Below are 56952 nucleotides of genomic sequence, written 5' to 3'. Positions count from 1 at the left end.
GCGCCGTAGGCGTCGAAATGCACCTTTGCGGTGTTCTGGTAGAGACGGGTGGCAAGCTGATGCTCGGCTTCCTCCACGGTCATGCCGTCGACATGGTCGATGCGTTCGCCGACCGCATAATGGCCCCAGCGAAACGCCGAGCCCGCGAGCGCATCGTCATAGGCGGTGAGATCGAGTGTCGGGCAGCCCTCGCCAAGCTCTTCGGGAGCGACGACCTTCGGAAGTTCGGGCACCTGCTCGGCATGCGCCGGGGCTCCCGGTTCGCGTTTGCGCACCAGCACCCAGCGCGCATAGCTCAGCACGATTTCGCCCAGTTGGTTCCGGCCGATCGAGCGGACATAGACGATGCCGGCATCGCCCGCCGAGGTCTGCTTCAGGCCGATCACCTCCGAGGTGGTCGACAAGGTGTCGCCCGGATAGACCGGCCTGAGGAAGCGCCCATCCGCATAGCCGAGATTGGCGACGGCATTCAGCGAGACGTCCGGCACCGTCTTGCCGAAGACGATGTGGAAGACCAGCAGATCGTCGACCGGCGCCGCGGGATATCCTACCGCGCGTGCAAAACTGTCCGAAGACTGCACGGCGAAGCGCGACCCATAGAGCGCCGTATAGAGCGAGACGTCGCCGCTGGTCACGGTCCGTGGCGTGGCATGGACGATCGTCTCGCCCAGCCGGAAATCCTCGAAAAAGCGGCCAGGGCTGGTTTTGGAAGCGGGCAGCGTCGCAGTCTGGGACATCGGCGTCTCGCGTCTGGTTAGGCAGGCGGATTGTGCGCTGCCGTGAGACTCTGCGTCCAGCCCCGAGCCGCTGCGACGATGGGGTAATGCGCACGCCCGGAATGGTCGGCCGAGCGTCGACCATTCATCGAACGAGCCTCGCGGCCCTCCGCCGCGCCGCGACAGGAAGAGGCACGCAGCCTAGGCTACAATCGCCTGCAGCTTGGCGAGATCGACATTCGCGCCGCAGACCAGAACGCCCAGGCGCTCGCCCGGCGCCGGCTTGTAGGCTCCCGAGACCAGCGCGCCGAAGGCGGCCGCGCCACCGGGCTCGACGGCCAGCCGGAAATCGCGCCAGAGCCGCGCCTGCGCCTCGGTAATGGCGGCATCCGGCACGAGCGCAACGTGATCGACCGTGTCCTTGCAGGCGTCATAGACCAGCTGGCCGACATTGCGGGCGCCGAGCGAATCCGCGGCCACCGAGGCGACATCGACCGCGACCGGTCCCTTGGCTTCGAGCGCCGCCTGCAAGGCACGCGAGCCCGCGGGTTCGACGCCGACCACCTTGACCTTCGATCCTGCGAACCAGGAGGCGATTCCCGAGATCAACCCGCCGCCACCGACTGCGACAAGCACCGTATCGAGATCGGGCTCCTGCAAATCCCACTCGCGCCCGAGCGTGCCCTGACCGGCGATGGTCTCGACCGCGGCGAAGGGATGGATCTTGAGCGCGCCGGTTTCCGCGACGAAGCGATCGCAGGCAGCCTGCGCATCGTCATATTGCGCGCCGCCGACCACGGCCTCCGCGCCGAAGCGCCGGATCGCCTCGATCTTGGCCGCGGGCGAAATCTCCGGCACGAAGATCGTCGCCTTCACGCCGCGTTCGCGCGCCGCATAGGCCACCGCCGCACCGTGGTTGCCCCCGGATGCAGCAGAAACCCCGGCAGCAGGCACCGGCAGAGACAGCAGGTTATTGAAGGCGCCGCGCGTCTTGAAGGACCCCGCATGCTGCAGGCATTCGAGCTTGAGCGAGATGTCCCCCACGGATCCGAGCGCCCCCTTGCCCAAGCGCATGATCGGCGTCACGCGAGCATGGCCAGCGATGCGCGCGGCAGCCGCCTCGATCATGGAATGGGACACCGGACGGTCGGACATGGCGCGATCCTGATAGGCTGGGCGATCCGGCGCGAAGGTCCAGATCGCGATGGGAAGCCCGTGGCTATCGCGTCCCGGCGGATCGGGGAAGGGCTTTCCACGCCCGCCCCGGATGTGCCTGGCGACGATCAGCGCCGCGAACGCATCCAGCATATCGTCTGCAGCAGCTCCCCGCGGCGGCCGTGCGTGAACGCTCTCGACCGGCAAGCCTGCCGCGATCAGAAGTGCCCGTCGTTCGGCCATGCCCTCGGGGTTGATCGCCCCCCGGACCTTCTTCGGGCTCAGAAGAGGAGCGCCGCGCATCGTCCGAAAGGCAAGTTCGGGATGGGTTTCATAGACGTGCTCGCGCCACAGTGGCTCCCGCCTCAACAAGCCGTCGATCTCCCGGATCTTTGGGAACAGAAAGAAGCCCTGCTGGGAGACCTTGCGCGGTGGCTCGGAGGTCGCGACGGCCACGCCGCAAGCCTCCAGATACTCTGCAGCCTGGACTGCCGAGCGCGAGGGAATGGAGAACACCGAGGATTGCCGCTCGCCGAGCAGGCTGCGCACCGCCTGCTCGGGGCCACGTCCGGAGCCGACAATCCGGTCCGGCAGGCCGATCGGCATATCGACCGCCACGAGATCGGGCGGCGCCGATCCCGCAAAGAGCTCGGAGAAATGCGAGATCACGCGCAACTGCGGACGCAGGGGCGTAGCGTCGCCCAGGATCGCAACGATCCAGCCCGCCTTGCAGCCGTCGACGCCGGCGATCCAGCCCATTCGCCCCCCTCTTCACCTTTCGATGAACTGTCGTTGCATTGCAGTCACGTCTAGTGTGCACTGCAGCGAAATTCGATCAGCCGTCGTTAAGGAGTATCCCATGACAGCGATCCGCCCACGCCGCAGCGTCCTGTATATGCCTGGTTCGAATGCCCGTGCGCTTGAAAAGGCTCGCGAGATTGCCGCCGATGCGCTGATCCTCGATCTGGAGGATGCCGTCGCCCCGGATTCCAAGGACATGGCGCGCGAGCAGGTCTGCGCCGCGGTGAAGGCCGGAGGCTATGGTCGGCGCGAACTGGTCATTCGGGTGAACGGCGTCGACACGCCCTGGTTCGAAGCGGACCTCGCCGCAGCGACCGAGGCCAGGCCCGACGCGATCCTGATCCCGAAAGTGTCGGCCCCCGAGACCTTGATCGAGATCGGCCACAAGCTGACCGGCCTTTGGGCCGATCCGGCCATCCGGATCTGGGCGATGATCGAAACGCCGCTCGCCGTCCTGGACGCGGCGCGGATTGCCGCGGCGGCGAAGGATCCCTCGACGCGGCTCGCCTGCTTCGTGATGGGCACGAACGATCTCGCCAAGGAAACCCGCGCTCGCTTCGTGCCCGGCCGTGCGCCGATGCTGCCTTGGCTGGTGACGGCCGTCCTCGCCGCCCGTGCCCATGGCATCGACATCGTCGACGGCGTCTACAACGATCTCAAGAACGAGGATGGCTTTGCGGCCGAATGCGCGCAGGGCCGCGATCTCGGCTTCGATGGCAAGACGCTGATCCATCCCTCACAGGTCGCTGCGGCCAACGCCGCCTTCGCGCCGGATGATCATGAGCTTGCCCGCGCCAAGGCGATCATCACCGCCTTCGAACAGCCGGAGAATGCCGACAAGGGCGCGATCCAGCTCGACGGCCGCATGGTCGAGCGGCTTCATGCCGAGATGGCCAGGCGCGTCGTGGCGCTGAGCGAGGCGATCGCGGCGTAACCTGCGCGATACCCGGCCTTGCGCCGGAGGCCCGTCTCGATCTGGGTGATGGCATGAGATCATGGCCGGGACAGGCCCGGCCATGATGGCGAATACCGGGGTCTGGCCTCAGCCCTTGGCCTTCTTTGCCCGCTCCATCGCCTCGACGATGAGCTGCTTTGCCTTGGTGGCGTCACCCCAGCCGGTGAGCTTCACCCATTTCCCGGGCTCGAGATCCTTGTAGTGCTCGAAAAAATGCTGGATCTGGTCGAGCGTGATCTGCGGCAGGTCGGTGTAGTTGTGCACGTTCTCGTAGCGCTTGGTGAGCTTGGGCACCGGCACGGCGATGATCTTCTCGTCACCGCCGCCCTCGTCCTCCATCATCATCACGCCGATCGGCCGGACCGCGATGTAGGAGCCGGGAATCAGGGGGCGTGTATTGGCGACCAGGACATCGCAGGGGTCGCCATCCTCGGACAGCGTATGCGGGATGAAACCGTAGTTCCCGGGATAACGCATCGGGGTGTAGAGGAAGCGATCGACGAAGAGCGTGCCGGCTTCCTTGTCCATCTCGTACTTGATCGGCTCGCCACCAATGGCCACCTCGATGACCACATTGACTTCGTCGGGCGGATTCTTGCCGATGGAGATGGCATCTAGGCGCATGGGTCATACCTGTTGAGACAAAAAACTGGCGCGCCTTATGCGCGCTGTAGCGCAAAAGTCCAAGCCCGACCTTTAGGCGGACGGGGCATCAGGGTTTGCGCATGGCACTTCCCACTGATATCGGGCTGCAGATGATCAAGGATGGAACTTTGTGGTGTTGAACCTGCTGCGCCGCAACGATCAGCGTTATGCGCGGCGAATGGCCCGCATCGCGCGCTGGGACCGGCCGCTTACCGGCCGGGTCGACCGGCTGCGCGCCTGGGCCAACATGCTGCTGGTCGATCATGGCATCTTCCGCCTGGCCTATCTCAATGCCCACCGGGTCACGCCGCGCCTTTGGCGGGCCGCCCAGCCCGCGCCCACCGACGTCGCCTGGTTCGCCCGCCAGGGCGTCAAGACGATCGTCAACCTGCGCGGCGGTCGCGAGCACGGCGCCTGGCCGCTGCAGCGCGAAGCCTGCGAACGTCACAACATCGCACTGGTCGAATTCGTGCTGCGTTCGCGTGGTGCACCTGACCGCGAGACGATCCTCGGCTCCAAGGCCTTCTTCGAGGGCCTGAAGGAACCTGCGCTGGTGCATTGCAAATCGGGCGCGGACCGGGCTGGCTTTTTCTCGGCGCTCTATCTGCTGGTGCACGAGAACCGCCCGCTCGACGAAGCCATGAAACAGCTCTCGTTGCGCTACGGCCATTTCCGCTTCGCCAAGACCGGGATCCTCGACGCGTTCTTCGAAGCCTATGCCCGCGAGGGCGAGGCCAAGGGCATCGCCTTCCTCGACTGGGTCGAGCGCAGCTACGATCCCGAGGTGCTCGAGAGAGACTTCAAGACGGGCTTTCTGTCTTCGCTGATCGCCGACCGCCTGATCCGGCGCGAGTAGACCTGCTCAACGCGCCGCACGCGGCAGGGCAGGAGCGCCCCCCATCCGCGTCCAGGTAAACTGGATATGCGCCATCATGCGCGCGAACGAAACGCATCCGATCGCGGTGAGCAGCGCCACCGACAAAGTCCCGAACCACCACATAACCAACGCGGCACCGGCCAGCGAAACCGCATTCGTCATCATCTGCCGTCGCGGATACAGCGACAGTGAACCGATCTCGTGCAGCGGTCCGACCAGGGTACTGCAGCCATAGAACAGCGAGAGCAGCGCCATGGTCTCGCCGACCCCTTCCCATTGCGTGCCCTCGAGCACGTAGTCGGCCCCGAGTGCGGCGATGGCGACGCCGGCGAAGAGCACGACGACAATGGCAACCATGCCCATGGTGATCCGACGGGCCCAATGTTGCCGATCCGCTCCCTCGCGCTTGCGCAGATCATTCATCGCCAGCGGCGTGACCGCCGCGTTGAACAATTGCATCGGCATTTCCAGCAGGCGCATGGCAAGGGCGACATGCGCCGCCAGAAGGGCGTTGCCGGCGAAGGGCAGCGCCAGCAGCGGCGCCACCATGAAACCGAAGGACAGCAGCGCCGAGGGCAGCAGATAGGTCGGCGCCGTGCGCCAGCGTATCGCCGACTCCATCAGTTCCCGGTGCGACCAGCAGCGCAGCCTCACGAAGCCGATCAGCGCCTTGTGACGGCGCCAGACCAGGTAGATCGCAGCCATCGCGTGGCCGAAGGCATCGGCGGCGAACAGCGCAAGCGCCGTCGGGCCGAGCGGCCAGATCAGCAGGATCATCATGGCCGGCTGGACGATCGCCTGCACGACATTGCTGTTGCCGATCGTCGTGAAATCACCCTCGGCGGTCGCCTCGGCGGTCATCAGCCTGATGGCCGCACGGCTGGCCAACGAAATCAGGAAGAGCGCACCAAAGCCGCGCAGGACCCAGCCCGCGGACGCCGCGAACAGGATTGCCGCAGTCATCCCGGCAAGGAAAACCAGTCCCGCAGCGAAGGCCAGTCGAAACGCCCTGCCGAGACGCACCCTGTCATTGCTCTGAAAGAACACGGCCTCGAAGCGCAGCAGAACTGCGATCGCGACGAAATTGGCCAGCGCCGAAAAGATCGCGAAATCCGCGAAAACCTTGGGTGGGCACAGGGCCGCTGCGAAGAGCAGGCCCCATACCGAAAGAATCCGCGCCTGGACGAAGCGCAGCGCCAGCATCAAGCCGTTGCGGAGACCGGTGCGCCTGACGGGAGAGCCATCGGCCGCGATCGGCTCGGCCGGAACGGGCGCCGACGCGGCCGCTGCAAAGCCGCCCCTGTCCAGTGCGAGTTGCGCAGCCATATCCACGTCCCCGGTCGGGATGTCGGGCAGGTCGTCTTCGCTCGACCGGGGGCCGTGGCGCTCGCCTGCCGGAGTTCGCTCGCGATCAACCCCTTCGATCACGTCGCTTCACTCCGCAGGCTGCACGCTGCGCCGGTATGGTTAACGCACGGTAAATTTGCAGGCACTTTCGCTGGTCGCGCCGGGGAGGGTTCTCGCTACCATGCGAGCTGTGGCGGAAAAGTGGCAAAACCCGTCATTTATCAGCGTTCTAACTGAGCTCCATTGTCATCTGAGGACGTCCCGGTCAGTGTTTCCCTCACAGCTTGAGAGGCTTGATCCCATGACGCGCGCCCCCATCCACCTCGATTTCCTGAATGCGCTGGACGTCGAGGCACTAGGGTTGACCGACCCGGAGATCATCTCCGCAGTGGAGGCTGGGCTCGCGGCGCAAGGACGCGGGGAAACCGTGATCGAACCGCGCATGCACCTGATTCCAGGCGGCAGCAGTGGTCATTTCAACGTGCTGAGGGGCGCGTTTCGGGCGCCGATCAATCTGGCGGGCGTCAAGGTGATCGGGGACTTCGTCGACAACTACAAGGAGGACCTGCCCTCGGAGCTTGGCCTGCTCCTGTTGATGGACCCGTCCAATGGCGTGCCCAGGGCCATCATCGACGGGAGCCATCTCACCGATATGCGCACCGGCGCAGTCACAGCCATCGGCGCGAAATACCTTGCGCGCAAGGGTGCCAAGGTGCTGGGTCATATCGGGGCACGCGRCACGGCCTACTGGAACGTGCGCCTGCTCGACTCGCTGTTCGACTTCGACGAGATCCGGGTGCATTCCCGCCGACAGGAAAGCCGCGAGGCTTTCGGAGCACGGCTCACAGCTGATCTCGGCAAGCCCGTCACGGTGACAGAGGACTGGCGCTCCTGCGTCGACGGCGCCGATATCGTTGTCGAAGCCTCGCGCCTCGATGCTCCCGAGCCACTGCTGAGGACGGACTGGATCAAGCCAGGCGCTTTCGTCGTGCCCTACGGCACGATGAGTGCCGTCGAGCTTTCGCTGACCGATATCATGAGCAAGCTCGTCGTCGACGACTGGGGCCAGTGCCGATCGGGCCAGTTCGGCTCGCTGCGCGCCCATGTCGAGGCCGGCAAGCTCTCGGAGGCGACCCTTCATGCCGAGATGGGCGAAATCGTCGCCGGGCTGAAGCCCGGCCGCGAGAGTGACGACGAAACCATCCTGTTCTGGCATCGCGGGCTCTCGCTCTCCGACATCGCGCTTGGCCATTTCATGCTGGAGAAGGCCGGGCGCATGGGGATTGGCCAGAGGCTGCGTTACGCCTGATGAACCCTGCCACACCGCACCTTGTCGCCAATGCGCGGATGTATGCCGTCAACCCGGCGGTTCGTGCTGCCTGGACCGATCTCTTCGCCTGGATCTCAAGCCGGTCGGGGGTGCCGCTGACTGTCGTCGACCATGCCGCACCGGCTCCATTGGAGGACCTCTGGCGACGCGGCGATCTCGGCCTCGCCTTCATCTGCGGCTACCCCTTCGCAAGCGGTCGCTTTCCCGTGCAGCCGATCGCGGCTCCGATCCCGGCCGCAGCGCTTGCGGGCGGGCGGCCCTTCTATGCAACTCATCTCGTCACCCGCGCCGAAAGCCCGATCGCCACGCTCGCCGGGAGCTTCGGTCAGCGCCTTGGCTGGACGGTCGAGCACTCCCAGTCCGGGTTCAACGCCTTGCGCAGCCACCTGCTCCCCCATTGGAAGGCCGGGCCGTTGTATCGGCAAAGCATCGGCCCGCTTCTGACGCCGCGCCGGGTGATTGCCGCGTTGCTCAACGACGAAATCGATATTGGTCCGCTCGACTCGTATTTTCACGACCTGTTGCTCGCGCATGAGCCCGAAACCGCTGTACGGCTGCGGATCATCGAGACGACGCTCCCAAGGCCGATGCCGCTCCTGGTCGCCTCGGACACGCTGGACGCGGCCCCACTTGCAAACCTTCGCGATGCGCTGCTCGACGCTGCAGCCCAGCCGCAGCCGCAGGCTTTGCTGCCTCGCCTGAAGCTCTCCGGTTTCGCAGCCATGGAACGCAGCACCTATGACGTGCTGCTCGAGGATGCACGCAGGGCGGAAGCCGCCGGATATGGTCGGCCGGGCTAGGGTTCGGCCGGGCGCCCGGCACTGCGCGCCCGGATCGCCGCAAGCGTGATACGCCCGAGCGGCCGGCTGTCGCCATCGACGATGGTCGCGCCGTCTCGCCCCTCGGTCAGAAGCGCGGAGAGCACGTTGCGCAGATTGGCCGATGCCGGAAGCCGCAGGTCGGAAACCTCTGGCGCTCCCTCTTCGACCGCATCTGCGGCGCTGACCAGAGAGAGGCGCCGTAGCGCGGCGTCAGCACCGACGAAATCGGCGACGAATGCGTCAGCCGGAGCCGCCAGCAGGCGGTCGGGTGTGTCATACTGCACCAGGCCGCCATCCTTCATGATGGCGACGACATCGCCCATGCGGATCGCTTCATCGATGTCATGGGTGACGAAGATCACCGTCTTCTTCAGCCGGCGCAGGATCGCAACGAACTCCTCCTGGAGGCGTCCCCGCACCACGGGATCGACGGCACCGAACGGCTCGTCCATCAGCATGACCGGCGGGTCGGCAGCCAAGGCGCGCGCCACCCCGACACGCTGGCGCTGTCCGCCGGAGAGATGGCGCGGGTAGCGCGCCAGGAACTGCGCGGGCTCCAGCCCGACGAGTGCCAGCATCTCCTCCGAGCGCGACCTGATCTTCTCCGCCGGCCAGCCCAGCAGTTTGGGCACGGTCGCGACATTCTCGGCGATGGTCATGTGCGGGAACAGGCCGACCTGCTGAATGACATAGCCGATGCGGCGGCGAAGCAGCACCGGATCGGCCTGGGTGACATCCTCCCCCCCAACGATGATCCGGCCGGAACTCGGTTCGATCAGCCGGTTCACCATCCGCATTGTCGTGGTCTTGCCGCAGCCGGATGGGCCGATCAGCACGCAGGTCCGGCCTTCGGGCACAGAAAGATCGAGGCTGTCGACCGCGGGACGCGCGATGCCTGGGAAGAGCTTGCTGACATTCTCGAGACGGATCATCAGGCCCCCATTCGCGCGGAACGCGTCATAGCGCGCTCGACGCTCGCAAAACCGATCTCGACCAGCAGCGCGAGCAAGGCGACCGCGACCGCTCCGGCAATCAGCTGCGGAAAATTGAAATTCGCCATGCCGGCAGTGATCAGCTCGCCGAGACCGCCGCCGCCGATGAAGGCCGCGAGCGTCGCCGCCGAGACGACCTGCACGGCGGCCGTGCGGATGCCCGCAAAAATCACCGGCAGCGCCAGCGGGATCTCGATCCGCGTCATCACCTGCGCATCCGAAAGTCCCTGCCCGCGCGCCGCCTCGACGATGTCGCGGTCGACTTCGCTCAGGCCCGTATAGGTGTTGAGCAGCAGGGCCGGCAGGCCGTACAGCGTCAGCGCCACCACAGACGGCAGGAAGCCGGTGCCGAGCAGGGGCAGCATGATGACGAGCAAAGCCAGGCTCGGCACGGTGCGCAGGATGTTGACGATCGCGATCGCCGAATTGGCGAAGCTGCGATGACGCGTCAGCGCAAGCCCGAGCGGCAGTGCGATCAGCACCACGGCGAGAAGCGCCACGCCCGAAAGCCAGAGATGATTCTCGACCGCTGTCCAGAAGATGCGGGGATTGGCGGAGATCCAGCCGAGCATCAGGCGCCCTCCGCCTGGGCCGCCCGCAGGCCGAGCTCGAGCCGACGCAAGATCTCGTCGCAGGCGATGGCAAGCAGCGAGGTCATGATCGCGCCGACGACGACCTTCTCGCCGAAATCCTGGGTGATGCCCTGGAAGATGATGTCGCCAAGGCCGCCGGCATTGATGAAGGCGGCCACGGTCGCGACCGAGACCATGGTGACGACCGTGATGCGGATGCCGGCGATGATCACCGGCAACGCCAGCGGGAGCTCGATGGCGAAAAGCCGACGCCAGCGGCCATAGCCCATGCCGTCGGCGGCATCCAGAATCTCGGGCGCGATCTCGCGCAGGCCGGTTGCCGTGTTCCGGATGATGATCAGCAGGGCATACATCACGAGCGCAACGATCGCCGGGCCAAAGCCCAGCCCGAGGATGGGAATCAACAGCGCAAAGATCGCCAGTGCCGGCACCGTGTAGAGGGCGCCCGAAATCAACAGCACGACGAGGTAGAACGTCGGCCGCCGCGCGGAGATGATCCCGAGCGGCAGGCCGATGACGAGCGAGATCGCGAGCCCGATGCCAACGAGCTGGATATGCTCCCAGAGCGCGATCAGCAGGCGGTCGTAATTCTCAATGATCCAGGTCATGCCGGCAGGTCCGAAAACGCTGCGGCAAGCTCTCCCGCCGCCAGGCGTTCGGCCAGCGCCTCGAACTCGCGCCCCATCGGCCGGTCATCGTCGAGCCGGGCGACATGGGCGCGGACGAAGCCAAGTGCGAGAGTGGTGCCGACGCCGAGCCTGATGCCCTCGCGCTGATCGGCGGCCTCGGCGGCCACGACGAGTTCGATCGCAGCAAGCCGCGCCAGGTGCTCGGCGATCATCGCCGTCTTTGCGACGATGCGCGGCGTCATCGGCGCGTAATCCTCGACACCATCGGCAACCGGCATGGTCATCGGGCCGAGCGGCAGGGCGAGATGGCGGATCTCCGCTTCCAGGGCTGCGGTCGTCTTCTGCGTGGTCGCAAACCCCGCATGCGTGCCGCCATGGCGTGTCAGGAAGCGCGGCAACCCGCTGGACGCAGGCGACATCAGCTTGGTGATACGGAACGCCGAGATCGTCGCTGCGTGGGCGACTGCCAGTCCGAGCCCCTCGAGCGCGAGTGCGAGAGCCGTCGTGTCGAAATTGACGGTCGAACGCAGGACATCCTCGGTGATGAGCACCGCCGGGCTGTCGCCGGCCCCGTTGAGCTCGACTTCGACGAGCGCCCGCGCCGTATCGAGCGCTGCGGATGCGGCTCCGTTCACGGGCGCCAGGCAGCGAAAGGACAGCGGGTCCTGCACGCGTCTGGCAGCGCCTTCATCGAGGAGATCGCTCCCGGCCAGGAGTTCGCGCAACTTCGCCGCGCCAGTGACATGGCTCGGCACCGGCCGAAGGGCGACCAGATTGCTGGCGATGGGCGAGAGATTGGCGCGGTAGGCCTCCAGCGAGAGCGCGCCTGCCACCGTCAGCGCCTGCAGCGCCATGGTCATGGCGCGAAGCGCGAGCGCCGCCAGGCCCGCGCTCTCGGCATTGGCATTGAGCAGCGCGAGCCCGTCCTTCGGCCCCAGGGGCGGAAGCGCTATGCCGGCCAGGCGCATGGCCTCGGGGCCGGGCCGAATCCGCCCGTCGAACTCGGCCTCGCCCTCCCCTGTCAGCGGCAGAAAGAGCTGGGCCAGCGAGCTGAGGTCGGCCTCACCCAGCGAGCCGATGCGTCGGACGACAGGATGAACCCCGGAATTCAGCATCGCAGCGAGCGTCCCGACAAGGCCCGGCGAGATGCCCGACGCGCCCTGCGCAAGACCGGCAAGCCGCGCCAGCAGTACGGCCCGCACCTCGGCCCGTGACAGGCAATGCCCGACCCCGACAGCCCGCGCCCGAACGGCCCGCTGCTGGAAGGCAGCAATCTGATCCGCCGCCAGCCGCGTATCGACCGCAGCCCCGAGGCCGGTCGTCAGGCCGTAGACGGCCTCGCCGCGTTCGAGGCTGCGCTCGACCACCGCGCGAGCCCCGCTCAGCCGCTCATGCAACGCGGGAGCCAGCATGATCTGCGCAGCATCATGCGCGACGGCATGGACCTGTTCGATCGAAAGCGGCCCGGCACCGATGACGACGGCGGGGGCCGCTTGCACCAGCTCCATCCGCAGACCGCCCGCCTTAGCGGACAAGACCCTTGGCTTTCAGGAAGGCGGCGGCGACGACGCGCGGCTCCTTCTTGTCGACCTCGACCTGTCGGTTCAGCTCCTGCATCGTCGCATTGTTGAGCGCCGCCCCGACCTTCTCGAGGATCTCGACGACCTTKGCATTGCCGGCAATCTCCTGACGCACGACCGGGGCGAGGAAATAGGGCGGGAACAGCGACTTGTCGTCGTCCAGCGCTACGAACTTCTCCGCCGCGATCTGCCAGTCGGTGGAGAAGCCGTTGGCGATGTCGACCTGCTTCTGGTTCAGCGCCTCGTAGCGCAGCCGGAGCGCAGCGAACTGCTTGAACTCGGCAAACTCGGCGCCATAAACCTCCTTGAGACCCGCGATGCCATCACGGCGGTCGACGAATTCGGTACCGGCGCCGAGCCGGAGCTTGGACGAGACCTTGCCGAGATCTGTCAGGGTCTTGAGGTTGTATTCCTTCGCCGTCTCCGGCCGCACCACGATGGCATAGCCGTTATTGATGCCGGAAGGCTTCAGCCAGGTCAGGTTGAACTCCTTCTCGTAGAAGGCCTTGACCATGCCGCGCACCTTCTCCGGGTCGGTTTCGGTCACGCCCTGGGCCTTCATCACGGCGTTGAGGCCGGTCCCGGTATATTCCGGATAGAGATCGATCGCGCCGCTCTTCAGGGCCTCATGCGCCACCAGCGTGCCACCGAGATTGATCTTGCGCTCGACCTTGAAACCAGCGCCCTCGAGGGCCGCGGCATAGAGCTCGGCAACGATGAACTGCTCGGTGAAATTTTTGGAACCGATCTTGATCGTCTGGGCCGCTGCCGCCGACAGCCCGACCAGGATCATGGCGGCAACAGTACAGACCGTCTTCGCGAAGCGCATGCTGACAAGTTTCATGGCTGCCTCCTGTGATGGCTCAAGGGGTTAGCTAACGAGGGATCGAACAGCGATGCAAGTTTCGGGCTCGTGAAGGAGAAAAGCGCCTTCGCGATTCCAGTCTCGGAGAACGAACGCCCCGGGCAAGCGCTCAACTGAGGGGATTTCGTTCGCCCGCGCGGATGGCGGCGGGCAGGCGATTCTCGATGGGCGACAAAGGGCAGACCCAGGCCTCGGAATAGGCGCAGGACGGGTAATAGGCGAAATTGAAGTCGAGGATCGTACGCCCCTGCGAAGTCGCGCCGAGATCAGCGCTCTTGATCGTGTCGAGCAGGTAGCGGCCGCCGGCAAAGGTCTCCTCGCCATTGCTCGCATCGCCGAAGGGCAGGAAGGTCCCGCCGCCATAGCCCTCGATCCAGTAAAGCGTCAGCTCCCGACCGAGCGCGCCCTCCAATCCGTCGGTCAGCGCGTAGGGCCGGAGCACCATGGCGCCGTCCTTTCCGGCTTCGACCCGAATGGTTTCACGCCCGATCGCGGGCCGGAGCCCGACCTCGAAGCGCAGCGCCGGATCGTAGGAGAAATAGCGGATGCCCCTGAAGCGCTGCCGCCGAGCGGCCGCAAGCGGCGACTGCCGATGCTCGCGAAACAACCGGTCGCGTACGCTTCGCCACTGCGTCCAGCCCGCTTCCGCCGGCATCGCCCGGACCGCTGCGTAGAGATCGGCCACCTGCCGACGCCAATCCTGGAGCGAGGCCATGTTCTCGAGTACCGCGCTCGCAGACAGGCGAGCCCCTGATCTGGTGGATTCCGCTCCGGCAATGATCTGGTTTTTCATGGAGTGCAGCCTTCGGTTCGACTGAACGGGATCGCTTAGGCACGAGAACCGCCGCCGCCGGTCAACGCGTCGGCGACGCAGGCGTTCCCACATCGCCCATTGTGCCGATCCTGCTGTCAGGCCGTGTCAGCGTTCCCGGCGGTGCCAGCAAAAATCGTCGCGTCGAGGCACAAAGCCAAGGCCAATGAAGAACGCCGCCGTCACGAGATCGCGACGACGGCGTTGAACTGGCGGATCGGAAGCCCGAGCTGTCAGGAAAATTGCGTCTTCAGGCCTTCGAAGAGCGCAACCTGCTCGGCAATCAGCGCACGCTTCTCGTCGCGCCGCACGAAGACCTTGAACATCGCTTCGCCGGCAGCATTGAAGAACTGGACCGAGCAGGAGCGGCGGCCATGGAACTGTCGATCGACCAGATAGATCGCCGTGCAGTTGCCTGCCTTGATATGTCCGCCGATCGGGCTGTCGCCATGAATGTTGTAGTAGCCATGGCCGAAGGAGCCGACGGGCAGCGAGCCTTCACATTCCAGCACGATATCGGCGGTGTGGACGATGAAGAGCACCTCGCCCCAGGTCGAGAGCGCCTGCCACAGAGCCTCGAAGCGCTCGGCAGCGATGAAATGGCGCTGGTCGGCCGGCGCTGCCTCGAGCACCGCGAGCGTCGGCACGCCGACCTCGCGGGCGATGGCCTCGATCACGCCATCCGGCTTGGCTGCCAGCGCCTGCCTGACGCGCTCCATCGGGTCTGTCTGTGACGGGTCCTGGACCGCCGCTGCACTCGCCTGCGAGATCGACATGCCGTCCTCCCTCACTCTGCCGCCTGGCGGGGCAAATGCGGATTGGCCTCGCTGAGCACCGTCTCGAAACCTTCGAATTCGGGATGCCCGAGATACATCGGCGTAGCCCTGGGCTGGCCGGCATTGCGGTGTGATTCACGGAACTGGTCGGACTTCGTCCAGGCCGTGAAATCCTCCTTCGAGGCCCAGGTCGTGTGCGAGGAATAGAGGGTATGGTCTTCCTTCTCCGGCCCCTTGAGCAAATGGAAGGCGATGAAGCCGCTCATCTCGTCGAGGCGGGTCTTGCGCGAGGACCAGACCGTCTCAAAAGCGGCCTCCTCTCCCTTGACGACCTTGAAGCGATTCATGGCGATGAACATGGGTGTTTTCCTCAGTTGGCTGGCTGTTGGCTGGCTTGGTTGAACGGGAAGCGGGCAGTGCCTGGCGGCATTGCAGTCCTCATGTGCCGAAGCGCGTCGAGAAGCCGATCTTGCCGACGAAGCCCGGGCTGTTGTCACCGTCGCGGTAGCGGCGATAGCGAACGTCGCCGACATTCTCGAGCGAGAGATAGGCGCGGGCATCCGGCGTGATCTTGTAGTCGGCGTAGAGATCGACCAGCGCATAGGCCTTGCTCGCGAGCACCTGCGATCCAGGCGGCAGGCGCTTCTGATCGTCGACCAGCGTCAGCCGGGCGCCCACCGTCAGCTTCTCCTCGAAGAAGCGCAAACCGCCGTTGAGGACCAGCTTGTCAGGATAGATCGACTCCAGAGGCTGGTTCAGCGTCCTGTTGTCGCCGCGGATGGTCGAGCCGGCAAGGGTCATGAACCAGCGCTTCGCGTCGTAGCCGAGTTCGGCCTCGAAGCCGGTGATGCGCGCCTTGGCAACGTTCTGGTACGAGAAGAAGGCATCGTTGCAGGCGCCCGGGATCGGCGCGCCGCAGGGAGCACCGGGATCGACGAAGATACCGTCGATATAGTTCTTCACGTCGTTCCTGTAGACGGCGAGCTTGCCGCGGAAGCGGTCGCCCTCGCTCAGGATGTCGTCATATTTCAGATTGACGCCGGCCTCGAGCGTCTTGCCCACTTCCGGCTTCAGGTTCGGGTTCGGCCGGAAGATGAAGCTGGCGGGAGCCGGATGCGGCCCGTCTACCAGCGTCTCGGTCACCGACGGCGCCCGATAGCCCTCGGCATAGGTGCCATAGACCTGCAGCCCCTGCAGCGGGGTGACGCCGAGCGTCAGCTTGGGCGAGATGCGGTTGCCATCCGACGAGGTGCGACCGCCGCTGAGCTCATAGGCGTCGTAGCGCAGCGCGCCGATCAGGTCGAAGATCGAATACTTGACGTGGCTCTGCACGAAGCCGCCATAGACGCTGCGCTTGCCGGACGGCGTTGTCTCGTCGCCATTGCTGACCGGATCGCTGGTCCTGACGCGATCCTCGAACCAGTCCGCGCCGTAAGTCAGATTCAGCGCTGCCGCGCCCAGATCGAATTTCGAGGTGTTGTAGATGTCGAACCCCGTGGTCTGGACCTTGAAATAGCGCTTCGCGCCCAGGGCGGCGCCCGTACCCGAGATCTGGGTCTGGTCTGTGTCCGTCGAGGTCGAATACGCACCGATGTTCAGGTTCAGCCACGGGATATCGGGCCGCGAGAAGCTGTAGCGCGCCGTGTAGTTCTGCGTCGTGACCTCGTTGTCGCGACGCGGGGCCGTGGGGGTGCCGACACCGTTGGAGAAATCGTAACGCTGGTACTGGCCACCGAGCTTGAGCTCCTGGCCTTCGCCGGGCGTGATCACGATCTTGCCGAGACCTGAAACCAGGTCCTGCCCGGTATCGGCGATCTTGGTGCCATTGCCGTCGCGATAGGGATTGAGTGAGCGGAACGAAAGCCCGACCAGGCCCGCGACGACGTCATTTGGCCGGAAGGCGCCGATGGCATTGCCGAAGACGCCGGTCTGGCGAGCGAACACACCGGTACCGCCGATCTCGGCCGCTGCGCGCTCGCCGGGCCTGAGGATATCCTTGGGATCGACCGTCTCGAAGGACACGACGCCACCGATCGCGCCTGAACCGTAGATGTTGGCAACCGGGCCGCGCGTCACGTCGATGACGCGTACGAAAGAGGGATCGAGGAAGAAGGCGCCATTGGCATTATGGCCCGATCGCTGGAAATTCTGGCGCGCGCCGTCGACCGTCACCGCGACGCGGCCGAAATCCTGCAGGCCACGAATATTGATCGCGGTCGCGGGGTCGTTCGGGTTTTCCTGTGTCGAGACGCTGGGCATCTGGTTGAGGAGGGTCCCGAGCCTTTGCGGCTGCTGCGAACGGATCTCGTTGCGCGTCATCACAGAGACCGAGGCCAGCGCGTCAATCGCGCGCTCTTCCTGCTTGCTCGCCGTCACGGTGATCTCGTCCAGCGCAATCGGCGTAGCAGCGGAGGCTGGCGCCGGCTGGGATTGAGCATGAGCGCCGAGCGACCATAGCGCGATGGCAGCCACGGAAACGGAAGCGCGCAACAGCGCGGCGTGAGAATTCATACGTCCAGCCCCGAACCTGACCTGAAGATTTTGCAGCGACTGGCTGGCTGGACGCGGGCTGCGTGTGGCTGGCTGGCGCGGGCGGTCGCACCGTCCCGGCGCGCCGCTCTTGACCCTTTGTAGTAAAGCTGAATATCACCGTCAACAACGCTTAAGATTTACCCTTCCTTAGAATAATTAAAAACTGACAACTGCTTTAGATCACCTTTAGACGACGAGATGTCGCGCACTCTTGGCTAGACGAGATCGATTCCGATCCCATCTTCCATTGACGCGCAACCCGTGAAGCGGAGAGACCATCATGCCAAGCCCCCTGGCGCCTTCAAGGACGCTCGGCGCACGGCCCCATCGACGCGAACTGAGCGCCGCGATCGGACTGACGTTTCTGGCCGCCGCCGGCCTCTTTGCCCCGTCCACGCTCCCCAGCCCGGCCCAGGCACAAACTCCGGATCGCATCGTCGCTGTCGGCGGCGTGATCACCGAGGTGCTCTATGCACTCGGCCTGCAGGACCGGATCATCGGTGTCGACACCACCAGCCAGTTCCCCCCCGAGGCCCTGCGCGACAAGGCCAGCGTCGGCTATGTCCGTGCACTTTCGGCCGAAGGTGTGCTCTCCCTCAAGCCTTCGCTGGTTATTGCACTCGAGGGCGCCGGACCTCCCGGAGCGGTATCGCTGCTTAACGAGGCCGGGCTGCGCCTCGCCAGCATTCCGGAAGACAACTCGCCTGATGGCGTCGTCACCAAGATCCAGGCGATTGGCGCCGTCGCAGGTGCGGCCGAACCCGCGGCGCGCCTCGCGCAGCAGACGAAGCTGCGTTTCGACGAACTTCAGACGCTGCGCTCCAGCCTGCCGGCCAAGAAGCGCGTGCTCTTCGTCCTGTCGCTCCAGAACGGCCGCGTGCTGGTCGGCGGCCGCAACAGTTCGGCCGATGCGATCATCCAGATGGCCGGCGGCGTCAACGCCGCGACTGCGGTCGAGGGCTTCAAACCCCTGAACGACGAGGCCATCATCGCGGCCGCCCCCGACGTGATCCTGATGATGCGCAACAGCAGCAGCCATAATGCATCGCCGGAGGAAGTATTCGCCATGCCGACCTTCTCGCAGACCCCGGCCGCGGCGAAGATGGCGCTGGTCAGGATGGATGGCCTCTACCTGCTCGGCTTCGGGCCGCGCACACCGGCGGCAGCCCGCGACCTGATGGCAGCGCTCTACCCCGAGGCCGCGATCCCGCCGCTCAAGACCGCCGCTGCACCATGACGCTGGCCGTCCGTCCAGCCGACACGATGGCCACGGCCGCGCTCGCCAGCTTCGCAGCCGGACAACGGCGGCAGGCCGTTCTGGTCATCGTCGGCCTTGTTCTGCTCTGCGGCCTGTTGATGATCGTGGCCGTCGGGCAAGGTGCGTTCTCGATTCCGCCTGGCCGGGTCGCCGAGATCCTCTGGGCCAGGCTGACAGGCGAGACCGCCCTGCTGGAAGGGCGCGACGCGCTCGTCGTCCTCAATATCCGCCTCCCGCGCGTGCTGCTCGGCGCCCTCGTTGGCGCCGCACTCGCGATTTCCGGAGCCCTGATGCAAGGGCTCTTCCGCAATCCGCTCGCGGATCCCGGCCTCGTCGGCGTCTCCGCCGGCTCCGGCCTGGCAGCGGCTGCGACCATCGTGCTCGGTGACCGCCTTCTCGCCGGCCTGACGATGAAGCTGCCTTTTGCAGCCCTCCCGTTCGGCGCTTTCTGCGGCGGCCTGATTTCGACCCTGACCCTCTATCTCATTGCGACCCGCCAGGGTCGGACCTCGGTCGCGACCATGCTGCTCGCCGGTGTCGCGCTCGGCGCGCTTGCCGGCGCGCTGACCGGCGTCCTCGCCTTCATTTCCGACGACCGACAGCTGCGCGACCTGACCTTCTGGTCGCTCGGCAGCCTTGGCGGCGCGAGTTGGACCAAGCTCGTGGTCATCGCGCCCATCGTCCTGCCGCTGCTGCTGGCGGTGCCCCTCCTGGCCCGCGGGCTGAACGCTTTGATGCTCGGAGAGGCCGAAGCCTACCATCTCGGCATCCCGATCCAGCGCATCAAGGMGCTGGCGATCCTGCTCGTGGCCCTGGCCGTCGGCGCCAGCGTCGCCTCGGCCGGCGTGATCGGCTTCGTCGGCATCGTCGTGCCGCATCTGATCCGCCTCGCCATCGGCCCCGATCACCGGCTGTTGCTGCCGCTCTCGGCGCTCGGCGGAGCAACGCTTCTCGTCGCCGCAGATATCGTCGCGCGCCTGATCGTCGCCCCGGCCGAATTGCCGATCGGCATCGTCACTGCAGCACTCGGCGCGCCCTTCTTCCTGTGGCTCCTGCTGCGTCGCGCGGATGGTCTCGATGTCTGAGCCGATCAACAACGAGCCGATCCTCTCAGGCCGGTCCCTGAGCTTCATGGCCAGCGGGCGCGCGCTGGTCAGCGAGGCTTCGCTCGATCTCAAACCGGGCAAGACCACGATCCTGATCGGCCCCAACGGCGCCGGCAAATCGACCCTGCTCAAGCTGGTCACCGGCGAACTGAAGCCTGCCAATGGCGAGGTCCTGCTCGACGGCGAGCGCCTCTCCGCGATCCCGTCCTGGCGCCTGGCCTGCCAGCGGGCCGTGATGGCGCAGCACACGCGGCTCGCCTTTCCCTTCAGCGTCTATGAGGTCGCACGCCTCGGCGTGGACGGTGTCGGGCGCGCCTTGTCGCGTCAGCGCCGCGAAGCCCTCGTCGGCGAATGCCTGGCCTCGGCCGGCGTCGCCGAGCTCGCCGCGCGGCGTTATCAGACCTTGTCCGGTGGCGAGCAGCAGCGCGTGCAGTTCGCCCGCGTGCTCTGCCAACTCGAGGCCGGTCGCAGCGTCGCTGCGCGGCAGACCCTCTTCCTCGACGAGCCGATCGCCAGCCTCGACCTCTGCCATCAGCTCGCCCTGCTCGATATGGCACGCGCGATTGCGGCCCGCGGCGTGGCCGTGCTGATCGTGCTCCACGATATCAATCTCGCCGTGACCTATGCCGACCACCTCGTCGTGATGGACCGCGGCCGCATCGTCGCCCAGGGGGCGCCGGCAGCAACGCTGGATGACGCCTTGCTGCGCAATGTCTTCAAGGTCGACCTCAGCTTCAGCCGCGCGCCCGCCGCCGGCCTGCCCTTCCTCCTGCCCCAGCAGCACCGCCCCAACGCAGCCGCTTGATCCCCCGGAGCGGTTATTTTAAGCTTGAAATAATTGCTCCGAACCGGGGTCCGCGATCATGTCCGCTTCACCGCGCAGATTGTCCTACGGACGTTATCTTCAGGTCGACGATCTGCTGGCCTGCCAGACCCTGGAGAGCGTGAAGGCCGGCACGCCGGCCCATGACGAGATGCTCTTCATCATCGTCCATCAGGCCTATGAGCTCTGGTTCAAGCAAATCCTGCATGAGCTCGACCGCATCCAGCTCGACTTCTCGGCGAGCCCGGTCGCCGACGAGAATCTTGGCCGCATCGTCGCGGGCCTCGGCCGCATTCATGAGATCCTGAAGCTTCTGGTGGGCCAGCTCGACGTCCTGGAGACGATGACGCCCGCCGGCTTCCTCGAATTCCGCGACCTGTTGACCCCGGCCTCGGGTTTCCAGTCCGTGCAGTTCCGGCTGATCGAGAGCCGTCTCGGTCTCGCCGATACGCTCCGTCTCCGGATCGACGATCAGAGCATGCGCGAACGCCTCGCGCCCGAGGATCGTGCCAAACTCGACGCCGAGCATAGACCGTCCCTGCTATCTCAGCTTGACGCCTGGCTCGCGCGCACGCCCTTCGTCGCACTTGGCGACTACAGTTTCCGTGAAAGCTATCGTGCCGCCGTGACCGCGGCGCTACAGCGCGATGCGCGCAGCGTCGGCACCGATCCGTCCCTGCCGGAAGCGCAGCGCCAGGCCGATGCCGCCGCGATCGAAACGGCGCTCGCCCGCTTCCAGGCCCTGTTCGAGCCGGACGCCGCCGGCACAACCTGGCACATGTCGGCGCGCGCGATCGAAGCAGCCCTATTCATCGCGCTCTATCGCGACATGCCCGTGCTGCAGCTGCCCTTCCGGCTCCTGCAAAACCTGATGGACATCGACGAAAGCCTGACGCTCTGGCGCCTGCGCCATGCGCTCATGGTCGAGCGCATGATCGGCGTCCGGCCCGGCACCGGCGGCTCCTCGGGCTCGGGTTATTTGCGCGCCACGGCCGAGAAGCACCGCATCTTCATCGACCTCTTCCATCTCTCCAGTTATCTGCTCGCCGCCCGGGACCTGCCGGCCCTGCCCGAGGGGGTACGCCGGCGCATGGGCTTCAGCTACGGGGCGGCCTGATGCACGGCGACTGGACAGCTCATTTCAGCCGTTTCCGCAACGCGGCACCGGAGCGGATCAACCTCGCGGCGCATAGCCATCACGACTGGCCCGATGTCAGTTTCGCGGCGCAGGAACAGGCCTGGACCGACGCCGCCCGCCTCGCAGGCCATAAATGGAGCCTCGTCTTCGGCGAGCTGATTCCGGCGGTTCAGGCCGGCATCGCCCGCGAGCTCCGGCTTCCCGATCCGTCGAGCATCGCCTTTGCGCCGAACACCCACGAATTCCTGCGTCGCCTCCTCTCCTGCCTGCCAGCCGACCGCACCCCTCGCATACTGACGACGAGCGCCGAATTCCACACGRCTCGGCGGCAGCTCGCCCGACTGGCCGAAGAGCGACTGATCCAGCTCGACGAGATCGCCGCAGAGCCCTTCGCAACATTTCACGAGCGCCTCCGGACGGCGATCATCGCCGGTGGCCACGACCTGATCTATGTCAGCCAGGTCCTGTTCAATTCGGGAGCGACCTCAGGCGATCTCGCAGCGCTTGCCGGCGCAGTACCGTCCGAGGAAACCCTGGTCGCGATCGATGGCTATCACGGCTACCTCGCCCTGCCGACCGACCTTTCGGCGATTGCGGACCGCGTCTTCTACATCGCCGGAGGCTATAAATACGCGATGGCCGGCGAGGGCTGCTGCTTCGTGCACTGCCCGCCAGGTTATGGCCCGCGCCCGCGCGACACCGGCTGGTTTGCAGCCTTCGGCGCGCTCGCGGCTCCCCCCGGCAGCAGTGTCGGCTACTCCGCCGACGGCGGTCGCTTCCTCGGCGCCACCTTCGATCCCAGCGGGCTCTATCGCATGCGAGCCGTGCTGGCATGGCTGCAGGCCAACAGTCTCGCTGCGCATCACGTCCACGAGCACGCCATCTCCCTGATGCGGCAGTTCCTCTCCGGCCTCGATACGCTGACAATTCCCGGGCTATCCCCGGCCCAACTGATCACGCCCGTTGGCAATCCTGCGGCACATGGCAATTTCCTCGCCTTCCGCACCGCGGGAGCCGGAGCGCTGGAGGCGACACTGGCGAAGCACGGCATCGCCACGGATCATCGCGGCGACGTGTTGCGGTTCGGCTTTGGACTGGCGCTGTCGGACGGAGATGTGGCCGAGGCTCTCGATCGGATGAAGGCCCTGAACGCCTGATCGAAATCATCGGAATGATCGATTTTACGCCGGATTCATCGTGAATCCAGGCTTCACCATATCGCTCAACCGCCGGTTCACGGTCGCAGCGCCACATCTCCCGCAGAACCCGAAGCGGGAGATGAACCGTGACCAGACGCCTCGCCCCCATCGACCTGCTGCTTGCAGGCGCGATGTCCCTGCTGGCCCTTGCCTTCGCCGGCCGCCCCGCGCTCGCTCGCGAACTCGTCCAGTTCCAGGACCAGCGCTACTACCCAGGCACGATCGTGATCCGCACCGGCCAGCGCAGCCTCTATTTCGTCACGGCGCCTGGTGAGGCGATCCGCTACCAGATCGCCGTCGGCAAAGCCGGCAAGCAATGGCGCGGCGTCAAATATGTCGAGGAACTCGCAGTCGAGCCAGCCTGGAGTCCTCCGGCCGAGGTCAAGCGCGCCCAGCCGAACCTGCCCAACGTCATCGCCGGCGGCTCGCCCCGCAACCCGATGGGGGCCCGTGTCATCGGCCTCGGGCCGGGTGGTGAATACGCCATCCACGGCACCAACGCGCCGGGCACGATCGGAACAGCGGCCTCCTTTGGCTGCTTCCGGATGCACAACCCCGACGTGATCGATCTCTATGCCCGCGTCCGCATGGGCACGCCCGTGGTGGTCCTGCCTTAGATCATCTCTAGTGATTGCATCGGCTGTCCGCGAAAGCCGCAATCCACTTTTCGGACTGAGGCTTCAGAGGGCAACCGGCGACAATAATGGCCTTCCGGAAAAGAAGGCCGCGAGGTTGCCGATGAGCAAATCCTGCTGGGCATGCTGCGCCGATTCCGCGTTGGCGCCGATATGGGGCGTCAGCACCGCATTCTCGCAGGCCCGCAACCGCTCGGAGACATGCGGCTCGTTCTCGTAGACATCGAGCGCCGCACCCGCGATCACGCCCGCCTCGAGCGCGTCGCATAGCGCAGACTCATCCACGGCGATGCCGCGCGAGATATTGACGAGATGCGCTTGCGGACCGAGCGCCTTCAGTACCTCCGCGTTGATCGCGTAGCGGTTCTCGGCACTGGCACGCACCGAAACGACCAGCAGGTCCGCCCAGTGAGCCAGCCCGAGCAGGCTGTCGTGATAGAGATAGGGCAGGTCTGCGCGCGGCGACCGATTATGGTAGCCGATCGTCATGTCGAAGGCCGCAGCGCGACTGRCAATGCGGGCACCAATGGCGCCAAGTCCGTAAATGCCCAGCTTGCGACCAGCCAGTCCAGGCACATGCGCCATCCGCGCGACCGCATTGCCTTGCCATCGTCCGGCGCGCAGGAACCGGTCTCCGCTATTGATCTGCCGCGCGCTGGCCAGGAGCAGGCCCATGGCAAATTCCGCGACGCTTGTCGCGTTGCTGTCGGCGGCATTGCTCAGCAGGATGCCGCGCTCCTTGGCGCGCACCCGGTCGACCCCCTCGAAACCCGTGCCGTAGCACGCGATCAACCGCAGCTTCGGCAGGGCATCGATCAACGCCGCATCCGTCTTGTGGCTGCCGATGGTCAGGAGAGCCTGAACCTCCTCGGCCCCTGCCGGCAACGCATCCGGAGCTGAGCGCGCCATCGGGCCAAGCAATGTGTAGCTTTCGTTCAGACGCGCGACGAGCCGATCAGGCAGGCGCGGCGCCATGAGGATGGTCGGCTTCATCAGGAATCAAGCTCCATGGCGGTGTTGCATCGCAACATCGAACGGCAGCTTGCTCAACCCGTTTCGGAGCGGGGACCGCCATCTCGCCGACGCAATGCAACCGCTCTGAACGCCTCGCCGAAAAAGGCCAACATCGCCTAGCGTAACCTCTCGCCTGCGACAAAGAAGCGCGTTAACGTTTGCTTGCACGACTTCAATCGCGCTCGGGCCTGAAGCACCGAGCCCAACAGGGGCTATCGATGGATCATCTCGCCGACGTCAAGAAATACGCCAGGAAGGCCGTCAACGAAGCTGCCTTTGCCGGTATGTCCAAATCTTACGCGCTCGTCATGGGCAAGCCCGACACCCGCTTCGTCGCCTGCACGGATCCGGCCGAACTGGAGCGCGTCCGCGAGAACTTCCTGAAGAAGAAACTCGGTCTCAAGAGCGCCGATCTCGATGCATCCATCAAGGCAACCTGCGAGCATATGAAGGACGACAAGACCAAGTCGCGCCTGACCTTCTACTACCTGCTGGCCGAGCACTACGGGAAGCTGGATCTCTTCGTGAAGAAGTAAGACGCGCCCTGCGCGCATGCCCGGGCTGGCCCCGGGCATCCTGGATCACAAATCTATTCCAGGACGAGATGGTCGGCTCCAGGCCGACCATATTGCCTATCCGCTTCTCGCCACGCTCAGCGATAGAGGTCCGCGCGCGTCAGCGGCAGACCCGATGGTCCCTTGCGCCGCTTCGAGACCAGCGTCTGGTTGATCAGCGCGCCACCGCGCTCGAAGGCGAGCGAACAGCCCGCGAGATAGAGCAGCCACATCCGCGTCCGCTCGGGACCGATCTCCGCCTCGGCCTCGGCCTTGCGTGCATTCAGCCGCTCGAACCATAGCCGCGTCGTGCGCTGGTAATGCTCGCGCCACCCCTCGACATCATGCACCTCGAAGCCATGGCGCTCGAGATTGGCGATCGACATGCCGAGATGGTCGAGTTCACCGCCCGGGAAGATATAGCGCACCAACGCCCGGTACTCGGCCGGCATCTTGTTGAAGGCGCGCTCGGTCTTCTTGGCTCGCCGCGAGATCGTATGGTGCAAATAGAGACCGCGCGGCTTGAGCAGCCGGTTCACCGCCTGGAAATAGGCCGGGTGATTGCGGATGCCGACATGCTCGAACATGCCGATCGAGGAGATCTTGTCGAAGACCCCCTCCATCTCCGTGAAATCCTTGAGATGCAGCGTGACCTTGTCCTGAAGACCGAGTCGCTCGACCTTCTCGCGAGCCAGCGCGAGCTGCTCCTCGGCAAGCGTCACGCCATGTGCCTCGACACCATAATGCTGCGCGGCATGGCAGATCAGCGCGCCCCAGCCGCAGCCGATATCGAGCAGCTTCTCGCCGGGCTGCAGGCGTAGCTTGCGGCAGATCATGTCGAGCTTGTCGCGCTGCGCCCGCTCGAGATCGGTATGATCCTCGGTAAAATAGGCGCAGGTGTAGACCATCTCCTCATCGAGGAAGAGCCGGTAGAACGCGTTCGAAACGTCGTAATGATAGGCGATATTGGCCTTGTTGGTGGCGGGAGCGCCATCGCGGGTGGCCTTGTCGCCCTGCAGGTGCTCGACGGCCTGCGGCGCAGCGCCGGGCGCGAGCAGGAAGCGCCTCACGACATCGAACACCGCCGATTTCGGGATACCGCGCGCCAGCCGCGCGACCTTTCCCTCCGGGCGCGCCGCCGCGAGATCGAAGATCGTTCCGTTCACGATCGCGATCCGGTCGGTGACATGCAGATGCAGCAGCGTGTCGAGCTTCGGCTTGCGGAGCAGCGCTGCAACGGCGCCGGAGTCGCGGATCGCGATCGCAAGGCCGTCCTCAGGCCACTCGGAGGGGATGCGGCTCCCGTCCCATAATGCGAAGCCGAGCTTCAATCCAAGTTTCTGGTGTGCCTCGGTCAGAAGTCGCCGCAAGGCGGCGAGGCGTTTGGTGTCGCGATCCATGCGTGGCCGATCCATCCCCGTCCCGACCTGTTTGACGGCAGGCGTGGGGCTTGGCAACCACCCGTCAGAAATCGCTCGCGATTCCCTTCACTTCCCAGTCGTCGTAGCGCACCGGATCGAGACCACCGCGGCCGTTGAGCTCCTTGTCACGCTTTGCCGCCGCCGCCTTGGCGTCGATCTCGGCGCGTCGCGCCTGTGCTTCGGCCAATGCGCGCTGCGCCGCCGGCGAAAGGCTCCTGGCCCGATCGGTCTCGCTCGTCAGGACTGCGGCTTGATCCTTGGCCGAGGCTTGATCCTTGGCCGAAGTTTGATCCTTGGCAATGTCGTTCGGCATTGGCACAGCGCTCTCTTGCGGGATCGGCATGGTCTTCACCACATAAGGCGCAAATCCGCATTCGGGGAGAGCGAATTCATCATCCCGGACTGCGACCGACAAAGGGGACCAAGATGAACTACGTCCGCACCGGCATCCTGATGGCCGGCCTCACCGCGCTCTTCGCCGTGGTCGGCTATCTGCTCGGCGGCGCGGGCGGCATGCTGATCGCGCTCGGGATCGCCGCCGCGACCAATCTCTACAGCTACTGGAATTCGGATCGGCTCGCGCTCGCCTCCCACAATGCCCATGAGGTCGACGAGCGCAGCGCGCCCGAACTCTATGGCATGGTGCGCGACCTTGCCGCGCGCGCCAACATGCCGATGCCGAGGGTCTACCTGATCGACGAGGAGCAGCCCAACGCCTTCGCCACCGGGCGGAACCCGCAGAACGCAGCCGTCGCCGCGACCACGGGCATCCTGCGCACGCTGAGCTACGATGAGCTCGCCGGCGTGATGGCACACGAGCTTGCCCACATCAAAAATCACGACACCCTGACGATGACCATCACCGCGACCATGGCGGGCGCAATCTCCTCGCTCACCACCTTTGGCATGTTCTTCGGCTCGCGCGAGAACCGGCCGGGATTGCTGGTGCAGATCCTGATTTCGGTGCTCGCGCCGATGGCCGCGATGGTGATCCAGATGGCGATCTCGCGTTCCCGCGAGTACGAGGCGGACCGGCTCGGCGGCGAAATCTGCGGCAATCCGGTCGCGCTCGCGGACGCGCTTGCCAAGATCGCCGGGGGCGTCGCGCATATTCCGAACGAGACGGCGGAGGCCAAGCCTGCTACGGCCCACATGTTCATCATCAATCCCCTGAGCGGACGCGGCATGGATTCTCTGTTTTCGACCCACCCCGACACCGGCAATCGAATCGCCGCCTTGATGGAACAGGCGCGCGCCATGGGTATCGGCCGGGGTCGCAATGCCGGCGGCTTCACCAGCCAGGCCGCACAGAGCCCGTGGAACGGCTCCCACAAGCCCGGCCCGTGGGGCTGAGATGACTGAACAGGACAATTCGCGCGGCAAACCGGCACCGGCTCCCGCCCGGCCAGCCGATGATGCCCCGGGTCTGCCGGCGCGCCGCCTTGCAGCGAACCTGATCGACGAGGTGCTCCGGGCCGGCACCGCGCTCGACGAAACCTATGAACGCATGAGCCCGGCCTTCGGGCTCGACGCCGCCGACGCAGCACTGGCGCGCGCCATCGCCATCACCGCCTTCCGCCGGCTCGGCACGATCCAGCACGCCATCAATGCGCGGCTCGAACGCGGCAGCCCGAAGAATTCGGGCCCGTTCGAGCCGATTCTGGTCGCCGGCGCGGCCCAGATCCTGTTCCTCGACGTGCCGGATCATGCCGCCGTCGATCTCGCGATCCGCCATCTCCACGAGGATGCGCGTTCGGCCCGCTATGTCGCGCTGGGCAATGCGTTGCTGCGCCGGCTTGCCCGCGAGCGCGACGCGATCCTGAACGGAAGCGCCGCCCCCTTTGCCGACACCCCGCCCTGGCTCGCCGAAAGCTGGCGCAGCGCCTATGGCGATGAAACGGCCGCCGCCATCGCAGCAAGCCACGCCGACGAGCCGCCGCTCGATCTGAGCGTGAAGGGTGACGCCGAAGGCTGGGCCGAGAAACTCGGCGGCATCGTGCTGCCGACCGGATCGGTGCGTCTGCGCGAACRCTCGCCGGTGCCGAGCCTGCCTGGCTTTGCGGAAGGCGAATGGTGGGTGCAGGACGCCGCCGCCGCACTGCCGGCGCTGCTGCTGGCGCCCAAGCCGGGCGAACGCATCGCCGATCTCTGCGCCGCGCCGGGCGGAAAGACGGCACAGCTCGCGGCAGCCGGCGCCGCCGTGACCGCAGTCGATCGTTCGGCGCCGCGCTTGCGCCGCCTGCGCGCCAATCTGGAACGGCTCGGGCTCACGGCYGAGATCCTGGCGACCGACGCCGCAAACTGGCAGGCCGAGCCGTTCGACGCGGTTCTGCTCGACGCCCCCTGCAGCGCCACGGGCACGATCCGCCGCCATCCCGATGTCGCCTGGACGAAGACACCCGAGGATCGCGACAAGCTCGCCGCACTCCAGGCCCGGCTGCTCGACGCGGCGGCGCGCCTGACGCGGCCCGGCGGCCGCCTGGTCTACTGCACCTGTTCGCTTGAACCGGAAGAGGGCGAGAACCAGATCGACGCCTTCCTCGCCGCGAACCCGGATTTTGCGCGCGTGCCGATCAAGCCCGAGGATATCGGCGGCCTCCCTGAGGCGATCAACGCCGCCGGCGACCTTCGTACCTTGCCGCATCAGCTTCGCGGCGAAAGCCCGCGGCTCTCAGGATGGACAGGATTTTACGCAAGCCGTCTGATCAGGCTATGACGAAACCGGGATTCGCAGGGCGCGACCACGTCCTCCGGGACGATTCGCATCGGGACGGGGTGAGCGGGGGCATTGAACGGCTGGACTGAGCGTAGGGGGCTTGCCCAGGCGGCGATCGGTCGRGCTGCGCGGCGTACGCGTGGCCAGTTCGTCGGCGCCGCGCGGAAGCTCTGGCCTTTCGGCCATGTCCAGGCCACCCGTCTGCTCTTTGCTCCGCATGATTTGCGCACCGCCGATCCGACTACGGCCGGCGATATCTATTCCGGGTATTATGCTTTCGCCGGACGCACGCTGAGAACCCATGGCGAATCGCCCTTCGACTGCCAGCCGCCGAGCGAGGGCTGGTCCGAGGCCCTGTACGGCTTCTCCTGGCTTCGGCACATGCGCGCCGCCGATACCGCGATCGCCCGCGCCAATGCGCGCGCGCTGGTCGACGAGTTCATCGACAGGCGGCACGACCGCAGCGAGATCGCAAGGCAGCCGGCTGTCGCCGCGCGTCGACTGATCTCCTTCCTGTCGCATTCGCCGCTCCTTCTCGAGGGCGCAGATCACGCTTTCTACGAGCGCTTCATCCGCCATGTCGGGCGGCTGACGGAGCGGCTGACGCTGACGCTGTCCGGCGCGGTCGATGGCGCAGCGCGGCTGCAATGCCTGATCGCAGTGACCTTCGCCGCGATCAGCCTCGACGGCCAGGAGCGCCGGCTGAGGCGCGCCGAGGCCGCCCTGTCCGACGAGCTCGACGTCCAGATCCTGCCCGATGGCGGCCATMTCAGCCGCAATCCGCGGCTGATCATCGAGTTGCTGCTCGATCTCCTGCCCCTGCGCGAGACATTCGTCGCGCGCGGGCTCGAACCTCCGCGCAGTGTCCTCATGGCGATCGAGCGGATGATGCCGCATCTGCGGCTGTTCCGGCATGGCGACGGCTCGCTCGCCCTCTTCAACGGCATGGGCATTACCCCGCCCGATCTGATGGCTACGCTCGCGGCCTATGACGACGCCCGCGCGCGGCCGATCGAGCATGCCGCCTATTCCGGCTATGATCGGCTCGGCGCCGGCCGCAGCACCGTGGTGGTCGATGCCGGCGCGGCGCCGCGAGGGGCCAACTCGGTCGAGGCCCATGCAGGTTGCCTGTCCTTCGAGTTCTCAAGCGGCAGCCAGCGCATCATCGTCAATTGCGGCGCCAGCCGTTTCGGACCGCCCGAGCTCCGGCTGGCCGCGCGTAGCACCGCAGCCCATTCCACGGTGATCCTGGCGGAGCGCTCCAGCGCCTCCTTCGGCCTCGTACTCGGTGAACACCGCATCATCGCCGGCCCCTCCGACGTGCGCGTCGCGCGGCAGGACAGCGAGGCAGGCCATGAATGGGTCGCGAGCCATGATGGCTACCATCGCAATCTCGGCGCCCTGCACACCCGCCGCCTGCTGCTCAGCAATGACGGCACGACGCTGACAGGCGAAGACGAGATCGCCCTGCCCAAGGGAACCGAAACCCTGCCGGCCGTGGCACGCTTCCACCTGCACCCCGGTATCCGAACGAGCCTGATCCGCGAGGGCGAAGGCGCCCTGCTCGCGCTGCCATCCGGCGAAGTCTGGGAGTTCGAAGCCTCCGGCCTTGCCGTCACGATCGAGGAAAGCATCTTCCTCGCCGCAGCCGACGGCAAACGGAGAACCGAGCAGTTGACGATCAGCTTCGACGCTGCCGTGACGCCGCAAGTCACCTGGCGCTTGACCCGCGTCGGCACGGCACCGCGGGCAACGCGGTCGCATGAACGGGGCGGACCCGAGGCACAACCGCCGCTTTGACGGCGGGACGCCGCTCCGGACACCGCCCTTTGCATCCAGGGCCCGGCATGATACGGCCCCGCCAAGCCGCCTTCATTGCACTGCACACCGGATTGTCCCGATGCCGACTGAGCTTCGCCGCGTCGAACGCGCCCTTCTTTCCGTCTCCGACAAGACGGGGCTGATCGAATTCGCGCGCGCCCTTCACCGTCTTGGCATCGCGCTGGTTTCGACCGGCGGCACCGCCAAGGCGATCGCCGAGGCCGGCCTGCCCGTCACCGATGTCTCCGATCTCACCGGTTTCCCGGAAATGATGGACGGTCGCGTCAAGACGCTGCACCCCAAGGTGCATGGCGGCCTTCTCGCCATCCGCTCGCATCCCGAGCATCAGGCCTCGATGCTCGGCCACGGCATCGCGCCGATCGACCTGCTCGTCGTCAATCTCTATCCGTTCGAAGCAACCGTCGCCGCCGGCCGCGCCTATGACGACTGCATCGAGAACATCGATATCGGCGGCCCCGCGATGATCCGYGCCGCCGCCAAGAACCACAACGACGTTGCCGTCGTGGTGGACGCGTCGGACTATGCCGCCGTCCTTGGGGAACTCGAGAGCCAGAAGGGCGCGACCACGCTGACGCTGCGCCGCAAGCTCGCCCAGAAGGCCTATGCCCGCACCGCCGCCTATGACGCCGCGATCTCGAACTGGTTCGCCAACGAGCTGGCGGAGACATCCCCGGCCTACCGCGCCCTCGGTGGCGGCCTCGCCGAGACGCTGCGCTACGGCGAGAACCCGCATCAATGGGCCGCGTTCTACCGCACCCCCGAGCAGCGCCCCGGTGTCGCGACTGCCCGCCAGGTCCAGGGCAAGCAGCTCTCCTACAACAACATCAACGACACTGACGCCGCCTTCGAATGCGTCGCCGAGTTCGATCCTGCAGTCTCGGCCGCCTGCGTCATCGTCAAGCACGCCAATCCCTGCGGCGTCGCCAGCGGCAGCTCGCTGCTCGAGGCCTATGAGAAGGCGCTGGCCTGCGACCCGGTCTCGGCCTTCGGCGGCATCGTCGCGCTCAACCGCAGGCTTGATGCCGAGGCGGCACGGAAGATCGTCGAGGTCTTCACCGAAGTGATCATCGCGCCCGAAGCCGATGACGAGGCGATCGCGATGATCGCCGCCAAGAAGAACCTGCGGCTGCTGCTGACCGGCGGCCTGCCCGATCCGCGCGGCGGCGGGCTGTCGCTGCGCACCGTTTCCGGCGGCTTTCTCGCACAGGCTCGGGACAACGCCGTCGTCGACGACATGGAACTGCGGGTCGTGACCAAGCGCGCGCCGAGCGAGGCCGAGCTCGCCGATCTTCGCTTCGCCTTCCGCGTCGCCAAGCACGTCAAGTCGAACGCCATCGTCTACGTGAAGGGTCAGGCGACTGTCGGCATCGGCGCGGGCCAGATGAGCCGCGTCGATTCCTCGCGCATCGCGGCCTGGAAGGCGAGCGAGGCTGCGAAGGCTGCTGGCGTTGCCGAGAGCCTCGCCAAGGGCTCGGTCGTGGCCTCCGACGCCTTCTTCCCCTTCGCCGACGGCCTGCTTGCCGCGGCCGAGGCCGGTGCCACGGCGGTGATCCAGCCCGGCGGCTCGATGCGCGACGACGAAGTGATCAAGGCGGCCGACGAGGCCGGCCTCGCCATGGTCTTCACCGGCCATCGCCACTTCCGCCACTGAGGCGCGGACGCCGCAAGGGCCGCTCTCGACCACGGGCGCGGCCTGGTCCTATTCTGCCGGCGTCGCGAGCGAGGCCGGCATGACGCAGACCCATCAGCGGCGCACGCCCTTGCGGACGCGCGTTGCACACGAACACGCCAAGGTCAGCTTCGTCGAGCTGTTCTTCGATCTCGTCTTCGTCTTCGCGATCACGCAGATCTCGCACACATTGCTGGAGCATTTCACGCTGCTTGGGCTCGCCCAGGCCACGCTGCTGCTCGGCGCGGTCTGGTGGGCCTGGGTCTGCACGAGCTGGGTGACCAACTGGCTCGACCCCGACTCGACGCCGGTCCGTCTGATGCTGTTCGTGCTGATGTTCATCGGCCTGGCGCTCACGACCTCGCTGCCGGGCGCATTCGAGGATCGCGGCCTGATCTTCGCCTGCGCCTATGTCGCGATGCAGCTTGGACGCAGCGTCTTCACGCTGATCAGCCTACGGGGCCGCAGCCCCGCCAACTACCGGAACTTCCAACGCATATGCCTCTGGTTCGCGCTGTCCGGCGTGTTCTGGATCATCGGCGGATTAGCCGATGGCGGTCTCCGCTTCGGGTTCTGGGCGCTCGCACTTGCGCTTGAATATGGCGCGCCCTGGATCGGCTTCAGGGTGCCTGGTCTCGGCCGCTCCAGCACCGCCGAATGGGATATCGAAGGCGCGCATCTTGCCGAACGATGCGCGCTCTTCATCATCATCGCGCTCGGTGAATCCGTACTGGTGACGGGCGCCACCGCATCGAAGCTGGCAGCAACGCTGCCCAATTCGCTTGCCTTCGCCAATGCCTTTCTCAGCTYCGTCGCGATGTGGTGGTTGTATTTTCATGTCGGCGCCGAGCGCGGCAGCCAGCGCATCTCCATGGCGGAAGATCCGGGCTCGCTGGCTCGCAGCGCCTACACCTTCATCCCTCTGCCTCTCGTCGCCGGAATCATCCTGGTCGCCGTCGGCGACGAGTTCGTGCTCGCGCACCCGACCGGCCACACCGAGCTCAAGGTGGCGATCGCCGTCATCGCGGGGCCGATCTTCTACGTGATCGGAAATCTGCTCTTCAAGAAGGCCACGGCAGGATGGTATCCGCTGTCCCACCTCGTCGGGCTTGGACTGCTGGTCCTCTGGGCTCCGACGGGCGCGATCCTGCCGCCGCTCGCGCTGAGCTTCGGTGCAACGCTCATCCTGGTCCTGGTCGCGGCCTGGGAAACGCTCTCGCTTCGGCCGAAGGAGGCCTGACGCATGCATACGATGAAGATGCTCTCGGCCGGCTTTGCGCTGCTCGGCCTGCTGCTGTTCCTGGCGCCGCGGTTGAACCGCAGCAGCGCGCACCCCATCGCCTATGCGGTCAAACTGTTCATTCCGCTCTGGCTCGCGGTTTCGCTGATCAATCTCGTCGTTGGCGTGACCCGCGCCGGCTACACGGTTCTCGAGGAGGCTCCGATCCTGCTCATCGTCTTCGGCATCCCGATGGCGATCGCGCTGCTGCTACGCTGGTTCTTTGGAAAGGCCTCGGCATGAGTCTCGAATCGGTTCGCTCGTTCTTCGCGGAGCACGCGCCGGACATCGCCATCATCGAGACTGCAGAGAGCAGTGCGACGGTCTCGCTAGCCGCGGCGGCTCATGGCGTCGAGCCGGCGCAGATCGCCAAGACGCTCTCGCTCCGGATCGGCGAGCGGGTCGTGCTGGTCGTCGCGCGCGGCGATGCGCGGCTGGACAACCGCAAGGCCAAGGCGGCCTTTGGCGGCAAGCCGCGCATGCTCGATGCCGGCGAGGTCACCGAGATCACCGGCCATCCGGTCGGAGGCGTCTGCCCCTTCGGGCTTGCCTCCCCGCTGCCGGTCTATTGCGACATCACGCTGAAGGCCTTCGACGAAGTCGTGCCGGCTGCCGGATCCACCCAGAGCGCACTCCGCATCAGCCCGCAACGCATGGTCGAGCTGACCAAGGCCGAATGGGTCGATGTCTGCCAGGAACCGGCCTGACGGGCCTCAGCCCTTGCCGCCGACGCGCTCGATCAAGGCCATTGCAGCAGCCGGGTTGCGGATCTTGTCGCCGCTGATGACATATAAAAAGACATCGCGGCCGCCCTGCACTCCTGCGGGCGTCGCGACTGTGTCGAGATCCTTCGGCACCTCGCCTTCCGCCCAGCGACGGGCACGCTCGGCCCAGGCGTCCAGGTCTGTGGCCGAATAGCCGTTTGGTTCGGCCTCCTGCGTGCCCATGATGCGGCTATAGACGAAAGGCGCCGTCGGATCGGCAATCTGCGTGTATTTGGAATCCGCTGCAGTGACGACCGCTACGCCGTATTCGCGCAGCAGCGCGACGAAGTCCGGCGAGCGAAAACTGTCATGGCGAACCTCGACGGCGTGGCGGAGCGCGCGGCCTTCGACGGATTTCGGCAGCAGTTTCAGGAAAGCCTCGAAATCCACCGGGTCGAAGGCCTTGGTCGCCATGAACTGCCAGTTGATCGGGCCGAGCTTCTCCCTGAGCTCCAGCACGCCGCCCGTGATGAATTTCTCGATCGAGGGGCCAGCTTCCGCAAGCACGCGGCGGTTGGTGATATAGCGTGAACCCTTCAACGAGAAGACGAAGCCGTCCGGCGTCTCCTCGCGCCATTTGGCGAAGCTTTCGGGCTTCTGCGAGCCGTAATAGGTTCCGTTGATCTCGATCGAAGTCAGCTTGCTGCTGGCATATTCGAGCTCACGCTTCTGGGAGAGACCGTCAGGGTAAAAGCTGCCGCGCCAAGGCTCGAAAACCCAGCCTCCGATGCCGATCCTGATGGCGCCCTTTGCTGCTGCGGACATGACGGCTCCTCGTTCAAGCTGGCTGGCGGCATTCTTGTCGCAAACGGGCATTGAGACCACCCGCTTTCGGAGAGCCGTCCCAACCCGTCTCGTCATATCGTGGCCAAACGGCTTGTCAGCGCCTGTCAGCAGGCGTTCGACGACCCGGCCTCAGCCGTCGCGCAACCGCTTGTGCAGACCAGCGGCGTCCAGGCCGCCCAGATCCAGCAACGGCAGGAGATCGTTCTCCGCCCTGAAATCCCGCGCGCAGACCGCATTGAACAGCGCGATGCCGGCCTGATGCAACGGCACTGCCACGCCCGTGACGGCACCGAGCAGTTCGAGCGGCACGAGCCCGAAGGGCACGTCCTCGGTGATGAAGCGGGTATCGAGCGTCTTCGGCCCCATCAGCTCCGGGCGCATGGCATAGACCGCGGCAGCCATCTCGCCGACAGGGCCAGGCGTGACGCCGAAGGACAGGGCATAGTGATCCTGCACACTGCGCACCGCGAGTCCGAAGGCCGCCGCAAGCGCGAGCCGCTCCGCGTCCATCGCATCGATGATGCGGCCGACGCCGCGCGTCGTGCTCCCGTAATTCGGCCAATCCTCGCCCTGTTCCGCGCGGGTCAGATTGCACAGCATGCTCGCCATATGGCCGGGCGGATTGAGGTTGCTCAGCATGATGGCGAGCAGGTCTTCACGGGGCTCGAACCGATCGCCGAACAATGCCTGGCAGATCGAGTGCCCCTCCGCTGCGAAGCGTCGCGGCACGGTCGCGACGTCGAGCCGGGCACGGATGCCGGAGATGTTGACGCTGCGCGGCCCCGTCTTGCGCGCGGTCAGCGCGGTCGTCGCCCAGGCGGCAATCGGCAGCGTGATCCCGCGCTTCGCCAACAGGTCATGCATATAGAGTGCGGCAAAGGAGCTATGCGCGCTGATGACCACGCTCTGGCCGTGATGCAGATGCTCCGAAAGCGTTTCCAGCACGGTTCGGAAGCCATTGGCCGGCACCGCCACGATGACGGTTTCGGCGCCCGCCACGGCGTCCGCACAGCTCTGCGCGACCGCGATGGGCAAGGATGCGACGATCTTCCCGGTTACCGTCAGTTCCGCGCGCCCGGCGAAATCCGCCAGCTCCGCTCCGCTCGGCGACCACAGCACCGGCTGATGCCCCTGTTGCGTCAGATAGGCGGCATAGCCTCGGCCGATACCGCCGGAGCCGATGATGGCGACACGCATGTTCGATGGACTCTTGCTGCGTGGACGGCTCAGTCGCGAACCGGTTCGCCGAGCGTATGCATCAGCCGGTTGGCCCAGCCGAAGATCGAGGCGGAAAGGATCAGGTCGAGGATTTCAAGCTTCGACAGTCCAAGATCGCGCAACGCGGCAATATCCGCCGGTGTCGCCTCGGACGGCGTCTTCGAGAGCCTGACCGCGAAATCGAAGATCGCCTGCTGGTGTTCCTCCAGCTCGGCATCGACGCCATCGGCGAAGATTGCTTCGATCACGTCTGTCCGCTTCGTCAACTGGTTGAAGCGCGAGGCATGCACTGCCGCGCAATAGACGCAGCGATTGACGATCGAGGCGCCGACTGCCCCAAGCTCCCGTTCGGCCGAGGACAGTCCGCCCTTGCCATACATGATCGCGTTGAAGAGCGGCGAGCGCACCTTCAGGGATTCGGGATCATGCGCGAGCGTGAGGACATAGGCCGAAACCTTCTTGTTCGACGGCGTGATCTGCAGCGCATCGAGCTGCTCCGGCGTCGCGTCCTCGAGCGCGACCGGCGTGACATAGGGCGACCAGCGCGGCACCTCGGCCGTGAACTCATGGACCGGAACGCTCACAGGACCTCCTCCAGCAGCCGCAGGCCGGCAATCACGCGGACCTGATAATTGACGAAGGCAGCAAGCTCGGCGAGCCGGACGATGTCGGGCTCCGCGATGCCTGCCGCCTTGAGCGCCTCGATATCCGCCCGCGTCGCGTCCTTGACCGTCTTCGTCAGGATGTCGACATGACGCGTGACCGCGATGAGCCGCGCATCCGCGCCGTGTTGCTCAAGGGCCGCGCCCGAAGCGATCGCCGCCAACGCGGAGGTCTCTCCGGCTTGGCCGAGCAGTTCCCGGTAGTGAGCGGCCAGCCCGGAATCCCCGTTCCATCGGGCCATCCTGACCGCCAGCGCCGCACGTTCGGCATGGCTCAGACCGCCCGGCTCGCGCGGCAGCAGGACCGCGTCATGGCTGGCCTGGCTCATCTCCATGATCCCGGAGCGCTCTGATACGGCGTCCGCAAGTTGGGAGCCCGCCTTCAGCCCCGCCAGGCTCTCGATCAGATTCGTCCCGCTCAATCCCATCTCCCCTCGCCGTGACGAGCGATGTTTAGGATCGGCGAAGGCGAAGGTCCACCCGTCGATCTATGCRGGTCCGGTTGCCGGCTATATGACAGATTCATGATCCGACGCGCGGCACGTCTCTGCCTTGCCTTTGCGGCTTTCGCCTGGCTTGCCGCCGGCCCGGCAGAAGCTCGCCGCGTCCAGATCATCACCTCGTTCCCGCCCGCCTTCTTCGAGCCCTTCCGGACGGCCTTTCGCAATCGGCACCCGGACATCGCGGTCGAGGTCGTGCAGCGCAAGACCACCGCAGCCGTTGCGGATATCCGGACGCAGCAGCGTCAGGAGGCCGATCTGTTCTGGGCCTCGGCGCCCGACGCCTTCGAGTTGCTGAAACGGAGCAGGCTGCTGGCACCGCTGCAGGCCCGGGCGACCGGCGCCCCCGAGACCATCGCGGGCTACCCCGTCAACGATCCGGATGGGCACTATCTCGGCTTTGCCGTCTCGGGCTACGGGCTGGTCTACAACCCGTCCTATCTTGCGGCGCGTGGGCTCCCGGTACCGCGCAACTGGGCCGACCTTGCCGCCCCCGCCTATGCCGGCCATATCGGCCTGACCTCGCCGGCCCGCTCCGGCACGACGCACCTGATGGTCGAAGCCCTGCTGCAATCGCTCGGCTGGGAACGTGGCTGGGCGCTCTGGTCCGAGATCGGGGGCAATCTCGCCACCATCACGGCGCGCAGTTTCGGGGTGACGGCCGGTGTGGCGCGCGGCCGCTTCGGCATCGGTATCTCGATCGATTTCCTGGCAGAAACCGCCGGCGCGGAGGGCGAGACCAGCCGCTTCCTGCTGCCGGAGGAGACGCTCTTCGCACCAGCCAGCATCGCACGACTGGCAACGTCACCCAATCCGAAGGAAGCCGAGCTCTTCATCGACTTCGTGCTCTCGCCCGAGGGCCAGAAACTGCTGCGCGAGCCGCGGATCGGCCGGCTTGCGGTCTCACCGGCTGCCTATGGTGCCGACGAGGCGCCGCCGCATCTTTCGGACCTGTCGGGGCTCTTCAACCGGACACGCTTCGATGCCGGGCTGTCGGCCGGCCGCTACGAATTGGTCAACATCATCTTCGACGAGTGGATCACCTTCCGCCGCGCGGAGCATGCCCGGCTCTGGCGCAGCCTCCAGGGGCTGGAGGCCGCGCTTCTCGCCTATCCCGACGGGAAGGCTGCCCGCCTCCTAACCGAAGCGCGCAGAGCGCTGGTGCGGCCGCCCATCTCCGCCTCGGAACTCGGCCAGCCCGAACGCTTTCGCGATCTTGTGCGTGTGCCTCGGGGCCTGGCCGTTCCCGAGGCGCAGGCGCGTATCGAAGCCGAGATCCGCAGCGCAATCGCAGCCCAGGCCGCGGACGCCGCCGTCAGGTTGCGACAGGCTGCCGAGCGGCTCGCCGCCGCAGGGTGGACCAACTCGGATGACGGGCTGGCCGGAGGGCTGCCATGAGGCGCCTCTGGCAAGGCCGGCGCTTCGGCATCGGCGAACGCCTGATCGCCGCCTTTCTCGGCGTCGGTCTGTTCGCCGTCGGCGCCGGCATCGTCGGCGTCATCTCCTATGAGCGCCTGAGCACGGAACTGGCAGCCATCGCCCGCGATCATCTGCCGGGCCTGGCCTCGTCGGCGAGGCTCGCCGAAGCCAGCGCGCGCGTCATCGCCAGCATGCCCGAGCTTGCCAATGCCGAGCGGCGCGACGCCTATGAACGCAGCCGACGACTTGTCGGAGAACGGCTGGACGAGCTCGATCGGGTCCTGGCCGAGCGGGCCGAGGGAGGGTTCGCTTCGCCCGCCCTCGCCGCGGTTGCGACGGAAATCCGCAGCAATCTCAAAGCCATCGATGCGGTCTCGGGGCGGCGCTTCCCGCTTGGCGAGCGCAATCGCGCCATCGGTGAGGAACTGCGCTGGCTCCAGGCCGATCTCCTCGACGAAATCGAGCCGCTCACCGACGATGCCCGCTTCAATATCGAGACGGCGCTCGGCCAGGCCGGAACCGATGCACCAAGCGCGGCCAAGCCGAATGCCATTCGCGAGGAGACCCGCAAGAGCGCGGCGTTGATGACGCTGAATGCCCAGGCGAACCTGATCGTCGGACTTTACGGGCGGCTCGGCGTGGTCCGCACCCGCGAGGATATGGAGCAGACGGGCCACGTYATCGGCGAGGCGGTCGACCAGCTCGAAATCGAGGCCAGGGCACTGAATGGCTGGCCCGATACCATTACCGTCAGGCAGATTGCCCAACGGCTGATCGGACTTGCCGATGCCGGCACCGGATTACCCGCCATCAAGCGTGCCGAGCTGGCGGCCCAGGCCGACGCGCAACGCCTGATCACGGAAAGCCGGCGGCTGGTCAGCGAGCTCGGCACCCTGGTCTCCCAGGAGGTCCAGAGAACGGAAGCAACCGCGAAGGCCGCTGCCGAGCGTTCGGCCACAGCGATCAGGCTCGGCCGCAACCTGCTCCTGGCGATCGCCGCCGCCTCGCTGATCGGAGCCCTTCTCATCGGCTGGTTCTATGTCCGCCGGCATCTCGTCGCGCGGCTGCGCGTGCTCACCGAAGCCGCGACCAGCATCGCCAGCGGGCAGTCCTCGGCTGTTCTGCCCCACGCCGGCAATGACGAGCTCGGCGACCTCGCCCGGGCGCTTGCGGTCTTCCGGCAGACCCGCGACGACCTGATCCAGGCGGCCAAGCTGGCCGCGCTCGGCCAGATGGCCGCCGGCCTCAGCCACGAACTCAACCAGCCGCTGGCGGCGATTCGCTCCCATGCCCATAACGGCGTGCTGCTGCTGGAGCGCGAGCGTCCAGACGAGGCCCGCCACGCCATCATGCGCATCCAGGCGCTGACGACGCGCGCCGCCGAGCTGATTGCTCACCTCAGGCGCTTCGCCCGCAAGCCGGGCGTGACGCTTTCTCCCGTCGAGGTCGGCGGTGTGGTCGAGACGGCGCTGTCGCTCTTCGGTCCGCGTCTCGATGCCGGGCAGGTGACGCTGAAGCAGGACATGCCAGGCGAAAGGCTCTATGTCCGCGCCGAGGAAATCCGGCTGGAACAGGTCCTGGTCAACCTCATCGCCAATGCCCTCGATGCCATCGCCGGCCGGCCGGACCCGACGCTCGCGATCGGCGCGGCCCAACGCGGCAAGGCCGTCGAGATCTGGGTCGAGGATAACGGGCCCGGCATCGACCGCGCGCATCTGGAGCGAATCTTCGACCCGTTCTTCACGACCAAGCCGGTCGGCTCGGGGCTCGGCCTCGGCCTCTCGCTCTCCTACAACATCATCAAGGACCTTGGCGGCACGCTCGCCGTCGCCAGCTCCGGTCCCGCCGGCACACGCTTTCTGACTATGCTCGAAGCCCTGCCGAATCGCGCAATGGCTGCCATGGAAATTGACGCATGAATGCGCCGAGGATTGTTCTCGTCGACGACGATGCCGAGGTTCTCGAGGCCTGCCGGCTGACCTTGGAGCTCGAAGGCTTCGAGGTCGCGGCAAAGCGCTCGGCCGACGCCGCCCTGCCCCTGCTGACGCGCGACAGCCCCGTCGTTCTGGTGAGCGATGTCCGGATGCCCGGCCGCGACGGCTTTGGCCTGCTGGCGGCGGTCAGGGCGATCGACCCGGAAATTCCGGTCGTGCTCGTCACCGGCCATGCCGACGTCCCCATGGCGGTGAAGGCGATCCGCGACGGCGCCTGGGATTTCGTCGAGAAGCCGGCCGATCCCGTGCTCCTCACCGAGACCGTCCGCCGGGCGAGCGATTACCGCCGGCTGATCATCGAGAACCGGCTGCTGCGTGCCGGAGCCACCCCCGACGACCCGTGGGTCGCGCGGCTTGTCGGCGCCTCGCCGGCGATCGTCCGTTTGCGGCAGCGGCTGACCCTCATGGCCGATGCCGATGCCGACGTGCTGCTCTTCGGCGAAACGGGGACCGGCAAGGAGGTCGCGGCCCGCGCGCTGCACGATCTCGGCAAGCGCCGCAGCGGCCGCTTCGTCGCGGTGAACTGCGGCGCCATCCCCGAAACCATGATCGAGAGCGAGCTTTTCGGCCATGAGGCCGGCGCCTTCACCGGCGCGCGCGAGCGGCGCATCGGCAAGATCGAGCATGCCAGCGGCGGCACGCTCTTTCTCGACGAGATCGAGTCGATGCCGATGGCCGCGCAGGTCCGGCTGCTGCGCGCGCTCCAGGAGCGACGCATCGAACGCCTCGGCTCCAACCGCGAGATCGCGGTCGATATCCGCATCGTCGCGGCAACCAAGGCGGACCTTGCTGCATTGGCCAAGGCCGGCGGATTTAGAGAGGACCTCGTCTATCGCCTCAATGTCGTGACGCTTCGCCTGCCGCCCCTGCGCGATCGGCGCGAGGACATTCCATTGCTGTTCCAGCACTTCCTCGGGCTCGCCGCCGCTCGCGTCGGCCGMTCCGCCCCGCTGCTCGGCCGCGATCTGCTGCAGCGCCYGTCACGGCAGGACTGGCCCGGCAATGTCCGCGAATTGCGCAACGCCGCCGAACGCAGCCTGCTGGGGATGGACGAGGATTTCGATGATCACGAGACCGTCGCCGGACCATCGAGCGCCGAACTGACGCTGGAAGAACAGATCGCGCTCGCCGAAGCCGAGGTGATCGGCGCGGCGTTGAAACGCCATGGCGGCCGGATCGGCGTCACGGCAGCCGCCCTCGGCATCACCCGCAAGACCCTTTACCTCAAGATGCGCCGCTACGGATTGAGTGGCGCGGCAGCGCTTCCCGACTGACGTCGCGATGTTACCGTCCTGACCCATCCCGCCGACGCGACGGTTACCGCAACGACCCGCAGAGACCGCGAACTGCGCGCGCAAACCGGGATTTCCTCAACATAATCAATACGACGCCCGGTTGGCATCGTCGTTGCTGACAGATGAGCATCGGCCTCGACGCCGGGTGAGCAAAAACTGTCTTGGAGGAAATCATGGTCAATCGCAGGGTCGCACTCGCGGCCGCCCTCGGCCTGTCGCTCAGCACGTCATTCGCAACCATCGCCCTCGCCCAGGCTCCGGCCGGCAAGGTCACCGTCGTCACCTCCTTCTCCAAGGACGTGACCGACCCGATCAAAAAGGCCTTCGAGAAGGCGGTTCCGGGCGTCACGCTCGAGGTTCAGAACCGCAACACCAATGCCGGTGTGAAATATGTCGAGGAGACAAAGGCCAACAACCAGGTCGATCTCTTCTGGGCATCGGCTCCTGACGCCTTCGAAGTGCTCAAGGGCAAGAAGCTGCTGACGCCCTACAAGCCCAAGGCGGCCGGCATCCCCGAGAAGATCGGCTCCTATCCGATCAATGATCCGCAGGGCTTCTATTTCGGCTTCGCGGCATCGGGCTACGGCATCATGTGGAATGATCGCTACGCCAAGGCCAACAAGCTGCCGGAGCCGAAGGACTGGCAGGATCTCGCCAAGCCGGCCTTCTACGACCATGTCTCGATCGCCTCGCCGGCCCGCTCCGGCACGACGCACCTGACCGTCGAGACCATCCTTCAGGGCGAAGGCTGGGAGAAGGGCTGGCGCACGCTCAAGGAGATGTCGGGCAATTTCCGCTCGATCACGGAACGTTCGTTCGGAGTGCCGGAGGCGGTGAACTCCGGGCAGGTCGGCGTCGGCATCGTCATCGACTTCTTCGCCTTCTCGGCGCAGGCGTCCGGCTTCCCGGTCAAGTTCGTCTACCCGACCGTGACCACCGTCGTGCCTGCCAATGTCGGCATCATCGCGAACCCACCGAACAAGGCGGCGGCCGAGGCCTTCGTCGAGTTCCTGCTCTCGCCGGCCGGCCAGGAGGTCCTGCTCGACCCCGGCATCCGCCGCCTGCCGGTCAATCCGGCCGTCTATGCCAAGGCCGGCGCCGACTATCCCAACCCCTTCACCGATCCGCGCTTCCAGAAGATGATCGGCTTCGACGTCGACAAATCCGAAGCCCGGACCGCTGTCGTCGACACTCTGTTCGACCAGCTGATCTCCTTCCAGCTCGATGCGCTGAAGGGCGTCACCAAGACGCTGCACGAGGTCGACGCCGCGCTGGCGAAGAAGCCCAACGCCCAGGCCAAGGCTGCAGCCGATGAGGCACGCAACCTGATCGCAGCCATGCCGGTCTCGGAAGCGCAGGCTGCAAGCGCGGAACTCCGCGGCGCCTTTACCGGCGGCAAGGAGAAGGGCGCCAGACAGGCGGAGCTCGAGAGCCAGTGGGCCAATGCCGCCCGCGAGAATTACGCCAAGGCCAAGACCAAGGCCGAGGAAGCCCTCAAGCTCGCGCGCTGAGCCGTCGCCGCTGCCGTCATCCCTGCCGTAGCGACGTGAAGAGCCGGGATCCATGCCGGCCTCCCATTGGGGGCTCGGGCATGGATCGCGGATCTCCGCGCGGCCGTCTGGCATGATGGCGCGGGCTTTATCGATCGAGCCTCTTTCGGGAACTCCCCATGACCGCCGTCCCCGCGCTCTCGCGCCCCAAACGCATGTCGGCGACGCCTGGCCAGATCGCGCTCGCGCTGGCCATTGCAGCCTTCCTGCTGTTCTTCCTCGTGCTGCCGGTGGCAACGGTGATCTATGTCGCCTTCACCGAGAAGGGTACGAACAGCTTCACGCTGATCAATTTCTACGACTTCTTCCGCACCGAGCTGTTCATCCGGTCGTTCTGGAACTCGGTCTATGTCTCGGCCATGTCGGTGGTCTGGGCGTCGGTCTTCGCACTGCCGCTGGCCTATCTGACGACGCGTTTCGTCTTCCGCGGCGCTGCGGTCGTCCAGACGCTGGGTTTCCTGCCCCTGATCATGCCGCCCTTCGTCGGCGCCGTGGCGATGCAGCTCTTCTTCGGCCGCAACGGCTCGATCAACCTGCTGCTGGATGATTGGTTCGGCTTCAAGATCGGCTTCATGGAAGGGCTGAACGGCGTCATTTTCGTCCAGTCGGTCCACTACTTCCCGTTCATCCTGATCAATCTCTCGGCGGCGTTGCGCAATATCGACCGGGCCATGGAAGAGGCCGCGCAGAATCTCGGCTCCTCCGGCTTCCGCCTCTTCCGCCGCATCGTCTTCCCGCTTGCCATGCCGGGCTATCTCGCCGGCGCCTCGCTGGTCTTCGTCAAGGTCTTCGACGATCTGGCGACCCCCCTCCTGCTCAACGTCAAGGACATGCTGGCGCCGCAGGCCTATCTGCGGGTGACCTCGATCGGGATTGCCGACCCGATGGGCTATGTCATCTCGGTCGTCCTGATCATCGCCTCGGTCGTCGCCATGTGGCTGTCGGCGCTGGCGCTGAAGGGCCGCGACTACGCCACGACCCAGCGCGGCGGCGGCGGCCTCGCCAAACGTGTGATGTCACCGACTGAGGCCATCTTCGGCTATGGCGTCGTCATCCTGATCCTGGCGCTGGTGCTCGCGCCGCATCTGGGACTGCTGCTGCTCTCCTTTGCGACGATCTGGTCCTATTCGCCGCTGCCGGACGCCTTCACCGTCGCTCATTACGCCCGCGTCTTCGGCGAGAGCTCCGTCTACATCAAGAACACGCTGATCTATGCCAGCATCGCAGGCGGGATCGACATCGTGCTCGGTGTGGCGATCGCCTATCTCGTGCTGCGGACGAAGCTGGTCGGCCGCGAATGGCTGGACTGGACGGCGTCGGCGGCACTGGCGATCCCGGGTGTGGTGCTCGGCATCGGCTACCTCCGGACCTTCTACGGCATCACCTTGCCGGACGGCACGCCGCTCGCCTCGCTCTGGATCACCATCGTGCTGGCGCTCGCGATCCGGCGCCTGCCCTATGCGCTGCGCGCCTGCCACGCGGCGCTGCAGCAGATCTCGGTCTCACTTGAGGAGGCGGCGGAGAATCTCGGCGCCACCAAATCCCGGACAGTGCGGCGCGTCGTCGTCCCGCTGATGGCAGGCGGCATTCTCGCCGGCTTCGTCACCAGCTTCTCGACCGCGGCGGTCGAGCTCTCGGCCACGCTGATGCTGGTGCAGTCCAACTCCGACGCGCCACTGGCCTATGGGCTCTATGTCTTTATGCAGTCCGCCGCCGGACGTGGGCCTGGTGCGGCGCTTGGCGTCGTCGCGGTCATCCTCGTCGCGGCCTGCACCTTCCTCTCCCATCTCATCATCGAACGCAGCCAGAAGGCCAAGGGAATGGGCCACTGATCATGAACGCCATCGCACCGCTCGCTACCAAAGCCGTCGCCGTCGATATCGAGGGCATCAATCTCTCCTACGGCACCAATCATGTGCTGAAGAACGTCAACCTCGCGATCCGGCCCGGTGAATTCTTCGCCTTTCTCGGGCCATCGGGCTGCGGCAAAACCACGCTGCTCCGCCTTATCGCCGGCTTCAACCAGGCCGATACCGGCCAGGTCCGGATCGGCGGCCAGGACATTTCCACCCTGCCGCCCTGGAAGCGCGATGTCGGCATGGTCTTCCAGTCCTATGCACTCTGGCCGCATATGACAGTCCGCAAGAACGTCGCCTTCGGTCTTGAGGAGCGCGGCGTCGCCCGCGCCGAGATCGAGCGGCGCGTCGGGGTCGCGCTCGACCTGGTCGGGCTCGGCCATCTCGGCGACAGGCGCCCATCCCAGCTCTCCGGCGGCCAGCAGCAGCGCGTCGCGGTCGCGCGCACCGTCGCGGTCGAACCGAAGGTCCTGCTGCTCGATGAGCCGCTCTCCAATCTCGACGCCAAGCTGCGCGTGCAGGTGCGGCGCGAGCTGCGCGACCTGCAGCAGCGCCTCGGCCTGACGACGATCTTCGTCACCCACGACCAGGAGGAGGCCAACACGATCTGCGACCGCATCGCGGTGATGAACGAGGGCATCGTCCAGCAGGTCGGCACCCCGATGGACCTTTACGAGCGCCCGGCCAATCTCTTCGTCGCGAATTTCCTTGGTACCGCCAATATCCTCGAGGGCAAGGTTGTCGGCAGCGGCACCGAACGCGCCTTCGAGGTCAAGGGCGGCGCGAAGCTCCCGATCCCGGGTGATGTAGCGGTCCCGACCGGCGCCAAGCTGGTCTTTCGTCCCCAGCATGCGACTCTCGGCGCCGCAGGCGCCACGCATGCTGGGCAAGTCGCGTTGCCGGGCAGGATCGCGCATCGCGAGTTCCTGGGATCGAGCATGCGCTACGGCGTCACGATCGGCGAAACCGAAGTCTCGGTCGACCTGCCCTTCCAGTCGGGCGGCGACCTGCATGAGGTCGCGGCACCCGTCAGCCTGTCGCTGTCGCCGAGAACCGCGCTCTGGCTGGAGCGCTAAAGCATCGGCCCGGAAAGTGAATTGAGGTTTTCGGGGAAAGCCGATGCAAGCACGGAAGCCTGGATCATCGGACCGGATACGGTATCCCGTCAGATGATCCAGCCCTGGCGAGAATCACGACCAATGCGCGGCGCCGGGCAAGGCCATGACGAATATCCAGTTGCCAGAACGGTGTCGCGCCGCTCAGAGTTGATGCATCCCGTGATGCCGTGACGGCTATTTGCTTGCGCGGCATCGCTCGCCGACCTTGCGCAAGAGATCTTCGCCATGAGCCCGCCTGCCGCCGCCCGCATCGACATCGAGCGCTTCTGGACGACAATAGAACGGTCGGGCGAGATCGGTCCGGGCCGGCCGGGCGGTCTCTCCAGGCTTGCCTTGTCGGATGCCGACAAGCAGGTCCGCGACGAGTTCGTCGGCTGGTGCCGGGAGGCCGGCCTCACCGTCCGCATCGACGGAATCGGCAATATCTTCGCCCGGCGTCAGGGCCGCGACGACACGCTGCCTCCCGTCGTGATGGGAAGCCATCTCGACACGCAGGTGAATGGCGGCCGCTTCGACGGCATCGCCGGCGTGCTCGGCGCGCTCGAAGTCTGCCGCACGCTCGATGCGCTCGGCCATCGCACGCGCCGCCCGCTGGAGATCGTGAACTGGACCAATGAGGAGGGCGGCCGCTTCTCCCCGCCCATGGTCGGCTCGGGCTGCTTCACYGGCACCTACACACTGGACTGGGCCCGCGGTCGCACCGACGATGACGGAATCAGTCTCGGCCAGGAGCTGCAGCGCATCGGTTATCTCGGCGAGATGGAGGCAAGCCCGCACGCCTTCGACGCCTATTTCGAGTTCCATATCGAACAGGGCCCGATTCTCGACCGCGAGGGCATGCAGGTCGGCGTCGTTACCGGCGGCTACCCGAGTTGCGGCATGCTCGTCGAATTCCGAGGCGAGACCGCCCATACCGGTCCCTGGCCGATGGAGCGGCGCAGGAACGCCCTGGTGGCCGGCGCGCGCCTTCTCACTGCGGTCGACGATATCGGCTGGGAGAACGCCGGCACGGGCGGCAAGGCGACAGGTTCGCGGCTCGTCGCCTGGCCGAACAAGCCCGGCATCCTGTCGGACTGGGCGCAGGCGGTTTGCGACGTCCGCCATCCCGACGCGGAGACGACCCTGGTCATGGCCGAGCGCGTGCGCCGCGCCATTGGCGAAGCCGCAGCACGCGGCGGCTGCACGGCCGAAATCCTCGACACCTGGAACTGGGGCGGACGGATTTTCTCGGGCGAACTGATCGAGGGCATCCGCTCTGTCTCGCTCGGGCTCGGCTACCGGACGCAGGATATCCTGAGCCAGGCCGGGCACGACGCCTATTTCGTCGCCCGCCATGCTCCGACGGCGATGATCTTCGCGCCGTGCAAAAACGGCATCACCCATAACAACCTGGAACTCTGCACGCGCGAGGATCTGGAGCCCGGACTGAATGTCCTGTTCCGCTCCGTGGTCGCGCGCGCCGATCGATAGGGGCTCCGTCGCCCCGCGCGATGCCGATGTCTAGGACGGGTGGCTGAAGCGAGCGACCCGCGCATCCTTCATCAGGTTGCAAAAGTCAGGTCCACTGACGCGCACCAGCGTCCTGTGGTCGCCCCCCTCGAAATAGACGTCCCTGGCGTCATGAAGGCTTTCATCGAGGATCACCGGTACGTCATAGGCCGATCCGATCGGCGGAACCGCGCCCAGGTCGCAATCGACGAACAGCGAACTCACCTCATCCTCCGAGGCGAGGCCGAGCCGCTGGTGTATCACATCCTGCAAAGTGGAGAGCTCGATCCGGTGCGTGCTGGGAACGACGGCCAGGACATAGCCGCTCTCATGGTGAACCACCACGGATTTGGCCAGCCTGCTGCCCGGGACATGCGCGGCTTGCGCCGACTGGCTGCTGGTCGCCGTACGGTGATGCGCGACGGTGTCATAGGCGATGCCTTCGCCGTCGATATAGGCTTGGAGTTTCTTTGCGATTGTCATCGGAGGCGCCCCTTTGTTGTCTGGCGACGCGTCAGGACGACATCCTCCTCTCCTCCTCCGCGAAGTCAACGGCGAATGGGCTGCCAGGGCCGGGGCACAGGCTCCGCCCGTGCGAGCCGGCGAGCCTTTGACACGCGGTTGTGGATCCGGGTTCCGGGCCTCGGCTAACCGATCGTCCCGGAACCGCTCGATTGTCTGCCCGCCAGCGGCCTCAGCTCAGGCTTGAGCGCTTCATGAAGGCGCCGCCCTTCATGATCAGCGGCATATGCCGGCCCTGGCGGGTCAGCAACGCCAGGTCCTTCAGCGGGTCGCCGTCGACGACGACCAGGTCGGCATGGGCGCCCGGCGCGACCGTACCGATCTTGCCTTCGAGCCCGAGCAGCTTCGCCGCGACATGGGTGGCCGCACCGATCACCTCATGCGCCGGCAGGGCGCGGCCGCGAATGACGAACTCCTCGGACTGATGACGATGCATCTCGCCGAGAAGATCGCTGCCATAGGCCATGGGCAGGCCCGCCTTCCTCATGATGGCGAGCGAATCCATGCCGGCGACACGGACATTCTCGACCTTGGCGATGGAATCCGGCGGGAAACCGAGCTTGCCGCCTTCGCTGGCGAGCTTGTCATAGGTCACCAGGGTCGGCACGGCGACGGCGCCCTTCGCGGCGGCGAGCTTGGCTGTATCCGCCTGGATCAGGTTGCAATGTTCGAGCGAGTGGACGCCAGCCTCGACGCAGCGGCGGATCGCCTCGTCCGTATAGACATGGGCCGAGACATAAGTGCCGGCCATCCGGGCTTCCTCGACGATCGCCTCGAGCTCGCTCACGGAATAGCCGAGGAAATGGATCGGATCGGTCGGAGAGGCACAGCCGCCATTGGCCATGATCTTGATGAAATCGGCTCCGCCCTTGAGCTCCTCGCGAGCCGCCCGGCGCACTTGGTCGATGCCGTCGCAAATGCGGCCGAGAGCGCCGAGCCGATGACGGGTCGTCACCGCCTCGCGATCGTCATAGCGGCCGCGGAAATCGGCATGGCCGCCGGTCTGGCTCAGCGCCTTGCCGGAAATGACGAGGCGCGGTGTGGGGAAATGCCCCTCCTCGGTCGCAACCTTCAGCCCGAAATCGGCGCCGCCGACATCACGCACCGTGGTGAAGCCGCGCAGCAGCATCTCGCGCATGATCACGAGGGAGCGCACCGTCACGAGGGAGTCCGGCAGCGCCGCATTGCGCCCGAGATCGGCGACGCCGGCGATGACATGCACATGCGCGTCGATCAGCCCGGGCATCAAGGTCCGGCCCGCCAGATCGATCACCTTCGCCTTGCCGGCGGACACGGTCTTGCCGACCTCGCGGATCGTCCCGCCCTCGACCAGGACTGAAACCGGTGCACCGCGCTCCGGCGCGGTGCCGTCGACGATGCGGGCATTGGTGAAGAGGGTGGAAGCCACGGCAATTCTCCAGTCGGATGGGAGCTGTCAGACAGCGCGCGCTGCTGCGCGGGCAGCCAGGAATGCGGGAACCAGCAGAGGCGCCAGCCGCTCAACCAGCGGCACATGCTCCTCGCGATAGAAGCCTTCCGGCGCGAGCAGGTTGATCGTGCCAACGACCTTGCCGTCATAGAGCGCCGGGACATTGATGACCGAGCCGAGGCCCATGCTCTCGATCAGCACGTGATCGAAGAAGGCCCAGCGGATTCCGGCCTTGTCGCGCCCGAGATAGGGCTTGCGCCCCTTCAGCACATGGTCGCCCCAGGGCGTCGGCCCCATCGTCTTGCGGCCCGAGACCGGATATTCGGCCGGGCGGTTCGAATAGATCCGCGCGACCTCCTCGCCATCGACGTAGAGCAGGGTGAAGAGCTCATGCCCGACGAGCTGCTTGGTCACAGCCTCGAAGGCCTTGAACAGCGTGTCCGGCTGGCCGGGCTCTGCAAGCAGGCGCGACAGGGCGGCAAGATCATCGGACATCGTGAACTCCGGGATTCAGGCTTTGAAAGGAACGGGTTTGGGTGCACGTGGAATGCGTTCGGGCAGGAGCCCCTGCGGCCGCAGGTGCAGGACGAGGATCAGCGCGAGCCCGACCAGGATCTCGCGCAGTGCCGCGACCTGGACAGGCTGCAGACCTGGCACCCATTCGGTGGCGAAGCGCGTCGCCTCGAGGAAGATCACGACGAGATAAGCGCCCACGACCGCGCCGCTCGGGCGACCGACACCGCCGGCAGTCACCGCCAGGAAGATGTAGATCGTGATCAGCGGCTGGAAATGGTCAGGCGACACATAGGACTGGAAATGCGCATAGAGCGCGCCGGCCAATGCCGCGATGGCAGCTGAGAGCGCGAAGGCCTGGAGCTTGAAACGCAGCACCGTCTTTCCGGCGAAGGCCGCAAGCTGCTGATCCTCGCGGATCGCCTTCATCGCCCGGCCATAGGGCGAGCCGTCGAGCCGACGCAGCAGCAGCCAGACGCCGGCCACGATCAGCGTGACCAGACCGAGATAGAACAGGTTGAAGCCCATGAGGCCGAGCTCGGCCTTCAGAGGCGCCTTGATCCCGGAAATGCCGTCGGATCCCTTGGTGAGCCAGCGCTCGTTCAATGCAACGAGCCGGATCACCTCGGCAAAGCCGAGCGTGACGATGGCGAGATAGTCGTCGCGCAGGCGCAAGGTCGCGAATGTGACGACAAGCCCGACCACCGCGCCGACCGCGAGCGCCGCGGTCCAGCCGAAGAGCACCGGCGCCCCTGCCCCAGTCGCCAGCGCAGAAGCATAGGCTCCGACCGCAAAGAACCCGGCAAGGCCGAGATTGACCAGTCCGACGCCGCCCCAGATCAGGTTCAGGCTGAGCGCGAGCAGCGCGTAGATACCACAGAGCGTCAGGGTGAAGATGACATAGGACAACATCAGACCGCCCTCTCGCCCAGGATGCCGCGTGGACGGAAGGTCAGCATGATCAGGATCGCGATGAAGCCGACGGCGGTGCGATAGGTTGCGGGCACCGCAATCAACGCCAGTTCTTCGGCGATGCCGAGCGCAAGCGCTCCAACCACGGCGCCAGGGATCGAGCCGAGCCCGCCGAGCACCGCGGCGGCGAAGACCGACAGCAACACGCGATAGCCGGTGAGCGGGTCGATCGAGGTATCGAGGCCGATCAGCACGCCGCCGACACCGGTGAGCCCAGCGCCCAGGAAGACGGTGACGATGGCGATCCGGGCAGGATCGATGCCCTTCAGCCGGGCGAGATCGGGATTGTCGGCGACTGCGCGCATGGCCTTGCCGAAGCGCGTATAGCGCAGGAAGGCAAACATCGCGGCCATGATCACGACCGCCAGCGCAAGGCTCTGCAGCTGCTGCGGGCCAATCCGCAGATCGCCGAAGCGCATGTCGCGCATCAGGGGCAGGTTATAGCCGCGCATGTCGTTGCCGAAGACGAACCGGACGATATTCTCAAGCACGAGATTGAGCGCGATCGAGGCGATGGCGACGATGAGCGCCCCGTTCCCGCGCAGGCGGCTGAGCGCACTCTCCTCCGCGACCACGCCGACGGCTCCGGCGATAGCAAACGCAATCACGAGAGCCGGAATAATCGGCAGCCCCAGCACCACATTCGCCCACCATGCGGCAAAGGCGCCAATGGTGGCATAGGATGCGATGGCGAAGTTGGGATAGCGCAGCACGGCGAAAATGGCCGAGAAGCCGACAGCCGGGACGGCAATCAACGCCCCAGTCATCAGCCCGTTGATGAGCGCCTGCAGGAAAAGGGTCACGCGCGCGGGTCTTTCGGGATCAGGCGATCTTGACCAGAACGATCTTCCCGCCCTGGACCTGCTCGTAGCGGAACTTCGAGTCGCTGATATCGCCGGTCTCGGTGAAGTCGCACGGGCCGCTGGCGCCGTCATAGTCGACAGGCTGCTTGGCTGCGATCGCCTTCAGGCCGTCAATCGCATTATCGATCTTGGCACCGCCCGGCGCCTGGCTCGCCTTGCGGATCGTGTCCTTGATCGCCGTACCGGACGCATCGCCGGCCAGCGCGATCGCCATCAGCACCAGGTTGATCTGGTCATAGATCTGCGTCGTGTAGGGATCGGGCGAAGCCACGCCGATCAGCTTGACCAGGCGCTCATAGGCCTTCGAGCCTTCCGCCGACGAGGGCGAGATCGTGTAGGTCTTGTCGACGACATCGGCCGGAACGCTGTCGACGAGCTTCTGGTTCACCGAATAGCCGAAGGCGACCTTGAGCCCGCCGAAGCCGGCCCGGAAGAGGTCTTTCAGCATCACGGCGGTGTCGGGCGTATAGCCGCCGAACACGACCGCGTCGGGCTTGAAGCGCAGCACCTCGTCGATCTCGGTGCGATAGGCAGGCTTCTTGTCGTCATAGATCAGGGACGCCGTCTCGCCGCCGCCCTTCTTCACGGCCTCGGTGATATTGTCGAACTGGCTCTTGGCGAAGGGCGTCTGCGGCGACAGGAAGAAGACGCGCTTGGCCTTCTCGGCGATGACGAACTCGCCGAACTTGCGGCCCTGCAGCGTCGTCGTCGGCTGCGTGCGGATCAGATAGCCCTGATGCGGCAACTGCGTGATCGAATCCGCGCCCGAGACGGTCGCCAGGAAGGTCTTCGATTCCCAGCAGAGCGGCGCGACCGCGGTCGTGACCGAGGAGGCCCAGGTGCCGAGAATGGCCGAGACCTTGTCGACGTCGATCAGCTTGCGCGCCGCGCGGACGCCGGCTTCCGGATTGGTCTGGTCGTCCTCCGAGATCAGCTCGATCTTGCGCCCGAGCACGCCACCTGCCGCATTCACCTCATCGATGACGGCCTTGACCGCCTTGACCATCACCGGGCCATAGGGACCACCCGAGCCGGTCAACGGCGTCAGGGTGCCGATCCTGATCGGCGCGCCCTGGGCGAGCGCGAGCTTCGGTAGCGCACTGACACCGGCAAGCGCGGCGGCCCCCGTCAGAAGCGTCCGGCGGTTCGTCATGAAATCGGTCATGGTGATCCCCTTGTCCTTATGTTTCTTGAACTGTGTCGGCGTCGGCTTCAGCCGCCCAGGAAGAGGCGGCGGATATCGGGGTCGGAGGCGAGAGCAGGTCCCGCCCCCTCTCGGCTGTTGCGGCCAGAGACGAGCACATAGCCCCGCGTCGAGATTTCGAGCGCTTCGAGCGCGTGCTGCTCCACCATCAGGATCGGCAAGCCCCCCCTGTTCAGGGCGACGATCGCCTCGAACAGTTCATCAGCCGCCTTGGGCGAGAGCCCGGCTGTCGGCTCGTCGAGCAGCAGCAGGCTCGGCGCATTCATCAGCCCCATCGCCATCGCCAGGATCTGCCGCTGTCCGCCCGACAGCGTACGCGCCAGCGCGCGCCGCTTCTCCGCCAGCATCGGATAGCGCTGATACATCTCTTCGCTGCGCGTCCTGACTCCGCCGGAATCCTGGAAACCGCTGATCTCCAGGTTCTCGGCAACCGTCATCGCACCAAAGACATTGCGTTCCTGCGGTACGAAGCCGATGCCGGCCCGCGCCCGGCCAAGCGCATTCGCAGCCGTGATATCCGCGCCGTTCAGGCTGATCTGGCCCTTGCGCGCCGCAACCAGCCCCGCGACGGTCTTGAGCAAGGTCGATTTACCGGCCCCGTTCGGCCCGATGATCGAAACGATCTCGCCTGGTGCGACCCTGAGCGACGTGCCCTTGAGAATTTCTTCGGCCGCGCCATAGCCGGCGACAACACCTTCGACCGAGAGCAGGGCGGCGCCCGCAGCCGCGCTCAATGCCGCCTCCCGAGATAGGCTTCCTGCACCCGGATGTCGGCGGCGACCTCCTCGAACGAACCCTGGGTCAGGGTCCTGCCCTCGGCCATGACGACGACCGGTTGGCAGAGGCGCTTGATCAGCGCCATGTCATGCTCGATCAGGCAGATCGTCAGGCCTTCACGGTTGAGCCCGACGAGATGCTCGGCGATCTCGTCGGCCAGGCTCGGATTGACGCCCGCCATCGGCTCGTCGAGCAGCAGGATTTTCGGCTTGGCCATCAGGGCTCGCCCGATCTCGACCAGTTTTTTCTGACCGCCGGACAGCGCCGTGACCGGATTATCAAGCACGTGGTCGAGCTTCAGCCGGCGCGCAATCTCGAAGGCGCGCCCTGCCAGCTCGGCTTCGCGGCGGCGTGCGGCAGCAGAGCCGAACAACCCCGCGAGCAGATTCTCGCCGGGCTGATCCGCGCCATAGAGCATCAGATGTTGGAAGACGCTGAGCTTGGGGAAGCCCCGTGCCAGCTGAAAGGTCCGCACAAGCCCCGCCGCGACGAGTTCTTCCGGTGCCAGGCCCGTTGCATCCTTCGGCCCCAGCGCGACTGTACCGCCCTTGGGCCGGTACAGTCCGGATACAGCATTGAACAAGGTCGATTTGCCGGCACCGTTGGGGCCGATCAGGCCGGTAAAGCTTCCGGCCGGCACGGCGAGATCGACACCGCGCAGCACATGCACGCCGTAGAAGTCGAGCTTCAGGCCCGTGACCGTCAGCAGCGGCGTCATGAAGCCTGTGCCCCCGCAACCGACCGGCGTGAGGGCGATGTCTGTGTCGGAAAATGCTGGCGGACCTGAAGCTTCCAGAAATTCAGCATCTCGGCGTAATAGGCTGGGTCCTTCCGCAGCACGGTCTGGGCGATCATGCCGCGCACCAGGCACATCGTGGCGTTCATCACCACGCGGGTATGGTCCGCATCGACCTTGGTGCGGGCGGCGAGTGCGGTCCAGACCGCATCCAGACCAGCGTGGAATTCTCGCACCACGGGCACGAGATCAGCCCGGAACTCGTCATTATGCCGCGCCTCCGGCAGGAACTCCATGGTCACATAGAACAGCCGGTCCGACATCATCTGCCAGATGTAGTCGACGATCTCGTCGCTGGAGCCACCCCGCTCTGCGAAGGCCTCGGCGAAGCGATGCAGGTTGCGCGAGGAACGCCCGAGCAGATCGGCGACAGAAGCCRTGATGATCGCCTCGCGCCCGGCAAAGTGATGCGTCAGCGCGCCACGCGAGACGCCGGCGGCGCGGGCAATTTCGGGGGTGGTCGTGCGTGCGAGCCCGCGATCATGCATCAGATCGATCGTCGCATGCATCAGCCGCGCAGAGGTGTCCGCGCTGCGTTCCTTCTGCGATCGCCTCTTGCCGGTTCCGGTCAAGCTGCCCCTCCACTTTCAGCCGAGAGCAAGCCTGTGATCGCATTTACAAACAGTCAAGACTGTTTCTACGACGACGGTGCTGAGTTGCGTGCTGAACGGGTAAGCGGCAAGACACACTGAGGATCCGGCCAAAGCCAAGGCCGGTCAGCCCGCGGATTCTGCAGGGAGCCATGGCATGTCGTTCAGCTGGGACGAGGCCGTTGCCTACGCACTGACGCTTCCTGGCGCCGGGATTTCAACCAGCGACGGCCTGCTGGCGGTGAAGGTAAACGGCCGGGATCAATCGCGCCCGCGACTGGAACGCCAGCCGCCCGCGCTTGCGGGTGAAGCGGTAGCGGCCAGCCGCAGCGCTTTATCTGGTCCTGGCGCCAGGCCGGCGGGAGTCGGTCGGTCCATCCGCGGGACCATGCTGATCCGCGTGCCGAGCCTTGTGTTCCGCGGCTTAGAACGCAGAAAGCCCGCAGCGTTTATCGCGGCGGGCTTGAGTGTTTTTTGGGATTTTTGGTTGCGGGGGCCAGATTTGAACTGACGACCTTCAGGTTATGAGCCTGACGAGCTACCGGGCTGCTCCACCC

Annotated in this window: 55 protein-coding genes (1 of these 55 only partly in view); 26 read left to right on the top strand and 29 right to left on the bottom strand. The window is 66.0% G+C overall.

Features of this window, described 5'->3' with window-relative positions; genetic code table 11:
- On the bottom strand, window positions 1–737 hold the 5' portion of the coding sequence (locus AC1DRP_RS03860; protein WP_476767833.1) for a MaoC family dehydratase. It extends 337 nt beyond the left edge of the window; the window shows 737 of its 1074 coding nt (coding positions 1–737); it begins with the start codon at window positions 735–737; its stop codon lies beyond the left edge, outside the window.
- A 180-nt stretch (window positions 738–917) separates the two neighbouring features.
- Window positions 918–2630, bottom strand: coding sequence for a serine/threonine dehydratase (locus tag AC1DRP_RS03855; RefSeq protein ID WP_476767832.1), 1713 nt, complete (start codon window positions 2628–2630; stop codon window positions 918–920).
- Between the two features lie 100 nt (window positions 2631–2730).
- Here AC1DRP_RS03855 and AC1DRP_RS03850 point away from each other — a divergent pair, with 100 nt between their 5' ends.
- Window positions 2731–3606, top strand: a complete 876-nt coding sequence (locus tag AC1DRP_RS03850) for an HpcH/HpaI aldolase/citrate lyase family protein (protein WP_476767831.1) — start codon at window positions 2731–2733, stop codon at window positions 3604–3606.
- A 108-nt stretch (window positions 3607–3714) separates the two neighbouring features.
- On the opposite strand, the gene ppa is transcribed toward AC1DRP_RS03850, so the two are convergent.
- A complete protein-coding gene (gene ppa / locus AC1DRP_RS03845) occupies window positions 3715–4251 on the bottom strand; it encodes an inorganic diphosphatase (protein ID WP_441492722.1) in 537 nt (178 codons plus the stop codon).
- Window positions 4252–4405: 154 nt separating this feature from the next.
- On the opposite strand from ppa, the gene AC1DRP_RS03840 reads away from it, so the two are divergent.
- Complete coding sequence (locus AC1DRP_RS03840) at window positions 4406–5128, top strand: fused DSP-PTPase phosphatase/NAD kinase-like protein (protein WP_476767830.1); 723 nt, start codon at window positions 4406–4408, stop codon at window positions 5126–5128.
- A 6-nt stretch (window positions 5129–5134) separates the two neighbouring features.
- Here AC1DRP_RS03840 and AC1DRP_RS03835 read toward each other — a convergent pair whose 3' ends face one another.
- Entirely contained in the window at window positions 5135–6577 is a 1443-nt protein-coding gene (locus AC1DRP_RS03835; protein WP_476767829.1) for a lipopolysaccharide biosynthesis protein, read from the bottom strand.
- A 220-nt stretch (window positions 6578–6797) separates the two neighbouring features.
- On the opposite strand from AC1DRP_RS03835, the gene AC1DRP_RS03830 reads away from it, so the two are divergent.
- A complete protein-coding gene (locus tag AC1DRP_RS03830; protein WP_476767828.1) occupies window positions 6798–7805 on the top strand; it encodes an ornithine cyclodeaminase family protein in 1008 nt (335 codons plus the stop codon).
- Window positions 7805–8626 (top strand): phosphate/phosphite/phosphonate ABC transporter substrate-binding protein, encoded by an 822-nt coding sequence (locus tag AC1DRP_RS03825; RefSeq protein ID WP_476767827.1) that lies wholly within the window; start codon window positions 7805–7807, stop codon window positions 8624–8626. The genes AC1DRP_RS03830 and AC1DRP_RS03825 overlap by 1 nt, the downstream gene beginning before the upstream one ends.
- Here the strand turns inward: AC1DRP_RS03825 and AC1DRP_RS03820 are convergent.
- The 9 genes from AC1DRP_RS03820 to AC1DRP_RS03780 all read right to left on the bottom strand — a co-directional run bounded on the left by AC1DRP_RS03820 (window position 8623) and on the right by AC1DRP_RS03780 (window position 17404).
- Entirely contained in the window at window positions 8623–9579 is a 957-nt protein-coding gene (locus tag AC1DRP_RS03820; protein WP_476767826.1) for an ABC transporter ATP-binding protein, read from the bottom strand. The genes AC1DRP_RS03825 and AC1DRP_RS03820 overlap by 4 nt on opposite strands.
- A complete protein-coding gene (locus tag AC1DRP_RS03815; protein WP_441492716.1) occupies window positions 9579–10211 on the bottom strand; it encodes an ABC transporter permease in 633 nt (210 codons plus the stop codon). The genes AC1DRP_RS03820 and AC1DRP_RS03815 overlap by 1 nt, the downstream gene beginning before the upstream one ends.
- A complete protein-coding gene (locus AC1DRP_RS03810) occupies window positions 10211–10840 on the bottom strand; it encodes an ABC transporter permease (protein ID WP_441492715.1) in 630 nt (209 codons plus the stop codon). The genes AC1DRP_RS03815 and AC1DRP_RS03810 overlap by 1 nt, the downstream gene beginning before the upstream one ends.
- The gene (locus tag AC1DRP_RS03805) at window positions 10837–12360 is read right to left on the bottom strand and encodes an HAL/PAL/TAL family ammonia-lyase (protein ID WP_476767825.1); all 1524 of its coding nucleotides are present in this window, start codon (window positions 12358–12360) and stop codon (window positions 10837–10839) included. Before AC1DRP_RS03805 ends, AC1DRP_RS03810 begins: the two co-directional genes overlap by 4 nt.
- 25 nt (window positions 12361–12385) lie before the next feature.
- Window positions 12386–13285, bottom strand: a complete 900-nt coding sequence (locus tag AC1DRP_RS03800) for a glycine betaine ABC transporter substrate-binding protein (protein ID WP_476767824.1) — start codon at window positions 13283–13285, stop codon at window positions 12386–12388.
- 130 nt (window positions 13286–13415) lie between these two features.
- Window positions 13416–14099 carry a DUF1684 domain-containing protein gene (locus AC1DRP_RS03795; protein ID WP_476767823.1) on the bottom strand — a complete coding sequence of 228 codons (684 nt, stop codon included), beginning with the start codon at window positions 14097–14099 and terminating at the stop codon, window positions 13416–13418.
- A gap of 251 nt (window positions 14100–14350) precedes the next feature.
- Window positions 14351–14893 (bottom strand): heme utilization cystosolic carrier protein HutX, encoded by a 543-nt coding sequence (hutX, locus tag AC1DRP_RS03790; protein WP_441507439.1) that lies wholly within the window; start codon window positions 14891–14893, stop codon window positions 14351–14353.
- Between the two features lie 11 nt (window positions 14894–14904).
- Window positions 14905–15252: a heme-degrading protein HmuQ gene (gene hmuQ, locus AC1DRP_RS03785; RefSeq protein ID WP_441492710.1), complete on the bottom strand. Its 348-nt coding sequence runs from the start codon at window positions 15250–15252 to the stop codon at window positions 14905–14907.
- Between the two features lie 79 nt (window positions 15253–15331).
- Window positions 15332–17404 carry a TonB-dependent hemoglobin/transferrin/lactoferrin family receptor gene (locus AC1DRP_RS03780; protein ID WP_476767822.1) on the bottom strand — a complete coding sequence of 691 codons (2073 nt, stop codon included), beginning with the start codon at window positions 17402–17404 and terminating at the stop codon, window positions 15332–15334.
- Window positions 17405–17705: 301 nt separating this feature from the next.
- Here AC1DRP_RS03780 and AC1DRP_RS03775 point away from each other — a divergent pair, with 301 nt between their 5' ends.
- The 6 genes from AC1DRP_RS03775 (at window position 17706) to AC1DRP_RS03750 (ending at window position 23566) form a co-directional block, all read left to right on the top strand.
- On the top strand, window positions 17706–18662 hold the full coding sequence (locus AC1DRP_RS03775) for a heme/hemin ABC transporter substrate-binding protein (protein ID WP_476767821.1): 957 nt from the start codon (window positions 17706–17708) through the stop codon (window positions 18660–18662).
- Between the two features lie 26 nt (window positions 18663–18688).
- Window positions 18689–19768 (top strand): FecCD family ABC transporter permease, encoded by a 1080-nt coding sequence (locus tag AC1DRP_RS03770; RefSeq protein ID WP_476767837.1) that lies wholly within the window; start codon window positions 18689–18691, stop codon window positions 19766–19768.
- Complete coding sequence (locus AC1DRP_RS03765; protein WP_441492707.1) at window positions 19761–20594, top strand: heme ABC transporter ATP-binding protein; 834 nt, start codon at window positions 19761–19763, stop codon at window positions 20592–20594. Before AC1DRP_RS03770 ends, AC1DRP_RS03765 begins: the two co-directional genes overlap by 8 nt.
- Before the next feature lie 58 nt (window positions 20595–20652).
- The gene (locus AC1DRP_RS03760; protein ID WP_441492706.1) at window positions 20653–21729 is read left to right on the top strand and encodes a tryptophan 2,3-dioxygenase family protein; all 1077 of its coding nucleotides are present in this window, start codon (window positions 20653–20655) and stop codon (window positions 21727–21729) included.
- Window positions 21729–22907 carry an aminotransferase class V-fold PLP-dependent enzyme gene (locus AC1DRP_RS03755; RefSeq protein WP_476767820.1) on the top strand — a complete coding sequence of 393 codons (1179 nt, stop codon included), beginning with the start codon at window positions 21729–21731 and terminating at the stop codon, window positions 22905–22907. The genes AC1DRP_RS03760 and AC1DRP_RS03755 overlap by 1 nt, the downstream gene beginning before the upstream one ends.
- 173 nt (window positions 22908–23080) lie before the next feature.
- Window positions 23081–23566 carry a L,D-transpeptidase gene (locus tag AC1DRP_RS03750; RefSeq protein WP_441492768.1) on the top strand — a complete coding sequence of 162 codons (486 nt, stop codon included), beginning with the start codon at window positions 23081–23083 and terminating at the stop codon, window positions 23564–23566.
- Window positions 23567–23629: 63 nt separating this feature from the next.
- Here AC1DRP_RS03750 and AC1DRP_RS03745 read toward each other — a convergent pair whose 3' ends face one another.
- On the bottom strand, window positions 23630–24577 hold the full coding sequence (locus AC1DRP_RS03745) for a 2-hydroxyacid dehydrogenase (protein WP_476767819.1): 948 nt from the start codon (window positions 24575–24577) through the stop codon (window positions 23630–23632).
- 239 nt (window positions 24578–24816) lie between these two features.
- Here AC1DRP_RS03745 and AC1DRP_RS03740 point away from each other — a divergent pair, with 239 nt between their 5' ends.
- Window positions 24817–25134 carry a DUF2853 family protein gene (locus AC1DRP_RS03740; protein WP_069878671.1) on the top strand — a complete coding sequence of 106 codons (318 nt, stop codon included), beginning with the start codon at window positions 24817–24819 and terminating at the stop codon, window positions 25132–25134.
- 116 nt (window positions 25135–25250) lie between these two features.
- Here the strand turns inward: AC1DRP_RS03740 and AC1DRP_RS03735 are convergent, their stop codons facing one another.
- The gene (locus AC1DRP_RS03735) at window positions 25251–26552 is read right to left on the bottom strand and encodes a class I SAM-dependent methyltransferase (RefSeq protein WP_441507444.1); all 1302 of its coding nucleotides are present in this window, start codon (window positions 26550–26552) and stop codon (window positions 25251–25253) included.
- A gap of 64 nt (window positions 26553–26616) precedes the next feature.
- Window positions 26617–26886: a DUF1674 domain-containing protein gene (locus tag AC1DRP_RS03730; protein ID WP_441492702.1), complete on the bottom strand. Its 270-nt coding sequence runs from the start codon at window positions 26884–26886 to the stop codon at window positions 26617–26619.
- A gap of 113 nt (window positions 26887–26999) precedes the next feature.
- On the opposite strand from AC1DRP_RS03730, the gene htpX reads away from it, so the two are divergent.
- The 7 genes from htpX to AC1DRP_RS03695 all read left to right on the top strand — a co-directional run bounded on the left by htpX (window position 27000) and on the right by AC1DRP_RS03695 (window position 34786).
- The gene (gene htpX / locus AC1DRP_RS03725; RefSeq protein WP_441492701.1) at window positions 27000–27926 is read left to right on the top strand and encodes a zinc metalloprotease HtpX; all 927 of its coding nucleotides are present in this window, start codon (window positions 27000–27002) and stop codon (window positions 27924–27926) included.
- Between the two features lies 1 nt (window position 27927).
- Entirely contained in the window at window positions 27928–29289 is a 1362-nt protein-coding gene (locus AC1DRP_RS03720; protein ID WP_476767818.1) for an RsmB/NOP family class I SAM-dependent RNA methyltransferase, read from the top strand.
- 72 nt (window positions 29290–29361) lie between these two features.
- Entirely contained in the window at window positions 29362–31089 is a 1728-nt protein-coding gene (locus tag AC1DRP_RS03715) for a heparinase II/III family protein (protein ID WP_476767817.1), read from the top strand.
- 100 nt (window positions 31090–31189) lie between these two features.
- Entirely contained in the window at window positions 31190–32782 is a 1593-nt protein-coding gene (gene purH / locus AC1DRP_RS03710) for a bifunctional phosphoribosylaminoimidazolecarboxamide formyltransferase/IMP cyclohydrolase (RefSeq protein ID WP_441492698.1), read from the top strand.
- A 79-nt stretch (window positions 32783–32861) separates the two neighbouring features.
- A complete protein-coding gene (locus AC1DRP_RS03705) occupies window positions 32862–34040 on the top strand; it encodes a low temperature requirement protein A (RefSeq protein WP_476767816.1) in 1179 nt (392 codons plus the stop codon).
- 3 nt (window positions 34041–34043) lie between these two features.
- On the top strand, window positions 34044–34322 hold the full coding sequence (locus AC1DRP_RS03700; RefSeq protein WP_043242153.1) for a hypothetical protein: 279 nt from the start codon (window positions 34044–34046) through the stop codon (window positions 34320–34322).
- Window positions 34319–34786, top strand: coding sequence for a YbaK/EbsC family protein (locus tag AC1DRP_RS03695; RefSeq protein WP_441507449.1), 468 nt, complete (start codon window positions 34319–34321; stop codon window positions 34784–34786). Before AC1DRP_RS03700 ends, AC1DRP_RS03695 begins: the two co-directional genes overlap by 4 nt.
- A gap of 6 nt (window positions 34787–34792) precedes the next feature.
- Here the strand turns inward: AC1DRP_RS03695 and AC1DRP_RS03690 are convergent, their stop codons facing one another.
- The 4 genes from AC1DRP_RS03690 to AC1DRP_RS03675 form a co-directional block, all read right to left on the bottom strand.
- Window positions 34793–35608 carry a DUF72 domain-containing protein gene (locus AC1DRP_RS03690; RefSeq protein ID WP_441492694.1) on the bottom strand — a complete coding sequence of 272 codons (816 nt, stop codon included), beginning with the start codon at window positions 35606–35608 and terminating at the stop codon, window positions 34793–34795.
- A gap of 150 nt (window positions 35609–35758) precedes the next feature.
- Window positions 35759–36826, bottom strand: coding sequence for an NAD/NADP octopine/nopaline dehydrogenase family protein (locus AC1DRP_RS03685; RefSeq protein ID WP_476767815.1), 1068 nt, complete (start codon window positions 36824–36826; stop codon window positions 35759–35761).
- A 29-nt stretch (window positions 36827–36855) separates the two neighbouring features.
- Window positions 36856–37431, bottom strand: coding sequence for a peroxidase-related enzyme (locus tag AC1DRP_RS03680; protein WP_441507451.1), 576 nt, complete (start codon window positions 37429–37431; stop codon window positions 36856–36858).
- On the bottom strand, window positions 37428–37931 hold the full coding sequence (locus tag AC1DRP_RS03675; protein ID WP_441507452.1) for a CMD domain protein: 504 nt from the start codon (window positions 37929–37931) through the stop codon (window positions 37428–37430). Before AC1DRP_RS03675 ends, AC1DRP_RS03680 begins: the two co-directional genes overlap by 4 nt.
- Before the next feature lie 102 nt (window positions 37932–38033).
- On the opposite strand from AC1DRP_RS03675, the gene AC1DRP_RS03670 reads away from it, so the two are divergent.
- The 7 genes from AC1DRP_RS03670 (at window position 38034) to AC1DRP_RS03640 (ending at window position 48711) form a co-directional block, all read left to right on the top strand.
- Entirely contained in the window at window positions 38034–39407 is a 1374-nt protein-coding gene (locus tag AC1DRP_RS03670; RefSeq protein ID WP_441507453.1) for an ABC transporter substrate-binding protein, read from the top strand.
- Complete coding sequence (locus AC1DRP_RS03665; RefSeq protein WP_476767814.1) at window positions 39404–41347, top strand: ATP-binding protein; 1944 nt, start codon at window positions 39404–39406, stop codon at window positions 41345–41347. Before AC1DRP_RS03670 ends, AC1DRP_RS03665 begins: the two co-directional genes overlap by 4 nt.
- A complete protein-coding gene (locus AC1DRP_RS03660) occupies window positions 41344–42696 on the top strand; it encodes a sigma-54-dependent transcriptional regulator (protein WP_476767813.1) in 1353 nt (450 codons plus the stop codon). Before AC1DRP_RS03665 ends, AC1DRP_RS03660 begins: the two co-directional genes overlap by 4 nt.
- Before the next feature lie 194 nt (window positions 42697–42890).
- Window positions 42891–44228, top strand: coding sequence for an ABC transporter substrate-binding protein (locus AC1DRP_RS03655; RefSeq protein WP_441507456.1), 1338 nt, complete (start codon window positions 42891–42893; stop codon window positions 44226–44228).
- A 158-nt stretch (window positions 44229–44386) separates the two neighbouring features.
- Entirely contained in the window at window positions 44387–46099 is a 1713-nt protein-coding gene (locus AC1DRP_RS03650; protein WP_441492686.1) for an ABC transporter permease, read from the top strand.
- A 2-nt stretch (window positions 46100–46101) separates the two neighbouring features.
- Window positions 46102–47199 (top strand): ABC transporter ATP-binding protein, encoded by a 1098-nt coding sequence (locus tag AC1DRP_RS03645; protein WP_441492685.1) that lies wholly within the window; start codon window positions 46102–46104, stop codon window positions 47197–47199.
- A 267-nt stretch (window positions 47200–47466) separates the two neighbouring features.
- Window positions 47467–48711 carry a Zn-dependent hydrolase gene (locus AC1DRP_RS03640; RefSeq protein ID WP_441507457.1) on the top strand — a complete coding sequence of 415 codons (1245 nt, stop codon included), beginning with the start codon at window positions 47467–47469 and terminating at the stop codon, window positions 48709–48711.
- 30 nt (window positions 48712–48741) lie between these two features.
- On the opposite strand, the gene AC1DRP_RS03635 is transcribed toward AC1DRP_RS03640, so the two are convergent.
- The 9 genes from AC1DRP_RS03635 to AC1DRP_RS03595 form a co-directional block, all read right to left on the bottom strand.
- Window positions 48742–49212 carry an aminoacyl-tRNA deacylase gene (locus AC1DRP_RS03635; RefSeq protein WP_441492682.1) on the bottom strand — a complete coding sequence of 157 codons (471 nt, stop codon included), beginning with the start codon at window positions 49210–49212 and terminating at the stop codon, window positions 48742–48744.
- A gap of 211 nt (window positions 49213–49423) precedes the next feature.
- A complete protein-coding gene (locus tag AC1DRP_RS03630; protein ID WP_441507458.1) occupies window positions 49424–50659 on the bottom strand; it encodes a metal-dependent hydrolase family protein in 1236 nt (411 codons plus the stop codon).
- Between the two features lie 27 nt (window positions 50660–50686).
- Window positions 50687–51175, bottom strand: coding sequence for a GAF domain-containing protein (locus AC1DRP_RS03625; protein ID WP_441507459.1), 489 nt, complete (start codon window positions 51173–51175; stop codon window positions 50687–50689).
- 15 nt (window positions 51176–51190) lie between these two features.
- Window positions 51191–52105 carry a branched-chain amino acid ABC transporter permease gene (locus tag AC1DRP_RS03620; protein ID WP_441492679.1) on the bottom strand — a complete coding sequence of 305 codons (915 nt, stop codon included), beginning with the start codon at window positions 52103–52105 and terminating at the stop codon, window positions 51191–51193.
- On the bottom strand, window positions 52105–52968 hold the full coding sequence (locus tag AC1DRP_RS03615; RefSeq protein ID WP_476767812.1) for a branched-chain amino acid ABC transporter permease: 864 nt from the start codon (window positions 52966–52968) through the stop codon (window positions 52105–52107). The genes AC1DRP_RS03620 and AC1DRP_RS03615 overlap by 1 nt, the downstream gene beginning before the upstream one ends.
- Window positions 52969–52987: 19 nt before the next feature.
- Window positions 52988–54193 carry an ABC transporter substrate-binding protein gene (locus tag AC1DRP_RS03610; protein ID WP_441507462.1) on the bottom strand — a complete coding sequence of 402 codons (1206 nt, stop codon included), beginning with the start codon at window positions 54191–54193 and terminating at the stop codon, window positions 52988–52990.
- A gap of 47 nt (window positions 54194–54240) precedes the next feature.
- On the bottom strand, window positions 54241–54966 hold the full coding sequence (locus AC1DRP_RS03605) for an ABC transporter ATP-binding protein (RefSeq protein WP_441507463.1): 726 nt from the start codon (window positions 54964–54966) through the stop codon (window positions 54241–54243).
- On the bottom strand, window positions 54963–55727 hold the full coding sequence (locus tag AC1DRP_RS03600; RefSeq protein WP_441507464.1) for an ABC transporter ATP-binding protein: 765 nt from the start codon (window positions 55725–55727) through the stop codon (window positions 54963–54965). The genes AC1DRP_RS03605 and AC1DRP_RS03600 overlap by 4 nt, the downstream gene beginning before the upstream one ends.
- Window positions 55724–56377: a TetR/AcrR family transcriptional regulator gene (locus AC1DRP_RS03595; RefSeq protein ID WP_476767811.1), complete on the bottom strand. Its 654-nt coding sequence runs from the start codon at window positions 56375–56377 to the stop codon at window positions 55724–55726. Before AC1DRP_RS03595 ends, AC1DRP_RS03600 begins: the two co-directional genes overlap by 4 nt.
- A 175-nt stretch (window positions 56378–56552) precedes the next feature.
- On the opposite strand from AC1DRP_RS03595, the gene AC1DRP_RS03590 reads away from it, so the two are divergent.
- Entirely contained in the window at window positions 56553–56906 is a 354-nt protein-coding gene (locus AC1DRP_RS03590) for a hypothetical protein (RefSeq protein ID WP_441507465.1), read from the top strand.
- Window positions 56907–56952 lie beyond the last annotated feature (46 nt).

Source organism: Allobosea sp. 01N443, from assembly GCF_056399325.1.
Note: the sequence above shows the minus strand (reverse complement) of the source record. Positions and strands in the feature narration are given on the sequence as shown.

Bases quoted from the DNA above. Each gene is read 5' to 3' on its own strand.
- hmuQ (WP_441492710.1), bottom strand. From the start codon at position 15,252: ATGTTCATCGCCATGAATCGCTTCAAGGTCGTCAAGGGAGAGGAGGCC.
- ppa (WP_441492722.1), bottom strand. From the start codon at position 4,251: ATGCGCCTAGATGCCATCTCCATCGGCAAGAATCCGCCCGACGAAGTC.
- AC1DRP_RS03700 (WP_043242153.1), top strand. From the start codon at position 34,044: ATGCATACGATGAAGATGCTCTCGGCCGGCTTTGCGCTGCTCGGCCTG.
- AC1DRP_RS03645 (WP_441492685.1), top strand. From the start codon at position 46,102: ATGAACGCCATCGCACCGCTCGCTACCAAAGCCGTCGCCGTCGATATC.
- AC1DRP_RS03825 (WP_476767827.1), top strand. From the start codon at position 7,805: ATGAACCCTGCCACACCGCACCTTGTCGCCAATGCGCGGATGTATGCC.
- AC1DRP_RS03695 (WP_441507449.1), top strand. From the start codon at position 34,319: ATGAGTCTCGAATCGGTTCGCTCGTTCTTCGCGGAGCACGCGCCGGAC.
- AC1DRP_RS03685 (WP_476767815.1), bottom strand. From the start codon at position 36,826: ATGCGTGTCGCCATCATCGGCTCCGGCGGTATCGGCCGAGGCTATGCC.
- AC1DRP_RS03730 (WP_441492702.1), bottom strand. From the start codon at position 26,886: ATGCCGAACGACATTGCCAAGGATCAAACTTCGGCCAAGGATCAAGCC.
- AC1DRP_RS03610 (WP_441507462.1), bottom strand. From the start codon at position 54,193: ATGACCGATTTCATGACGAACCGCCGGACGCTTCTGACGGGGGCCGCC.
- AC1DRP_RS03850 (WP_476767831.1), top strand. From the start codon at position 2,731: ATGACAGCGATCCGCCCACGCCGCAGCGTCCTGTATATGCCTGGTTCG.
- AC1DRP_RS03795 (WP_476767823.1), bottom strand. From the start codon at position 14,099: ATGAAAAACCAGATCATTGCCGGAGCGGAATCCACCAGATCAGGGGCT.
- AC1DRP_RS03855 (WP_476767832.1), bottom strand. From the start codon at position 2,630: ATGGGCTGGATCGCCGGCGTCGACGGCTGCAAGGCGGGCTGGATCGTT.
- AC1DRP_RS03670 (WP_441507453.1), top strand. From the start codon at position 38,034: ATGATCCGACGCGCGGCACGTCTCTGCCTTGCCTTTGCGGCTTTCGCC.
- AC1DRP_RS03780 (WP_476767822.1), bottom strand. From the start codon at position 17,404: ATGAATTCTCACGCCGCGCTGTTGCGCGCTTCCGTTTCCGTGGCTGCC.
- AC1DRP_RS03750 (WP_441492768.1), top strand. From the start codon at position 23,081: ATGTCCCTGCTGGCCCTTGCCTTCGCCGGCCGCCCCGCGCTCGCTCGC.
- hutX (WP_441507439.1), bottom strand. From the start codon at position 14,893: ATGTCGATCTCGCAGGCGAGTGCAGCGGCGGTCCAGGACCCGTCACAG.
- AC1DRP_RS03765 (WP_441492707.1), top strand. From the start codon at position 19,761: ATGTCTGAGCCGATCAACAACGAGCCGATCCTCTCAGGCCGGTCCCTG.
- AC1DRP_RS03740 (WP_069878671.1), top strand. From the start codon at position 24,817: ATGGATCATCTCGCCGACGTCAAGAAATACGCCAGGAAGGCCGTCAAC.
- AC1DRP_RS03760 (WP_441492706.1), top strand. From the start codon at position 20,653: ATGTCCGCTTCACCGCGCAGATTGTCCTACGGACGTTATCTTCAGGTC.
- htpX (WP_441492701.1), top strand. From the start codon at position 27,000: ATGAACTACGTCCGCACCGGCATCCTGATGGCCGGCCTCACCGCGCTC.
- AC1DRP_RS03820 (WP_476767826.1), bottom strand. From the start codon at position 9,579: ATGATCCGTCTCGAGAATGTCAGCAAGCTCTTCCCAGGCATCGCGCGT.
- AC1DRP_RS03815 (WP_441492716.1), bottom strand. From the start codon at position 10,211: ATGCTCGGCTGGATCTCCGCCAATCCCCGCATCTTCTGGACAGCGGTC.
- AC1DRP_RS03650 (WP_441492686.1), top strand. From the start codon at position 44,387: ATGACCGCCGTCCCCGCGCTCTCGCGCCCCAAACGCATGTCGGCGACG.
- AC1DRP_RS03810 (WP_441492715.1), bottom strand. From the start codon at position 10,840: ATGACCTGGATCATTGAGAATTACGACCGCCTGCTGATCGCGCTCTGG.
- AC1DRP_RS03735 (WP_441507444.1), bottom strand. From the start codon at position 26,552: ATGGATCGCGACACCAAACGCCTCGCCGCCTTGCGGCGACTTCTGACC.
- AC1DRP_RS03655 (WP_441507456.1), top strand. From the start codon at position 42,891: ATGGTCAATCGCAGGGTCGCACTCGCGGCCGCCCTCGGCCTGTCGCTC.
- AC1DRP_RS03590 (WP_441507465.1), top strand. From the start codon at position 56,553: ATGTCGTTCAGCTGGGACGAGGCCGTTGCCTACGCACTGACGCTTCCT.
- AC1DRP_RS03635 (WP_441492682.1), bottom strand. From the start codon at position 49,212: ATGACAATCGCAAAGAAACTCCAAGCCTATATCGACGGCGAAGGCATC.
- AC1DRP_RS03620 (WP_441492679.1), bottom strand. From the start codon at position 52,105: ATGTTGTCCTATGTCATCTTCACCCTGACGCTCTGTGGTATCTACGCG.
- AC1DRP_RS03600 (WP_441507464.1), bottom strand. From the start codon at position 55,727: ATGACGCCGCTGCTGACGGTCACGGGCCTGAAGCTCGACTTCTACGGC.
- AC1DRP_RS03690 (WP_441492694.1), bottom strand. From the start codon at position 35,608: ATGTCCGCAGCAGCAAAGGGCGCCATCAGGATCGGCATCGGAGGCTGG.
- AC1DRP_RS03625 (WP_441507459.1), bottom strand. From the start codon at position 51,175: ATGTCCGATGATCTTGCCGCCCTGTCGCGCCTGCTTGCAGAGCCCGGC.
- AC1DRP_RS03775 (WP_476767821.1), top strand. From the start codon at position 17,706: ATGCCAAGCCCCCTGGCGCCTTCAAGGACGCTCGGCGCACGGCCCCAT.